Genomic DNA, 54,048 nt, shown 5'->3' with positions numbered 1-54,048 from the left:
CTCGTCGAACGCGGGACCTACTACGCCGACACGAGCCTGCATGCGCGCGGCGCCGATTCGCGGGTTCGCTTTCTCGTGATGCACTACACCGAAAGCGACGAGGCGAAGTCGTTGCGCACGCTGACGGGCGATTCGGTCAGCGTGCATTACGTCGTCCCGCCGCAGCCGCGCATCGAGCGCGGGATGCCCGTCGTCTATCAGCTCGTGCCGGAAGCGCAGCGCGCCTGGCACGCGGGCGTGAGTGAATGGCAAGGCACGACCGAGCTGAACGCGGTGTCGATCGGCATCGAGAACGTGAACCGCGGCCCGCTCGATCCGCAGAATCGCACCTGGCAGCCGTATCCCCCCGAGCAGGTCGTCGCATTGATCGACCTGTCGAAGGACATCGTCGCGCGCTACGGCATTCCACCGACACGCGTGGTCGGGCACAGCGACATCGCGCCGCAACGCAAGATCGATCCGGGGCCGCTGTTCCCGTGGCATGCGCTGGCGCAGGCCGGTGTCGGCGCGTGGCCGGACGAGGCGACCGTGGCCGCGCGGCTCGGCGGCCGCGACCCGCGCGCGCCGGTCGACGTGCGTGAACTGCAGCTCAAGCTCGCACGCTACGGCTACGACGTGCCGACCGACGGAATGCTCGATGTGCGCACGCGGCGCGTGTTCGCCGCGTTCCAGATGCATTTCCGCCCGTCCGACTATGCGGGCAATCCGGACGCCGAAACCGACGCGATCGCACAGGCGTTGCTCGACAAGTACTTCCCCGGCACGCAGCCGGCGGATAATGCCCCCGCGTCCGGCGCACCGTGAACACGCGGCGCGTCGCACGCCGAAAAACACGGGCCGTCCCCCGACTCCGGTAAACTGGCGGTTTTTCGCAATCCCGCAGCATTACCACGCCATGACTCAAGACGAACTCAAACGCCTCGTCGGCCAGGCCGCCGCCGACTACGTGATCCAGAACGTGCCGGAAGGCGCCGTGATCGGTGTCGGCACCGGCTCGACCGCCAACTGCTTCATCGACGCGCTCGCCGTTGTCAAGTCGCGCTATCGCGGCGCCGTATCGAGCTCGGTCGCGACGACCGAGCGCCTGAAAGCGCACGGCATCAAGGTGTTCGACCTGAACGAGGTCGACTCGCTGCAGGTGTACGTCGACGGCGCCGACGAGATCGACGCGAGCGGCGCGATGATCAAGGGCGGTGGCGGCGCGCTGACGCGCGAGAAGATCGTCGCGTCGGTGGCCGACACGTTCGTCTGCATCGCGGACGGCAGCAAGCGCGTGCCGGTGCTCGGCGCGTTCCCGCTCCCGATCGAGGTCGTGCCGATGGCGCGCACGGCGATCGGCCGGCGCGTCGCCGCGCTCGGCGGCGTGCCCGTGCTGCGCGTGACGAAGGACGGCGCACCGTACATCACCGACAACGGCAACGAGATCATCGACGTGAAGGGGCTGCAGATCGCCGATCCGCGCGGTTTCGAAGCGCAGGTGAATGCATGGCCGGGCGTCGTGACGGTCGGCCTGTTCGCCGGGCGCGGCGCGAATCTGTGCTTGCTTGGCACGGAAAACGGCGTCGAAACGATCGTTTATCCGGCTGGCTGAACCTGAATGAGAAGCAGTCCGTAACGGCGTTGTCGATCATTAATGGACTGAAGGTTTAAATCTTGTGGAAATCGGGGCCCGGCAAGCGCAGCGCGCTTCCCGGGCTTTTTTTTTAGCCGTATAAATCACCTCGTCAAAAAAGAGGGATAACCCTGTCAGGTGTTTACCAGATAGCGGAATATCGTCGAACTCATCAACTTATAGATCATAAGAACAGTGGTAACCAGGGCCGGCGGAACTGCGGAGCAGGTGTTCGCAAATCGACGCACGGGGAGGTGTCATGGAGCAGGGCAAAGACCGGTCACTGGTCGCCAAAGTGATGGATGGGCTTGTCTCGGGTATCGTCGAGGACAAGTATGGCGGCATCTTGCCGCCGCAAGACGTGCTGTCGAAAGAGTTCGATGTGAGTCGTACGGTGATGCGGGAAGCATTGTCGATGTTGCTTGCGCGCGACATGCTCGACGTGCGCCCGAAAGTCGGCACGCGTGTGCGCCCGATGCGCGACTGGCGCATGATCGACGAAGACGTCGTGAGCTGGCGATTTCGGGCGAAACCCGACCCGCAATTCATGCGCGACGTCATCGAGTTTCGGATGCTGATCGAGCCACGTGCGACCGCGCAGGCGGCGGTGCGTGCGACGGCGACCGACATCGCGGGCATTCGCGAAGCGTTCGATGCGTTCAAGGTGCTGCAGCCGGGGGATTCCGGCTACGACACGGCGGACGAGTTGCTGCATACGCGGATCGTCCAGGCCAGCGGCAACCAGTTCTTCCAGCAGATGGCGGCGATCGTGCGCGGTGCGGTGCGCCTCGTGAACCCGCGCGTCGTGCAGAAGGAAGGGGCACACGAGATCGCGGTGAAGGCGCATGCGCGCGTCGTCGATGCGATCGAGCGGCGCGACCCGCGCGAAGCCGAGGCGGCGTCGCTCGCGCTGATCGATTTCAGCGCCGACGAAATTTCGCGCGATTTCTCGGTCGACGTGCCCGTGCGCGCCTGACGTTGCGCGTGTCGCTCATCCGTGTGCCGCCGGGCCGTTTATCATGACGGCCGGCCGGCAGCGTGCCGGCTACCGTCATACGACCGACACGGAAGATCAGGATGAACGACAACGACCATCGCCCGGTGCGCTTCGGCATCGTCGGCGTGGGCAGCATTGCGCGCCGCTTCGCGCAAAGCCTCGGGCACGTGCCGGGTGCCACGCTCGCCGGTGCCTGGGCTCGCCGCGCCGACGCCGCGGCCGCCTTTTGCGGGACTTGCGGCGGTACGCCTGCCGCGAGCCTCGACGCGCTCCTCGCGAGCGATATCGACGCGGTCTACATCGCGACGCTCCATGACAGTCATGCGCAGTACGCGCTGGCCGCGCTGGCCGCCGGCAAGGCCGTGCTGTGCGAAAAGCCCGCGACGCTGAACGCGGCGCAACTCGATACCGTGCTGCAGGCGGCAAGCGAGGCCGGGCGGCTGTTCATGGAAGCGATGAAGCCGCCGTTCTTTCCGCTGTACCGTCAATTGCGTGCGCATCTGCGCAACGACCCGATCGGCGAGATCCGGCTCGTCCGGGCAGGATGCGCATCGTCGTCGGTGCCGGACGACCACTCCGTCTACCGCCTCGATCGCGCGGGCGGTGCGCTGCTCGATATCGGGATCTACGAGGCGTTTCTCGCGGTCGACTGGCTCGGGGCGGCGCTCGACGTGCAGACGCTCGGCCGCGTCGGCGCGACGGGCGTCGACCTGTTCGCGAGCCTGAACAGCGTGCATGCGAACGGCGGGATCGCCCAGCTCTTTTGCGGACTCGACGTGATGGGGCGCGGCGACGCGCTGATCGCCGCGGCCGGCGGCCACGTGACGATTCACGAGAAGTGGTGGAACCCGGCGCGCGCGACGATTTGCTATGCGGACGGGCGTACCGTCGAACTCGACGCGCCGGCCGAGGGCGGCGGGTTGAACTACGAGACCGCGCATTTCTGCGACCTGCTGCGCGCGGGCGAAACGGAAAGCCCGATCATGACGCACGACCATTCGCGGCGGATGATCGCGATGACCGATGCGGCGCGCGCCGCGCTCGGCGTGCGCTATTTGGGCGAGTAGGCGGGAAGACGGGGGTACGCCGGGCGCGCATGCGGAGCCCGGCGAAAGCGCGTGCGCTAGTGCCGCGACGGCAGCGACAGGCGCTTTTCGTACCAGCGCTGCACCCATTCGAGGATCTGGCACAGGATCCAGTACACGGCCGCGGCGGCGAGGTAGAGCGGCAGCGGCTGATAGGTCGCCGCGATCACTTCCTGCGCGCTGCGCAGCAGTTCGGTCACGGTGATCACGGAGACGAGCGACGTGTCCTTGATCAGGCTGATCAGGCTGTTCGACAGGCTCGGCACCGCGATGCGCAGCGCCTGCGGGCCGATCACGTAGCGCAGCGTCTGCCCCCACGACAGCCCGAGGCTGTACGCGGCGAGCCATTGGCCGCGCGCGATCCCGTTGATGGCGCCGCGCATGCTTTCGGACATGTAAGCCGCGACGTTCGCGGACAGCGCAATGACGCCGGCCGGCGTCGGGTCGAGCGAGATGCCGAGGCTCGGCAGCCCGTAGTAGATGACGAAGATCTGCACGAGCAGCGGCGTGCCGCGCATCAGGCTCACATACCCGCGCGCGAGCCACGCGAGCGCGTTGACCCAGACGCGTTCGAAGCCGTCGAGCGCTTCGCTTTGCCGGATGCCCATCATCGCGAGCACGACGGCGCCAAGCAGGCCGAACACCATCGACAGCACGGCGAACTTGACGGTCAGGACGGCGCCCTGGGCGAGCACCGGCAGCGATTGGACGAGCAGGGACGTTGTCGACATGGAGTACGAATCGAATGCGTGCGCGAAAGCGCAATCATAAACCGGACGCATAAAACAAAGGGCGGCATCGTGACGGATGCCGCCCTTTCCGGCCCGCCGTCAGGCGGGACATGCAGGCGTGCTTACTTGATCGGTTTGGTCACGTCGATGCCGAACCACTTGTCCGAGATCTTCGTGAACGTGCCGTCGGCCTCGAGTTGCGTCATCGCGTCGTCGATCGCCTTCTGGAACTTCGGGTTGCCCTTCTTGAACGGGATGCCCGACGGGTTCGCCGAGCCGACGTTCGCGCCCGGGCGCAGCGGCAGCTGCGCGTTCTTCGTCAGGTACGCGAGCATCAGGCGGTCGTTGAGCGCCGCGTCGAGGCGGCCGGCGGCGAGGTCGCGCAGGTACTCGGGCGCGCCCGGGTACGTCTTCACGTCGATGCCGGGCACCGACTTCGCCATGTCCATGTAGTTGGTGCCGAGCGCGACGCCGAGCTTCTTGCCCTTCAGGTCGTCCAGCGACTTGAACTCGCGCGTGTCGTCCTTGCGCTGGATCAGCTGCGCGGACGAGAACGTGTACGCCGGCGAGAAGTCGAGCGTTTCCTTGCGCTTGTCGGTGATGCCGACCTGGTTGGCGATCACGTCGAACTTGCCGGCCTGCAGGCCCGCGATGATGCCGCTCCATTCGGTCGTCACGAATTCGGCCTTCACGCCGAGCTTCGCGGCGACGGCCTTCGCGATGTCGACGTCGAAGCCGACGAGTTCGCCTTGCGGGTTCTTCGAGTTGAACGGGGGGAACGTGCCTTCGAGGCCGACGCGCAGCGTGCCGCGCTGTTTGACCTGGTCGAGGAGGTCGGCCGCGTGCGCGGTCGCGGCGGCGAACGACGTGCCGACCAGGCCGGCAACCAGCAGCTTCTTCAGCAGCGAAAATTTCATCGTGTGTGTCCTTGCCCTGTCCGGGTCAATGATTCTGATAGTGAGGCCGATGATAGCAAAAACGCTATCGATCATTAAATATAGTTTGTTTATGTCTATATTACACGGTGCGTTCGCGGGCGATCGCCTTCACGCATTCCGACACGAGCGCCGGGCCGCGATAGATGAAGCCCGTGTAAAGCTGGACGAGCGCCGCGCCGGCCGCGAGCTTCGCGCGGGCGTCCTCGCCCGAGAAAATGCCGCCGACGCCGATGATCGGCACGTCGTTGCCGACTTCCGCGTGCAGCTTGCGGATCACTTCGTTCGACGCGTCGAACACGGGGCGGCCCGACAGGCCGCCGGCTTCGTCCGCATGCGGCAGGCCCTGGACGGCCGCGCGCGACAGCGTCGTGTTGGTGGCGATGACCGCTTCGATCTTGTGGCGCAGCAGCGTGTCGCCGATTTCCTTGACCTGTTCGTCGTCGAGATCGGGGGCGATCTTCAGCGCGAGCGGCACGAGCTTGCCGTGCAGGTCGGCGAGGCGCTGCTGCTTGTCCTTCAGCGCGGCGAGCAGGGCGTCGAGTTCGCCGGCGCCCTGCAGCTGGCGCAGGTTCTTCGTGTTCGGCGACGAAATGTTGATCGTCACGTAGCTCGCGAACGGGTATACGCGCTCGAGGCAGTACAGGTAGTCCTCGGCGGCGCGCTCGATCGGCGTGTCGGCGTTCTTGCCGATGTTCAGGCCGAGAATGCCGCGATAGCGGGCGGCCTGGACGTTCTTCACGAACTGGTCGACGCCATGGTTGTTGAAGCCCATCCGGTTGATCAGCGCTTCGGCTTGCGGCAGGCGGAACATCCGTGGGCGCGGGTTGCCCGGCTGCGCGCGCGGCGTGACCGTGCCGACCTCGATGAAGCCGAAGCCGAGCGCCGCGAGGCCGTCGATGGCCGCGCCGTCCTTGTCGAGGCCGGCCGCGAGGCCGACCGGGTTGCGGAACGTGAGCCCCATCACGGTGCGCGGTGCGTCGGGCACGCGGGCCGACAGCGCGCAGGCGAGGCCCGTGCGGCCGGCCGCGCCGAGCGCGCGCAGCGTGAGGTGGTGAGCATCTTCCGCATCCATTTTGAACAGGGATGCGCGGGCCAGCGGATAGAGGGAACTGAACACGGGAATGGGGCGGGCAGCCGGAATGAATGACAACCCGCTATTTTACCGGGAGTTGCGTGGCAGGGGCGTGCTTCGCTTCGTAGCCCCCGCCGCGTGCGTCAACCCGAGCCGGAATGCCCGCCCGGCAACGGCGCGCGGGCCAGCGCCGCGTCGACGGGCGGCAGGTCGATCCGTTCCGGATCGAGCGTCTTCCAGCGGCCGTCGATCAGCCCCTCGAGCGGGTGGAAGTTCGCCTTGTACGCCATCTTCGGGCTCTCGCGGATCCAGTAGCCGAGGTACACGTACGGCAGGTCGAGGCTCTTCGCCTGCTCGATCTGCCACAGGATGTTGTAGGTGCCGTAGCTCGTATGCCGGTCGTCGGGCTCGAAGAATGTGTAAACCGACGACAGCCCGTCGCCGAGGATGTCGATCATGCTGACCATGCGCAGCTTGCCGGGTTCGCCGCCCGGCGCGTCGAGGTCGCGGAATTCGACGAGGCGTGAGTTGATCCGGCTCTGCAGCAGGAACTGCTCGTACTGGTCGCGGCTGTCGCGATCCATGCCGCCGCCCGCGTGGCGCGCGGACTGGTAGCGCATGTAGAGCGCGTAGTGCTCTTCGTCGTAGTGCAGCGGCGAAACCGTCGCGATCAGCGCGCGGTGGCGCTTCCACATCCTGCGCTGCGTGCGCGACGGCGCGAACGCGCCCACGGGGACGCGCACCGGCACGCATGCGCGGCAGCCGTCGCAGTACGGGCGATACGTGAACACGCCCGAGCGGCGGAAGCCGGCCTTCACGAGTTCGGTGTAGATGTCGGAATTGATCAGGTGGCTCGGCGTCGCGACTTGCGAGCGCGCGATGCGACCGTCCAGATAGCTGCACGGATAGGGCGCCGTTGCATAGAATTGCAACGCCGAAAGCGGTGAAAGCGGCAGCTCAGTCGGGTGAGTCATGGGCAGCTCTCGATGCAGGGAAGGAGTGCCGCGCTAGCGCTCGATCCCGGAGGGCGCCGCCTTCTCGGCGGAGCCCGTCAGCGCGGCGAGCACGCGCTTGTCGAACTGCCACGGAATCGGCGGTTCGGCCACCGCGCTGCGCACGTGAGCGACAAACGCCTTGCGTGCGATCTCGCGGCCGCCGAGCGACGCTAGATGCGACGTATTCTGCTGGCAGTCTATCATCTCCAGCCCCTGCTCGCGAAGGTGCGCGATGAGCGCGGCCAGCGCGATTTTCGACGCGTCGGTCACGTCCGCATACATCGACTCGCCGAAAAACATCCGCCCGAACGACACGCCGTACAGGCCGCCGACGCGGCGTCCGTCGTGCCACGTCTCGATGCTGTGCGCGTTGCCGGAGCGGTAGAGCGACGTATACGCGTCGATGATCTCGGCCGTGATCCACGTGCCGCGCTGCCCGCGCCGCGGCGCCTGCGCACAGGCGCGCATCACGCCCGGAAAGTCGTGGTCGACCCGCACTTCCCATTCGGGATCGCGCAGCACGCGCTTCAGCGTCTTGCGCAGCGACGGCGACACCTTGAATTCGGCCGGCACGAGGATCATGCGCGGATCGGGGCTCCACCACAGCACGGGCTGGCCGTCCGAGTACCACGGGAAAATGCCGCGCAGGTACGCCTCGATGAGGCGCGACGGCAGCAGGTCTGCGCTCGCGGCCAGCAGCCCGGGCGCGCCGGTCGCGGGGCCGAGCGCGCGCTCGATGGGCGGAAACGGATCGTCCGGGCCGAGCCAGGGGACCATGGGGCGCGGGCTCAGCCGTTGCGCAGCGAGCGGAAGATGTCGCCGGTGTGCACGCCGTAATCACCGGCGGCGCGATCGGCGAAGAAGAAACGCAGGGTCTGGCTGACGGTCGGGAACGCGATCTCGTCCCACGGAATGTCGGCTTCGTCGAACAGCTTCACTTCGAGGCTTTCCTCGCCGGCTTCGAACCCCGGATCGGTGAGCCGCGCGAGGTAGAACAGGTGGACCTGGTGCACGTGCGGCACATTGAGCAGCGTGAACAGGTTCTGCACCTCGACGCGTGCGCCGGCTTCCTCGAGCGTTTCGCGCGCGGCGGCTTCGGCCGTCGTTTCGCCCATTTCCATGAAGCCTGCCGGCAGCGTCCAGAATCCGTAGCGCGGTTCGATCGCGCGGCGACACAGCAGGATCTGGTCGCCCCAGACCGGGACCGTGCCGACGACGTTGCGCGGATTCTGGTAGTGGATCGTGCCGCAGTGATCGCAGACGAAGCGCTCGCGGTTGTCGCCCGGAGGAATGCGCGCGATGACTTCGTGACCGCAGACGGAGCAGAATTTCATGTCGAGTGGAAGGGACGAGGTGATGCGAGTGTATCACCGGGGCACGCCATTCCAGAACGCCTGCGCATGCGGGCGGCATGTCGCGCGAAGCGGAGGTGCGCGTGCGCGAAAAGGGGGCCGTGCCCGGGCGCGGAAAAACAAAAAGCCCGGCGCGAGGCCGGGCTTTTTGCGGAATGCTGGACGGGTTGGTTGCGGGGGTAGGATTTGAACCTACGACCTTCGGGTTATGAGCCCGACGAGCTGCCAGACTGCTCCACCCCGCGTCCGTCGAAGAAATGAATTATAAGGAGTTACCCGAGGGCATGCAAGCACTTTCTGACAATCGCGTGTCGCGTCTCGTAGGGACGGTACGTGGAGCGCGTGCGCTAGAATCGAGCGGTTTGTGTCGTCATCCCGGCAGCAGGGCCGTGCGCGATCGCGTCGGCGCCGTTGCGGCTCCCTTTACTGTATCGACGGATTCATGGACATCGCTCACGATCTGCAATCGATCGGCGTGCAGGAACAGGCGCTCGTGTTTCCCCATTTCGATCCCGCGCGCGCATGGGCGCTCGGCAACCGGATGCATGCGCTCGCGACGACGCGCGGCCATGCGATCGCGATCGACATCGTCACGTTCGGCCAGCCGCTGTTCTACGCGGCGCTCGCCGGCGCGACGCCCGACAACGCCGACTGGGTGCGCCGCAAGCGCAACGTCGTCGCGCATTTCCGCCGCAGCTCGTACGCGATCGGCCTGCGCATGCAGCAGGCCGGCGCCACGCTCGCGGACAAGCACGGGCTGCCGATCGCCGAATATGCGCCGCACGGCGGCTCGTTCCCGCTGACCGTCGCCGGCGCCGGCGTAATCGGCTCGATCACCGCGTCGGGGCTGCCGCAGCGCGCGGATCACGAGTTCGTCGTCGAGGCGCTGTGCGCGGAGCTCGGCCACGACTACGCCGTGCTGGCCCTCGCCAGGAGCTGAGCGATGCAACTGCCCGGTTATGCATGGCTCGCGATCGCGATCGTCGCGGAAGTGGTCGGCACGTCCGCGTTGCGCGCGGCGGACGGCTTCACGCGCTTCTGGCCGTCGGCGCTCGTCGTCGCCGGTTACGGCATCGCGTTCTACTGTCTGTCGCTCACGTTGCGCACGATGCCCGTCGGCATCATCTATGCAGTCTGGTCGGGCGCCGGCATCGTGCTGATCACGCTCGTCGCGATGCTGCTCTATCGTCAGGTGCCTGACCTGCCGGCGGTGATCGGCCTCGGGCTGATCATCTCGGGCGTCGTGGTACTGAACCTGTTCTCGAAGATGCAGGCGCACTGACCGTGCGACTGCCGTTTGCCGGATGACTTCCATGACCGATTCCACTTCCGCCGTTGCTACCGCCGAATCCGCCCGGCCCGACGTCCACGCGTATGTCGCGAACCGCATCGGCTTTCTCGAGCTGAACCGGCCGAAGGCGCTGAATGCGCTGTCGGTCGGCATGATCCGGCTGATGCAGCAGGCACTCGACGCGTGGCGCAACGATTCCGAAGTCGTCGCCGTCGTCGTGCACAGCCCGCACCCGCGCGCGTTCTGCGCGGGCGGCGACGTGCGTTTCTTCCACGACGCATGGCAGCGCGGCGACCGCGACGCGGTCGACACGTTCTTCATCGAGGAATACACGCTGAACCATGCGATCTTCACGTATCCGAAGCCGTACATCGCGTTGATGCATGGTGTCGTGATGGGCGGCGGCATGGGTATTTCGCAGGCCGCGCGGCATACGGGCGGCCTGCGCGTCGTGACCGACTCGACCAAGATGGCGATGCCGGAAACGCGCATCGGCCTGTTCCCGGACGTCGGGATGAGCTGGTTTCTCGCGCGCACGCCCGGCGCGATCGGCCGTTATCTCGCCGTGACCGGTGCGGCGCTCGGCGCGGCCGACGCGCTGTACGCGCAACTCGCCGACGTCTATCTGCCCGATGCCGCGCTGCCGGCACTGCTCGATACGCTGCGCAGCGCGCCGATCGACAGCGGTGCGCGGGCGGTGGCTTGCGTCGCCGAGGCGGCTGCCGCGCACAAGGTCGTGCCGACGCCCGACACGTCGGCGCTGGCCGATGCGCGCGCCGGGATCGACCGGCATTTCGCGCAGCCCGACGTCAACGCGATCCTCGCATCGCTCGACGCCGAGCAGGATTGCGCGGCTGTCGACGGTTGGGTCGAAAAGGCGACCCATGCGATGCGCGAACAGCTGTCTCCGCTGTCGATGGCCGTGTCGCTCGAGGTCGTCGAACGCGCACGCGGCGCGACGATGGCCGATTGCCTGCGGCGCGATCTCGATCTCACGCGCTCGACGTTCGCGCGCGGCGACGTGATCGAGGGCGTGCGCGCGCTGATCGTCGACAAGGATCACCGGCCGGCCTGGCGCTTCAAGTCGGCCGCCGATGTCGATCGCGCCGACGTGCTCGCGATGTTCGACAGCCCGTGGGCGCCGGACACGCATCCGCTGCGGAATCTGAAGGACTGACGTCGGTCGGGCCGGCCGGCACGCTAGACAGAAACGAAAAGGCCGCCTGCGGATGCAGGCGGCCTTTTTTGCGGAGGGCGATCGAAGGGCATCGCGCCCGAGCGTGCGTTATTCGTCGCCCGCGTCGTCGGACATGAACGCGCGCATGAACACGAGCGCGCCGAAGCCCCACACCGCGTTCGCCGCGAAGCCGGCCGCGAGCACGGGCATCATGTTGCCCGACGGCCAGATGCCGCGCAGCGGATCGATCGCGAACACGCGGGCGGCCGTCAGCACGATGCCGCCGAATATGAGCGCACCGATCCACGATGCCTCGCGTTCCGGCGATACGCGCAGCAGCCACGCCATCGGAATGGCGCAGCATGCGCTGATCAGCGCATTCGCGACAAATTCAGGAATGCCGAGCGGCGCGAACGGCTGCGTCGAGAAGCCGGTTGCGGCGATCAGGTCGGCGGTGTGAAGGAGCGCGAGCGTCGCCTCGCGGAAGAACAGGGCGGCCAGGAAGCCGGACAGGAATGGCAGGATGACTTTCTGCATCGATGAGTGCACCGCAGGCGCGCACGGCCGGGGCCGGACGCGCGGAGTTATTCGGATAGGTGCGCCATTATAGGGCCCGTCCGCGGCGATATTCGCTCCAGCGTCGTGCTAATCACGAAAGCGGAAAACCTAAGCTCAAAAAAATCGTTCCAAAGCCCTGCACCGATCCCTAGACTGATTTCCCAGAAACAGCCGTGCAATCGCGTCCTCGCCCGCCGCGCGGCCCGACCGGCGAGCTATCCCGAATCGAACGCACACCATGCATGCGCCGCGCATCCGCGACGCGAGCAGGGCGATGTCTTTTCCAAATTTCGGCAGTGACAGTCAAGCAGGAGCAGCAGATGAATGTGTTCTGGTTTATCCCCACGCATGGCGACAGCCGCTATCTCGGCACGGCCGAAGGTGCGCGCGCCGCGGATTACGATTACTTCAAGCAGGTCGCCGTCGCGGCCGATACGCTCGGCTACGAAGGCGTGCTGCTGCCGACCGGCCGTTCCTGCGAGGATGCGTGGGTGGTCGCGTCGAGCCTCATCCCGGCGACGCAGCGCCTGAAATTCCTGGTCGCCGTGCGTCCCGGCATCGCGTCGCCGGGCCTGGCGGCACGGATGGCCGCGACGTTCGACCGCCTGTCCGGCGGCCGCCTGCTGATCAACGTCGTGACGGGCGGCGACGCGGCCGAACTCGAAGGCGACGGCCTGTTTGCCGATCACGACACGCGCTACGAGATTACCGACGATTTCCTGAACATCTGGCGCGGGCTGCTGGCCGCGTCGCACGACAACGGCGGCTTCGACTACATCGGCAAGCACCTGCAGTCGAAGGGCGGCAAGGCGCTTTATCCGCCCGTGCAGCGTCCGCATCCGCCGCTGTGGTTCGGCGGTTCGTCGCCGGCCGCCCACGCGATTGCGGCCGATCACATCGATACCTACCTGACCTGGGGCGAGCCGCCCGAGGCCGTCGCGAAGAAGATCGCCGACATCCGGGCCCGCGCGGAGGCGCGCGGTCGCAAGATCAAGTTCGGCATCCGCTTGCACGTGATCGTGCGTGAAACCGAGGACGAAGCGTGGCGTGACGCCGAGCGCCTGATCAGCCGTCTGGACGACGACACGATCGCGCGTGCGCAGCAGGCGTTCGCGAACATGGATTCGGAAGGCCAGCGCCGGATGGCCGCGCTGCACGGCGGCAAGCGCGGCGGCCGCGACGCGCTCGAGGTGTACCCGAACCTGTGGGCCGGCGTCGGCCTGGTGCGCGGCGGCGCGGGCACGGCGCTCGTCGGCAATCCCGAGCAGGTCGCGGAACGCATGCGCGAATACGCGGATCTTGGCATCGAGACGTTCATCCTGTCCGGTTATCCGCACCTCGAGGAGTCGTATCGCTTCGCCGAGCTCGTGTTCCCGCTGATCAAGGGCAAGGGCGCGGAGAAGGCGACCGGCCCGCTGTCGGGGCCGTTCGGCGAAATCGTCGGCAACAACTATCTGCCGAAAGCCGCGCAGAGCTGAGCGACAGGAGGCCTGCGATGACAACGAAAACGTCGACGACGGGCGCCGTCGTGGCGGCCCGTGCCTGGCGCGGCGTCGCGCCGTGGCTCGTGCCGCTCGCGTTGCTGGTGGCATGGGAGGTCGGTGCGCGCACCGGCTGGCTGTCGACCCGCGTGCTGCCCGAACCGGTGGCGGTCGTCCGCGCGGCCTGGTCGCTCGTGACGTCGGGTGAAATGTGGGCGAACGTGAAGGTCAGCACGTGGCGCGCGCTGTTCGGCTTTGCGATCGGCGGCGGCGTCGGCCTTGCGCTGGGGCTCGCGACCGGCCTGTCGAAGGCGGCCGAGGTCGCGCTCGATTCGACGATCCAGATGATCCGCAACATTCCGGCGCTCGCGATGATTCCGCTTGTGATCCTGTGGTTCGGCATCGACGAGAAGGCGAAGCTGTTCCTGGTCGCGCTCGGCGTGTTCTTCCCGGTCTACATCAACACGTATCACGGGATCCGTTCGGTCGACGCGAACCTGATCGAGATGGCGAAGAGTTACGGCGTGCGCGGCTTCGCGCTGTACCGCGACGTGATCCTGCCCGGTGCGCTGCCTTCGATCCTCGTCGGCGTGCGTTTCGCGCTCGGGCTGATGTGGGTGATGCTGATCGTCGCGGAAACGATCTCCGCGCAGTCGGGCATCGGCTACATGACGATGAACGCGCGTGAATTCCTGCAAACCGACGTGGTGGTGGTCGGCATCCTGTTGTACGCGGTGCTCGGCAAGCTGGCCGACGTGCTGGCGAAATGGCTCGAGCGCGTGACGCTGCGCTGGCATCCCGCTTATCAATCAGGAGCAAAGGCATGAATGCGACCACTTCGGCGGCCGCCTACGGCCCGCTCGCCGGCGCGGACCTCGAGGTCGAACTGGCACAGGCACGCGTCGCGGACGGCGATGCGCGCGACGCGGCGATTCTCGAGCGCGACGGCGGCGCATCGGTCGTGCCGCTCGCGCGACGACGCGCGGACAGCCCGGCACCCGACGACGCGGTGACGCTGTCGGGCGTCAGCAAGCGCTTCGGCGCACGCACGGTGCTCGACAACGTCGAGCTCGGTATCGCACGCGGCAGCTTCGTCGCGATCGTCGGCCGCAGCGGCTGCGGGAAATCGACGCTGCTGCGTCTCGTCGCGGGGCTCGAGCAGCCGAGCAGCGGCGCGCTCGTGACGCGCGGCGAGGGCGGCGGCGTGCTCGACACGCGGATCATGTACCAGGATGCGCGTCTGCTGCCGTGGAAGACCGTGCTGCAGAACGTGATGCTGGGCCTCGGGCGCGGCGCGCGCGATCAGGCGCGCGCGGTGCTCGATGAAGTCGGCCTGCTGGAGCGGGCCAACGACTGGCCCGCGCAATTGTCGGGCGGCCAGCGCCAACGCGTTGCACTGGCCCGCGCGCTCGTGCACCGGCCTCAACTGCTGTTGCTCGACGAGCCGCTCGGCGCGCTCGACGCGCTGACCCGCATCGAGATGCATGCGCTGATCGAGCGGTTGTGGCGCGAGCATCGGTTCACCGCGCTGCTCGTCACGCACGACGTGCAGGAGGCCGTCGCGCTCGGCGACCGCATCCTGCTGATCGAGCAGGGGCGTGTGGCGCTCGATCAGCCCGTGCCGCTCGACCGGCCGCGCGCCCGTGCCTCGGCCGCATTCGCGGCGCTGGAGGATCGCGTGCTGAAGCGCGTGCTTGCCGGCGGGCCCGGTGCGGTCGATCAGGACGCGGAGCATGAGGCAGACAAGGTTCGACCGGTCGGGCAGATCCGCTGGGCCGTTTAATTCCGGGCGGCTCCGGCCGCCCGTCTTGAGACTTTTTTCTTCGGAGCGATCATCCCGATGAGCATCACTGCAATCAACGTACGTAACCAGTTCAAGGGCAAGGTGAAGGAGATCATTCGCGGGTCCGTGGTCTCCGAAGTCGACGTCGAGACGCCGTTCGGCATCGTCACGTCGGTGATCACGACCCGTTCGGTCGACGAACTCGAACTGAAGGTCGGCGCGGAAGTCGTCGCGCTCGTGAAGTCCACCGAAGTCTCGATCGCGCGTCTCTGACCGCGCGTGTCCTGCTCCGATGCGGCGCCGGCGGGCAGTGTGCCCCCCGCGCCGCATCGGCGTTCCCGCTGCGCGCATGCCTCGGTATTCGGCGTCCGGACGAAGTGCTAGGATGGAGCGACGCGACGCCGGAGGCAAACGCATGACCCCCATTCTTTCCCCTGAAGCCATCGAGGCGCTGAAGTGGATCGACCAGTTCGGCGAAAGCCGGCCGGTTCCCGCTGCGTTCGACGACGTTGTCTATGCTTTGCTGAACGAGGGGCTGATCTATCAGGCGACGGCCGACCGGGTCGACCTGACGACCGACGGCAAATCCTTTTTGTCCAACGAATACGATTGAGCGCCCGGCGCCGGCTGCCCGGACGGCCTGGCGCCGCGTCGCCACGGAGCGTGCGATGGAACCGAAAGGCAGCGACCTCGGCGATTTCAGCGAGCCGTACCGCGGTTTCGAGATCGAGGTGAAGACCGAGCAGGTCTGGGACGGCGAGCATGCGCACTACCGCGTGCTGCAAGGCGATGCCGTGCGGATCGACTGGCGGCTCGTCAAGGTCGACGGGATGCTGCTGACCGAGCGACGCGTGATCGAGCGCGTGCTCGACGAGGCGCGCCGGGCCGTCGATGCGGAGCTGGGCGAGGGCGGCTAGCGGAGCGCCGGCAGGAGTGGCCCGGGTTGCGGTAAAATAACCGGTTGTTCCCGTGCCGGCTGGCCTGTTGCCCGAATTCCATGTCCGTTTCGTCCTCGCTTCCTCCCCGCCGCGTTTCCGTCGCGCCCATGCTCGACTGGACCGACCGTCATTGCCGGTCGTTCCACCGTACGCTGACGCGCAACACGTGGCTGTATACGGAGATGATCACGACGGGCGCGCTGCTGTTCGGCGACGCGCAGCGGCATCTTGCGTTCACGCCGAGCGAATCGCCGATCGCGCTGCAACTGGGCGGCAGCGAGCGTGACGATCTCGCGCGCGCCGCGAAGCTCGGCGAGCAGTGGGGCTACGACGAAATCAACCTGAATTGCGGATGTCCGTCCGAGCGTGTGCAGCGCGGCGCGTTCGGCGCGTGCCTGATGAACGAGCCGCAGCTCGTTGCCGACGGCGTGAAGGCGATGCGCGACGCGGTGTCGGTGCCGGTCACGGTCAAGCACCGGATCGGTGTCGACGCGGTCGAAGATTACGCGTTCGTGCGGGACTTCGTCGGCACGGTGGCCGAGGCCGGTTGCGAAACGTTCGTCGTGCATGCGCGCAACGCGATCCTGAAGGGTTTGTCGCCGAAGGAGAATCGCGAGATCCCGCCGCTCAAGTACGACTATGCGTATCAGTTGAAGCGTGATTTTCCGTCGCTGGAGATCGTCATCAACGGCGGCATCACGACGCTCGACGAGGTTGCGCAGCACCTCGAACATGTCGACGGCGTGATGCTGGGTCGCGAGGCGTATCACAATCCGTTTGTGCTGGCCGAAGTCGATACGCGCTTCTACGGGTCGACTGCAGCGGTGCCGACGCGCGAGGAAGCCGAGGCGCAGCTGATCGAGTATTGCGCGGCCGAACTGAAGCGTGGGACCTATCTCGGCGCGATCGTTCGGCACGCGCTCGGACTGTATCGCGGCATGCCGGGCGCGCGTGGCTGGCGCCGCGTGCTGTCCGACAACAAGAAGCTCGCGCGCGGCGATCTGGCCGTGTTTGACGAGGCGCGCGCGCATCTGAACGAAGCCGAAGAAATTTTTGAAAAAAAGGCTTTGCAAGATTCAAAAGTCTTCGTATAATCTTGTTCTTCGCTGCTGAAACAAAACAGCGAAGCAAAGTAAGCAGTATCAGTGGTGGCTGTAGCTCAGTTGGTAGAGTCCAGGATTGTGATTCCTGTCGTCGTGGGTTCGAGTCCCATCAGCCACCCCACAGAATTCCTAGCGGTATCAAGAAGTTAAAAACGGCACTGTCCCAAAAGACAGTGCCGTTTTTGTTTTGACTTCCGCAAAGAGAATTTTCATGGGGCCTTTGCGTTTCACGATCTTGTTGCAGACGCATGCCTGCGCGTGGCTGTTGCCGTATCTGCGAGTGGGGCAGGGCATGCACCGCGCTGCTTTACGCGAACGTGCCCGGAGTCGCGTCGATCTGCGGCCAGCCGAGATCGGAAACTTGATTTCCCGATTGCCGTCCAATGGCGCGTACTCGGCAGCCGTCGAGATTCCTGATGGCGCGCCGGTATGCACCTGCTACGGATACGGCGCGACCTTCGCAGAACCTTCCAACAACAAGGGAACTCACGCGCTGCGGCGAATGCAGATTCCGGCGGAGGTGGTTGTATAGCCGGCCAACCTCAATTTGAGATGCGGGTTGTTGCTGTACGGCGGCGCGTCGACGTGGAAATCGAGTGCGTGCGCGTGTGGTGCTGGCGCGAACGACTCAACCTCGTATCCTCGCTTGCGTAACCGCATGACGAGTTCTTCCATATCGCGCTTTCGGTAAATCACGGTGCCGCCTTCGCTGGACGTATCGTCGTTCGACGAAAGATTGTATTCCGTCGTGTGAACGGCAACCCCACCGGGCTTCAGTGTATCCATGCTGTTGATGACGAACTGAAGGCCGGCCTCCAGATTGCCAAGGTGCTCGAAGCAGCAGGAGGACCAGTTGAAATCAAAATCGCGCAAAGACGGGGCAATGGCGTTCATGTCGCAATGTTGATGCGTCACGGCGCGATCGAAAATTTCGTCGGCCACGATGTTCGGGAATCGCAGCTCGTTGAGGGCGTTACTGTGTTGTCCGGTTTGGGACCATCCGCTGGATTGTCCAATTTCCGGTGGCGCGTCAGTGGCGACGATGAAGCATCCCAGTTTGGCGAAAAGCGCCGGCAATCGCTCCTGACCCACGCCAAAGCCGAGCCCGCGCCGACCGGGGGTGAGCATGCCTAGCCGGTTCAGGTGGTGGATGATGTATGTCCATTCCCAAAATTTTCGCTGATACATCGGGGGGAGGCAGAGCATCGCGCAAACTCGTGCATGCTCCGGGTGAAGCATATCGGCCGCACTACATGTCGAGTACTGCATGAACGGCGCTTGATCGTCGAGGACTGGATCGGATGGAACGAAGATTCGTTGTTCGATTGCATTCGCAATGCGTTTGTCCAGATCGAAATGCTCACTTGTGCATCCGCGCTCGACGTACAGGGAGTCGATCTTTTTTTGAAGGTCGACAGTCGCCTGCTTGAGCCGCGCAATTTCTGCCCGGTCAGATTCGATGCGCCGATCGATCGCAACATTGATACGGAACTGCACCCGCTTCCAGATCGGCCTGCCGATCGCCTTCAATGCCGCCTTCACCATTTCGGTCTCCATCGATGTGGTGGGGGTCACGGTTGGCAATCTTACGTCATGTAAGTGGGATCATCCATCCACTGTCGTTCGGCGTTTGCTTCATTCTCGGGAGTGCACTACCGACGGCGTATCGGCACGCACACGTGTCGAGGGGCAGCCGCACACGGAGGATTTGTCGTTTCTCGAAACTCGAACCGTGCCTCGACGCGACCTCGTGACAGGGTGGATTCGCGATTGGCCGGCGTGAGCATCTCCCGAGCCTCAAGCCGGAATGCGTGCGCGTCAGCCAAGCGACCACGGCGACCCACGACACTTCGGTTTTTCGGGTTCGATTACGACAATGCATACTGTGCAGGCCTCGATTTCGGGCCGTGTGAAGTGCCCACGATCGTCGCTCGGAACTTGCTCGATTACATGTTCGTTCTCGACGTTTCACCTCTCGGTTGACCACTCACCATGAAGAACATCCGCATTCGCTTGCTTGTCGCGCTCGTATCGTTGGCCGCGTTGCCGTCGCACGCTCAGCCGGCGGCCGGCCTGCCACGCACGGCTTCTCAACCCTACGGCGCGTCTTCCTCGAAAACCGGCCACACGGCACCCACCGTTGCATCATTCGGAAATCAATTCACCTGGCTTAACTCATTGATTCCATGTACGACCGCGTGCGCGCAAACATGGTCGCAATCGGCCGGTGGTGGAATGGGTTTGCTGGGAGCGACGCGCACGTCGGACAATTCGCTGACCGGGTCAATGGCCGCTCAGGGTGTTGCGGGCTATGCAATCAATGACAATACGGTTCACGTCCAAACTGCCTATGCCACCTACTCCGAAGCGCGGAGAAGGCCGGGCGCCGGAACGACTCAAGGGCATGAAATCGACGTTGTAAATCAGGGCTCCGTCGTTGGACTCGACCCGTACGACATGTTCCGGAGCGGTATCACCCCGGGGCTCTGGTTGTCATCGGGACGCCGTGATGTGAAGACCGGCGCGGCCAACGCCAGTGCCGCCGTCGGCATCGTAAACAACAACACTGCCTTCGAAAACGGGATCGTGTTTCAAAGCAGCGCCTTGAACACGACGACTGGCGAAGGCAACGCAATTGTATTGCCACGAAAGGACGCTGTCGTGTGGTTCGGCAGTGCAGGGAACAAGGTTGCGGCAATCCGAAGCGATGCAACGACCGCGTCGCTTCGCGCGATATTTGCGAACGGGCTGCTTGCGTTGCAGAATCTTTCCGGCGTCAACGAGCACACGTTTTCAGATACCGGAAACTATTCCGCAAAAGGAAATATTTCGGCTGGCGGAACAGGTTCAATGCCGCTTTATAGCCCGACCGGTGCCGGCGCGAATGCTCCGCACATGGTGCATGGATCGGTCGCGTTGGCATCCGGCAGCGCCACGGTCAAACTCACCGGTCCAGCCGTTTATACGTCTGCGTCGAGTTATACCTGCACGGCCAACGACACGACCGCGGCGAACGCCGTGAAGGTCAGTCAAGATTCGGGTGCATTGATCACTTTCACCGGAACCGGCACGAATACGGTTCAGTTTCTCTGCGCGGGCAACTGATCCGCTGCTCATTCGGAGCCAGCCGCTTTGGGACGACATTCTTCAGGCGGTGTTCATCGCCACCACCAGTTGTGCGGCGGGCCAACGGCACAAGCCGTCGAATCCCGCTAGAAGCACCGGCATCAATCCTCCTGGGTGCTCGTTCGCCAGGCAAAGCGGGCGTGTGTCGAAATTGGGCTCGACATCGAACGCAGCATCGGCTGATATCGCTGCTGCTTTCCGCTAAGGTTTGCGCGCGCCGTGCCGTTATCTCTCCTGGACAGCCCTCGTGCCTCGAATGCTGATCCGTTTTCTTGCCTGCTCGCGTGATGCGCGAGCAGGCTTTTTTCGTTTACGGCATTCCATCGAAGACTGGATTGGCGGAATGGAACAGGGACTTGGCGCCAACCGACAAAGCGCAACAGTCTTTCATGGGTGTAATGTATCGCCTTCCTCGTGCCCTCATGCTTTGCAGGGCCGTTCGATCCCGACGACCCATGAAGGCGCCGGGATTTTTTTTGCATATGCAGCGATACCCCCGCGATGCGTCACCGAGAAAGGCATTTCGCAAGGCACGGTATATTTTGCGACGACACATACCGATCGATAGAACACGCTACAAGGAGTCGCCAACCCATGTCGGACACTCGGACCACGCTTCGCGCCGCGACTGCGCACGACGCGTCCCTCATCGCTCGCCTGCATACGCAGAGTTGGCAGAGCGCATACAGCCATATCCTTCCGGCCGCCTATCTGTCGGATGAGGTGCCGACAGAGCACGCGATCCGGTGGCGCAAGTATCTCGATCGCAACGAAGACGAGTGGGGCCTGGTGCTGATCGCCGAGTCGGACGGCGCGCCCGTCGGCTTCGTCAGTGCGGAACGTCCTGACGATCCGGCGCTCGGTGTGCTGCTCGACTGCCTGCATGTCCATCCTTCGCATCACGGCTGCGGGACGGGCAAGCGCATGATCGAAGCCGTCCGTGCGTGGGCGCGGTCGATCGGCGCGGGCAAGGTCCACCTGCAGGTGCTGGACGGCAACGTGCGAGCGATCGGTTTCTACGAACACAACGGCTGGCAACTGGCCGGTATCGAAACGAGCCGCATCGGCCCGACGGAGGTCACCGATCGGATCTACGCGATCGACGCCTGAGGGCTTGCCGGTATCGGTGAGAAAGCCGGACGCGCTTCGCCGTTACTCGCCGCAATATCGAACGAGCAAATCAGCCTCGGTCTCGTGGATCTCGACGGGCAGCGTCGTCGCGCCCGCATGGGCAAGATAGCGCGCCCGATGCTGGCCGTTGCGAAACGAAGCGACGCCGATTTTCGACAGGCCGGGAATGCCGAGCAGCGTTCGCGCTCTGGTCTCGCGAAACGTGATGAACGGCATGTCGGGAATCCTGTCCTGATCCGGAGCGAGGAATGTGCGGATACCCGCGGCTTTTCCCGGGGCCCAGTACTGGACCGACGGCAGGACATAGTCCGTCGTGTCGCGGTCGGCGCACGCCAGCAACTTCTTCAGATCGATCATCACGACCCGATGTCGCGAGTCGTCGGACGAGAATACCCGCTTGAGGTGCGTATAGGCATACGGGGCATGCCCGGGGAGCTGGATAATCCAGACATCCACGCCGCTTTGTTGTGCGTGGGCGAGTGTCATTATTTCCTCTGGTGGTGCGAGCGGGTTCTTGGGTTCGAGTTTAGCAGTGCGATCACGGCAACGGAGCAGGTCGATACGCGGAATGGAAAAACGGAACGACTCGCCGCATAGGCTCAGGGGCAGGGAAAGCCGGTGGCAAAGTAGCGGCGGTCATGCATCGGCAGTCGATATCGACAGGGGGCGAGACTATCGTGATACTGCCAGTCGGAAGGACATACGTTGTAACAGTCATGCAAGATTCACGCAGTGGCGCGCAATGCGGCACGCGTGGTTCGTCATGAGACTGGAGAGGGCGGAGTGACGGGCGCAAATCATGTCGTCGAAACTTGAGATCGAGTATCTCGATTACTGCTTCACCGCGACGCTCGAAATCAGGGCGTCCGGCCGGACAGCCGTCGTCGACTGGCGACTCGAATCCGACTCACGTGGCAAGACGCTCGCTTGGATCGTGTTCGATCGCTTTCTCGCGCGCAACGACTTCGCCGACGAAGAAGATGCGCGCGCCAATATCGTCGACTGGCTGGAACGGCTTGCCGACCCGCGGTCCGGCGCATCCACCGAGATCGCGAAGGCCGGTGCGGCGGTTTCCGGGGGCGGCGTGGCGACGGACGCATCGGCTGCCGAAATCGTCGGCGAAACCGTCGTTGAAATCGTCAGCGATCCGGACTGGATCGACATGGTTGCCGACTGGTTTTCCAGCAGCGCGCCTGGATGATGAAACCGGGTTGCCGCGTTTCCGATGTGATTTATGCTATTGCGTTCGAAAAACGCCAATTCATAAAATCAGGCGCGAGAAAATGCAGCCGGAATCACGTCGCGTGAAAAATAGAATAAACCTGCTTTGACAATGCGCGTGATTTACCGGAAACTGGCCCGATTCCGAGGACGTCCGCGTGAACTAAAAAAATAGAAGACCAGACATGAAAAGAAAAACGCCGGTAACGGCTGACATTGATCAAAATCGCTGCCGACCTGGTGGGCCGCATGGCCATGCCGTTCAATGAAGGCAGAAATTTCCTGAATCGTCGACATACCCGATCGACATACCCGAGTATCGCCCGGCAATCGATCGGGAATTTCGCGCCCGGCTCATGAGGCTGTCGCCCGTTGCCGCATGTCATCAAAGGGTGAGTTGCCGCACAGACCGTCTTGTGACCCGCGATCACAATTTGGCCGGTTGACCGTTCTTCCCCGGCCCGGTCAACTATTTCCCCGCTCGCTCGCGCAGGAGCGGGGGCTTTTTGCCCGTCCGACGCCGGAAGACCGCGTCGGCGGAACCGGACAGGCGTTCGGCAGGCTGCGCGATGGCACCCACGGCGCGCCTCGGCAACCGTTCGCCTGATCCGCACGCATCGTTTTCCTCGTGCCTGAGCGAACCCTCAGGCCCATCGCCGGTTTCGGCCGGCGATGCCTTGATCCCGGCGGCGTGTCACAACGCTGCCGGGATGTTTTTTGCGCCGGACGCGTCGCGTCACGTCGTGCGCGACGGACATGCCAATCCGCTCAGCCAGCCTGTTCGACGCTGGTTTCCCATCCGTCGTATTCCCCGCCGAGTGAACGCACCTCGCGATTGATCGCGATCGTGTGACGCGTGATGTCGGCCAGCGCCATCGTGCCTTCGTGCGAAAACCGTACGGCCGACTTGCCGTCCTCGGTCGGCGCGACCGACTCGACCGGATAGCCTTTCCCTTCGGCCCAGTCCGCGAACTGGTGCGCGTCGCTCGGGTCTGGGAAGTACGCCCAGTGCATCACGCGCCGGCTCATGTCGCTGGCGTCGCCTTTCTGCCGCAGCGCATCCAGTACGCGCATGTCGCGCATCATCTGCCAGTCGTCGTCGGTCGGGTATAGGGTCTGCCAGTACGATGCCTTGTCCGGATCGTCCTGGTGCGCGTACTGAAGCGCGTAGGTCGTCTGTTCGGCCAGCGCGTCGACGATCTCGGCCGCAGCCTCTTCGTCGAACGGCACGTAGAACAGGAAATCCCGGTTGCCGTCGACGGTGATGCGGCCGACCTGCACGCCGCCTTTCGCGGTGATCGCCGTGTCCAGCAGATCCTCGATCTTTGCCAGGTCGGCGAATTCGTCGCCGGCCGGCAGGCCTTCGGGCGTCGGATGCGCGAACGTAACGCGCACGGTGAGCAGCGACGTGCGCGGATCGCCTTCGGCGATTTCCGCGAAGCTGTGGTTGAAGCTGATGAAAGCCTGATGGTCGCCCATTCTGGCAGGGAAGGTTCCCCAGGCGTCGGTCATGTGTTTCTCCCGTACACGATTGTCTGTTGACGGTTGCAAAGCGTCCCAATGTATCATCGAAAATCGCGTGGGCAGCGACGCGCGCATGATCGCGTGCCGCGCGCGAACGTCGGCGACAGCCGCGGCCGACTGCGGCTTTCCGCAGGCGTGTGGCGGGCCGCGAGAAAAATCCGAAGGAGATTCCGATGTCGATGTTTGCGGTGAATGGTGTCCGAATCGATCCGCTCAGCGCGCGCGTGACGCACGTGCGCTGGGCGGCCGTGAATCCGGCCGATCGGTCGTGGGCGGCGACGCCGAGCGAGGCGCCGGTGGCGGACGTGGCACGCGCGCTTGCGTCCGGCAGCGATGTCCGCGCGATCTTTTCGGCATCGGACGCCACCGCGATCGGGCCCAGGCTGAAACGCGTGCTGTATCGGGATGCGTCGGAAGGCATCGAGCTCGACATCGATGCAACGAGCGAGTCGCGCACGTTGCGCGATCTTCCGCAAATCTGAGCGGACCGGCGCGCGCGCTGCGGCGTCGACTGCGGAACCTGGCCGAACGGCCGCTAGCACGACACTGATCGCGAGGCGTAGTATCGAATCGTCGCCATACTGCATGCGGGTTGCGTCGAACGGTCAGGAGGGGCGCGCGAGGTTCGGCGAGCCGGTATCCGAATCGAATCGCGCAAACGCGTACGAGATCATGTCCAGGCCTGTTATCGCTCCGTTGGGATCCGCGCTTTGTCTGGCGCTCGCAGCCTGCCAGGCCGCGCCCGAAGCGCCGCTTCCGCCGCCGTCGCCCGAGACCGCATCGGCAGCCGTGCCGGCAGCGTCGCCGGCCGAGCCGATTCGCGGCATGGGCATGGCACCTCATCTGGCAGGGCAGAGTCACTGGGCCGTCGGTCAGTGCACGTCCAACGGTACCGTCAAGGTGTGCAATTGACCGGCGCCGTCGGCGCGGGGCGCATGCCGCGTAAGCAAGACTGGAATCCTGATTGGGCACCCGCGTCGATGGGCCGGTTGCCGTCGACGCGAGCCAGCGAGTAATGAACGACGAACACGTAACAGACGATTCCGGCCTGCATGTCGATCCCGCCGAGGGAACGGTCATCGGCCAGTTGCCGATGACGCTGGCGGTCGATGGCAGGAGCCTGAAGAGAAGGGCGGTGGTGTGCGCGGTGCTGGCCGTGGCGAGCCTGTGCGGTTATGCGGCCGATCCGGCACTCTGGCCCGTGGCGGCGCTGGCCGCGATGCTGGCGCTGGCCAGCGCGGCCTTCTTCTTCGCGTCGCGGCGCAAGATGGCGCTGCATATCGACGAGACAGGCTTCAGGCTGATCGGGGCCGCGCGTGAAAAACCCGTCACGCCATGGCGCGACGTCACCGAATTCCGGATCATCAGCGTGGCCGGAAATCGCTACATCGGCTACCAGTTCTCGCCGCATTCGTCGCGCACCAGGGTGCCGGGTGGCGTGATGCTGCCGATTGCCCGGTTTGTCGATCTTCCACTCGACGCGGTGGCCGGATTGCTGGAGGCATGCCGCCGTCAGTTCGGCGCGCCTGATGAGCGGGCCGACCGAATGGGGTGACGGCGGGGGGGGACGGCGCCCGATTCGGGCGCTCGCGCGACCCGCGATGCGAAAAAACAAAAAATAGGCGGGGCGTCGTGTCGAATTCCGCCGTGGTCGTCCGTCGTAGCATCGGAGGCGTGCGCATCGCGCGTCCGTCCCGATTTTCGATACGACAACCGACTGAAGGAGCGACACCCATGTCCACGTCCGTCAAACCGATCCCGGAAGGGATGCGCACGCTGACGCCGCACCTGATCTGTGCCGGCGCGACAGCCGCCATCGACTTTTACAAGCGCGCATTCAATGCAGTCGAACAGTTTCGCCTGGCAATGCCTGACGGCCGGCTCGCGCACGCGTGCCTCGCGATTGGCGATTCGACGCTGATGCTGGTGGATGAAATGCCCGAACACGGCGCGCTCGGGCCGAAGGCGCTGAAAGGCACGTCGGTCTGCCTGCATCTGTACGTACCGGACACCGATGCGGCGATCGCGAAGGCGGTCGCAGCCGGTGCGACGGTCACGATGCCGGCCGCCGACATGTTCTGGGGCGATCGTTACGGCCAGGTCGAGGATCCGTTCGGCCATCGCTGGTCACTCGCGACGCATCAGCGCGACCTGACGCCCGAGCAGATCGCGGAGGCCATGGCCAGCGCGCCGCCCTGCGGGAGCTGACGCAGCGGCGCCCCCGCGGCTGAACGGCGGGGCGGCGGCAAGTACCCCCGGCCGGCTTGCCGCGGTTACGCGCCGGTCATCTTGCCGCGCTGCTTGTCCTCGTACATCAGTTGATCGGCCGATGCGAGCAGGTCGGCCACGCCCGGATGGCGGGCGGGATCGTACGCGACGTGGCCGACGCTGAACCGGATCGCGTAGCCGCGTGCGTCGGCCGCATTGCGCAAGGCGAGCGCCTGCGTCACGCGTTCGACCGGCTCGACGACGTCGGCCGGATCGGTGGCGCTCAGCAGCACGACGAACTCGTCGCCGCCGAGCCGTGCGATCACGTCGCTGTCGCGCAGCGCACCGGTCAACGTGTCGGCGAACGTCTTGAGCGCACGATCGCCTTCGGCATGGCCAAAGCGATCGTTGATCGCCTTGAAATCGTTCAGGTCGAAGAACAGCAGCACCGCGTGACGGCCGAGGCGATCGCACAGGCTCAGCACATGACGGGCGAGGATCTCGAAGCCGCGCCGGTTCGTCAGTTGCGTGAGTTCGTCGGTGGTCGCGAAATGCAGCGCAGCGATTTCGCGTTCCGTCATGTGGGCGAGATCGCCGAGCAGGGCGAGTTCTTCGGGTTCGAGCGAACGCGGCCGCGTGTCGATCAGGCAGAGCGTGCCGATGGGGGCGCCGTTCGGTGCCGCGAGCGGCCGGCCGGCGTAGAAGCGGATGCCCGGTGTGCCGGTGACGAGCGGGTTGTCGTGGAAGCGGCCGTCGTTCAGCGCGTCCTGGATGACCATCGTGTCGCCCGCGAGCAGCGCGTGCGCGCAGAACGATACGTCGCGCGATGTCTGCGTGGCGTCGAGGCCCGCGTGGCTCTTGAACCACTGACGATTCTCGTCGACGAGGCTGACGAGCGCGATCGGTACGTCGAACAGCCGGCGCGCGAGACGCGTCAAGCGGTCGAATCGCTCTTCGGGCGGCGTGTCGAGGATCGACAGCGAATGCAGCGCGTCGAGTCGAGCCGCCTCGTTGGCCGGTTTCGGTGCGATTTGCATGGGCCTGGTCGCTTGTCCCGGCTGCAAGGCCGGTCACGGGATCGTATGCCGGACAGTATCGCGCATTATTCGGCGCGTCGCCAACCCGCCCCTCGGTGACGGGCATTCCCGACGCTGTCCCGATCGACGCAGATGCAGTGAGAAGCGGGTGGCATGCGTCTGCGTTGCATCACGATGCAGAATCGGCTGCGCGACGTCTCAAGGTGCGCGGTGCAATGCCGTAAATAGGGCGAGTCCAATCGTTCTTCGCATCCCACCGCCCCATGGTTCGAATTCTGTACGCGGGTTATCTCGCATTTGCGCTGTATCTTCTTTACCCGATGGTTCAGAACACCCTGGCGTTCAGCACGGATTGCGTGCGCAATGCGCTGCCTGGTGTGTCGACGACGCCGGCAAGCAGCGTGGACGGGCACGCGAACCGCTGTGTCCCGACCACGCAGGCCGGCGCCGCGACAGGACGGATCGCTGAAATCCATTGAATGCGCCGTCCGGCGCGCATGTCGTTCGAGGCGTGAAGCGGCGACTGGCCATTCGGCCGAATTGAGCGTCGCGTCACGCTCGCCGATCATCTGCATCACGGCGGTGCGAGCGCGGGGTATCGGGAAGCGGCGCCCAGCCCGTGGCGTGCGTCAGTAGCTGGAGCGGTACGGCGCGCCCTGGTCGAAGCGGCTTTGCCAGTGCGTGAGGTAGCGCGACGCGAGTTGCGGATTGTTCCAGACCACGACGACGTTTTCCGAATTGCGGCTGGCCGCCGACGCGCTGTAGTTGAACGAACCCGTTTCGACGTGTTCGGCGTCGATCACGAGGTACTTGTCGTGGTGGATCGCATAGGTGTCGATCGTGCGGGTCGGGATGCCGGCGTTGACGAGCAGGTTCAGTGCCTGCTTGCTGCTCTTGGCACGGTTGCCCTTGTCGTCGACGACCACCGCGACATTGACGCCGCGTCGCTTCGCGTCGAGCAGTGCGCGCGTGACGGGCGGCGACGTGAACGAATACGCGGCCACGCGGATCGAACTGCGCGCGGCGCCGATCGCTTTCAGCACGAGTGCCTCGGCGCCGCCGTCGGGCGAGAACGCCGATTCGACCACCTGCGTCGCGGGCGCTTCGTGCGTGGGCGTCGGCAGCCATCGCGACACGAGGTCGATCGCCTGCTGGAGCAGCGATTCACTTTGCGTCTTGCCGAAGGCGGCGAAGGGTGTGGCGAGCAGGGAGGCGGCGAGACAGGCAGCGGCGAGGCGATTGCGCGACAACATCTTGGACAGCGAATAATTTCGAGACAGCGGGCCGTGAGTGTAACGCAGACGTAGCAGCGCGGTCACGCGCGTATCGCGACGCGATGTCGCGCGCGATGTTCATTCGTGCAGAGCCTATGCAGTGAAGTTGCGTCGCGCGTCAATCCTTGACCGTCGGCGCGCCGGTTTCGCGCGCAGCGATCCACCCGGGGCCGGGCTCGGGTTGCACGTCGCGCGCATCGAGTGGTTCGCCGCAGGCCGAGCATACGGTGACCGCATGCATCAGCTGGCCGCAGGTACGGTGGCGCAATTGCACCGGCGGCCCCTGGCCGTCGTCCTTCCAGCGATCGCCCCATGCCGTCAGCGCCAGCAGCGCCGGGTAGAGGTCGCGGCCCTTGTCCGTCAACCGGTATTCGAAGCGCGGCGGCCGCTCCTGATACGCACGCTTGACCAGCACGCCTTCGTCGACGAGCCGCGCGAGCCGTTCGGCCAGCACGTGGCGCGTGAGGCCAAGCTGGGTCTGGAACGCATCGAAGCGGCGGCAGCCGAGGAACGCGTTGCGCAGGATCAGCATGGTCCAGCGGTCGCCGAGCACGGCGAGCGCGCGCGCGACCGAACAGTTCAGCGTGCCGATGTCATCCCATTTCATCGTCGAGTCTCTTGCGTCTTGCTGCGGTTCAGCGAAATAGCGGGTTCGATTATAGAACCCGCCTTCGGTTGTCACAGGCGCGGCTGCGTTGACAACGGCCGGCATCGTTGTCAATAATGAGTTCCAATTTAGAACTTACTCGCGCGGCGACGCGCTTTCAACCCGGAGACAACCCGATGAATCCGCTTTCCCTGTCAGGTCTCGATCTGCTGCGCGCAGCCGTCTCGGGCGATGCGCCGCTCGCGTCGATTTCCGAGACGATTCCGATGCGCCCGCTCGACGTCGAACTCGGTTACGTGAAGTTTTCCGCGCGGGCGGACGGCCGTCACCTGAATCCGCTCGGCGGCGTGCATGGCGGGTTCGCCGCGACGGTGCTCGATTCGGTCACGGGGTGCGCGGTGCATTCGATGCTCGACGCGGGCGTCGGCTACGGCACGGTCGACCTGCACGTGAAGATGCTGCGGCCGGTGCCGCGCGACGTCGATCTGGTCGCGGAAGGGCGCGTGATTCACCTGTCGCGTTCGCTGGGCGTCGCCGAGGGGACGCTGAAGACGCCGGACGACAAGATCGTCGCGCATGCGTCGGCGACCTGCTTTATCCAGCGGCCGCAGTAACGGCGGGCCGCAACGCTGCCGTCCGGGCCCGCGGGGGACGCGCCGGGCGGCGTCGAAGGCGGCTTGTAAGCATGCGCGGCGCACATCTGAAGCGGTCGCTTCAATGTGATAGCGTTTCTGCTTTCCACCGACGCGACAGGAACAGCATGGAATACCGCACACTCGGCGATTCGGGCATCGAGGTCAGCCTGATCGGGCTCGGCACGATGACGTGGGGCGAACAGAACTCGGAGCGCGACGCGCACGAGCAGATCGACTACGCGATCGCGCAGGGCGTGACGCTGATCGATGCCGCGGAGATGTATCCGGTGCCGCCGAAGCCCGACACGCAAGGCCGCACCGAGCAGTACATCGGCACCTGGCTCGCTCAGCATCGTGCGCAGCGCGAGCGCGTCGTGCTCGCGACGAAGATCGCGGGCCCCGCGCGGCAGCCGCACAACCCGCGCCATATCCGCGGCGAGGGCAACCAGTTCGATCGCAAGAACCTGACCGAAGCGCTCGACGGCAGTCTCAAGCGGCTGCAGACCGACTATGTCGACCTCTATCAACTGCACTGGCCCGATCGCAGCACGACGACGTTCGGCCGTCCCGCGTATCCGTGGGTCGACGACGCCTACACGGTCCCGATCGAGGAAACGCTCGGTGTGCTCGCGGAATTCGTGAAGGCCGGCAAGGTGCGCGCGATCGGCGTGTCGAACGAAACGCCGTGGGGCGTCGCGCAGTTCCTGCGCGCGGCCGAGAAACTCGGGCTGCCGCGTATCGCGAGCATCCAGAATCCGTACAGCCTGCTGAACCGCACGTTCGAGAACGGGCTGTCGGAATTCACGCATCGCGACGGCGTGGGCCTGCTCGCGTACTCGCCGCTCGCGTTCGGCTGGCTGTCCGGCAAGTACGAGAACGGCGCGCGTCCGGCCGGTGCGCGCATCACGCTGTTCGAGCGCTTCCAGCGCTACAGCAAGCCGCAGGCCGTCGAGGCGACGTCGCGTTACGTCGCGCTCGCGCAGCGCCACGGGCTGTCGCCCGCGCAGCTCGCGCTCGCGTTCGTCAACAGCCGGCCGTTCGTGCGCAGCAACCTGGTCGGCGCGACGTCGCTCGAGCAGTTGAAGGAGAACATCGGCAGCATCGACGTGAAACTGTCCGACGAGATCCTTGCCGAGATCGACGCGCTGCACGAACGGCAGCCGAACCCGGCGCCGTAAACGGCGCGCGGCCCGGGCGGCAGCGATGCCGCGACGGGCCGCACCGGCGGCGCAGCGATGCGCTGCCCCTGCCCGGGTTATCGCATCTTGAGCCGCGTGCGCGCGACGAACAGCGCGGCGAGGCTCAGCACCGCGCAGCCCATCAGATAGAGCGCGGGCGACAGCCGGTTGCCGGTCGCGCTGATCAGCCAGGTGATCATGAACGGCGCAAAGCCGCCGAACAACGTGACGCCCGTGTTGTAGCTGACCGCGAGCCCCGTTGCGCGCGTCTGCGACGGGAACAGTTCGGCCATCAGCGCCGGCAGCGCGCCGCAGTACATCGCCTTCAGCACGCCGATCCAGACCAGTGCGGCGAGCATCGTCGCGAACGACGCGTGATGTGTCAGCCACGCGAACGTCGGCCACACGGTGCCGAGCATCAGCAATGCCGCGGCCGCCATCATGCGGATGCGCCCGGTGCTGTCTGACAGATGGCCGATGACCGGCGTGACGAGCGTCAGCACGAAGCCGGTCGCGAGCGTTGCCGCGAATCCGGTCGACGCAGGCAGCCCGAGCTGCTTGATCGCGTAAGTCGGCATGTACAGGATCATGTAGTTGATCGCGGTCGAGATCACGAGCGCGCCGATCGACAGCAGCACCCGCACCTTCTGCTCCGCGAACAGCTCGCGCACCGGCGCTTCGGAGCGCGCCTGCGTCTTGAACTCGACGCCTTCGTCGACATAACGGCGGATATACAGCCCGACCGGGCCGATCGCGAGCCCGAACAGGAATGGCACGCGCCAGCCCCAGCTTTCGAGCTGCGCGGGTGTCAGCGTGGCCGTCAGCAATGCGCCGAAGCCCGACGCGAGCAGCGTCGCGAGGCCCTGGCTCGCGAACTGCCAGCTCGACATGAAGCCGCGCCGCTGCGGCGCGTGTTCGACGAGGAACGCGGTCGAGCTCGCGAATTCGCCGCCGGCGGAAAAGCCCTGCATCAACCGCGACAGCATGATCCCGAGCGGCGCGAGAATGCCGATCGACGCGTAGGTCGGCATCAGCGCGATCAGCAACGTGCCGGCCATCATCATCGCGATCGACAGCAGCAGCGATGCCTTGCGGCCCGCGCGGTCCGCATAGGCACCGAGCACGAAACCGCCGATCGGCCGGATCAGGTAGGACAGCCCGAACGTGCCGAGCGTCAGCATCAGCGACGTCGCTTCGCTCGTCGCGGGGAAGAACAGCTTGGCGATCGTCACCGCGAAGAAGCCGTAGACGATCAGGTCGAACCATTCGAGCGCGTTCCCGATCGACGCCGCGAAGATGATGCGCCGGATCTTCGCCGCGCTGGGGCGGGCGGCGTCCTGCGAGGTCAGGGTGGTCGTGTTCATCGTATGGGCAGGTCCCGAGAAAGGGGCAAAGCGCGTTACAGGGCGGCGCCGGCCGCGGCGGATGCCGCGCGGCGAACGGGCGGCGCGTCGTCGCCGAGATCCCAGAAGAGGCCGGCCATCATCTGCAGCCCCTCGCTGACGACGCTCGCGAGCAGGTGCTCGTCGGGCGCGTGTTGCGAGCACGCCGGGTACGAGTGCGGCACCCATAGCGTCGGCAGCCCGAGCGTGTCGGCGAACACCTCGTTCGGCAGCGTGCCGCCGAGATTCGGCAGGATCGCGGGCTTCTTGCCGGTGGTGCGCGCCAGCGACGCGACGGCCCAGCGGACCCACGGATCGTCCGGCGGCACACGCGTGGCCGGCGCGCCGCGTTCGACGTCGATTTCGATGTCGGTGAACCCGTGCGCGTCGAGGTGCGCGCGCAGGTGCGCATGCAGCGCTTCCCAGTCGGTGCCGACGACGAAACGCAACTGGCAGTGCGCGTACGCGACGGGCGGGATCGCGTTGACGGGATGCTCGGGATTGCCGGCCTTGAATGCGAGGATCTCGAACGTGTTCCAGCCGAACACGCGCTCGGCCGCGGTGAGGCCGGGCTCGCCCCAGTCGGCATCGAGGGCCGGGTCGCCCGGGCCGCCGCCGACGGAAAGGTCGGCGAGCGCGTCGCGCACGGCGGCCGGGATCGGCGGCGGGCGCAGTCCCTCGACGCGAATCGCGCCGCGTGCGTCGACGAGGCTCGCAAGCGCATGCGCGAGCACGATCGCCGGATTGCGCAACAACCCGCCCCAGTTGCCGGAATGGTGTGCGCCGTCGCGGGCGCGCAGGCTCAGCTTGAAGTTGACCGAGCCGCGCGAGCCGAGGAACACGGTCGGGCGCGCGGCGGCGATGCGCGGGCCGTCGGACGCGATCAGCACGTCGGCCGCGAGCGCGTCGCGCGCCTGGCGGCACAGCGCGTCGAGCCCCGGCGACCCCGTTTCCTCGCCCATTTCGATCAGCAGTTTCGCGTTGAAGCCGAGCCGGCCGCCGCGTGCGTCGAGCACGCTTGCGAGCGCGGCGAGGTTGATGGTGTGCTGGCCCTTGTTGTCGGCGCTGCCGCGGCCATACCAGCGGTCGCCGTCGGCCGTCAGCGTCCACGGCGACAGCGGCGCGCGCCACTGCGCGTCGTAGCCGCGCACGACGTCGCCGTGGCCGTAGATCAGCACGGTCGGCAGTGCATCGTCTTCATGGCGCGACGCGAGCAGGAACGGGCCGCCGCCAGCGACGGGGTTGTCGACGATCCGCGAGGTGAAGCCGAGGCGGGCGGCCTCGGGTGCGATCTCGTCGGTCAGGTACGCGCGCAGCGCGGCGTCGTTGCCGCTGTCCTGGCTTTCGGTGCGCAGGCCGACGCGGCGGCTCAGGGTCGTGAAGAACGCGCCGGATTCGAACTGGTTCAGCGCGTGCTGGATGGCGGCGGTACGGCTCAAGTCGTATCTCCTCTGACGGGGGCGCTACACGCGCGGACCGCGCATGCAACGTGAAGTGCGATCGATTCTAGGAAGCCGTTTTTTTTGTCACAATGATCGAATTTCGAACCTTTCTTTGCCGAAAAGGCAAAGCGGCGCGGCCGGATGCGGCGCGGAGACAGAACGATGGCGGCTTTCCTGCATGGCCTGGCGTTGCGGTATTTCGTCGAAGTGGCGCGCACCGGCTCGATCAGCGACGCGTCCGCGCGGCTGCACGTGGCCGTGTCGGCGATCAGCCGGCAGATCGCGAAGCTCGAGAGCGAGCTCGGCGCGCCGCTCTTCGAGCGGCGGCCGCGCGGGATGGCGCTGTCGGAGGCCGGCGAGCGGCTGCTGGCGTTCGCGCAGCGCAGCCTGCTGGAAGCCGAGCACGTGATGAAGGACATCGGCGGCCTCGACGCGCTGCACGGCAGCCTGCTGAAGATCGCGTGTTCCGAAGGGTTCGCGATCGATTTTCTGCCCGGCGCGCTCGCAAGCTTCAAGGCGCGCCACCCGGGCGTCGATTTCACCATGTGGGTCGTGTCGCCGGCGGAAGCGACGCGGCGCGTGCGCGACGGCGATGCGGACATCGCGCTGACGTTCAGTCTTGCGCCGGAGAAGGGGGTGCGCGTCGAGCATACCGAGCGCGCGCCGGTCTTCGCGCTGGTGCGGCACGATCATCCGCTCGCGACGCGCGACGCGGTGTCGCTCGCCGATGTCGCGCGGCACGCGCATGTGCTGCCCGAGGCCGGCACGACGGTGCGCCAGCTGATCGACATTGCGTGTGCGCTCGACGGGCTGCTGCTCGAGCCCGAACTGACGAGCAACAACACGGCTGCGATGTACGGCTACGCGCGGCGCACGGGGGCGGTGATGTTCACGGGGCTGCTGTCGGTACGCGACCGTTTCGATGCGGACGGTTTCGTCGTCGTGCCCGTGACGAACCCGCAGCTGCGCGAGCGCAGCATCCAGGTGCAGACGATGGCGGGGCGCGATCTGCCCGCGTCGGTACGTGCGTTCCGCGACCACCTGATCGACGCGATGCGGGTTGCATCGACGCCGCCGACGGCCGAGCGCGGCCCGAGACGCCGGCCGTGAGATAATCGTCAATCCGCCTTCCGTGCCCATGCGGCTCTTCGAGCCGCATCGCCCCTGTTCGACGCCAAATTGAAGAACCTGATTGTCACCCTCGATCGCGCCGGCGAGTTCGACGAGATCATCGACGTGCGCACGCCGCTCGAGTTCGCCGAGGATCATATCCCCGGCGCGCTGAACGCGCCCGTGCTCAGCAACGAGGAGCGCGTGCTCGTCGGCACGATGTACCGCCAGGTATCGCCGTACGAGGCGACGCGCGTCGGGGCGGCGATGGTCGCGCGCAACATCGCGCGCCATCTCGACACGACGTTCGCCGACCGGCCGCGCAACTGGCGGCCGCTGATCTACTGCTGGCGCGGCGGCAAGCGCTCGGGTTCGATGACGACCTGGTTCAACCTGATCGGCTGGAAGGCGCGCCAGCTCGACGGCGGGTACAAGTCGTACCGCCAGTCGGTGTGCGCGACGCTCGATTCGCTGCCGACGCGCTTTCGCTACATCGCGCTCGTCGGCCATACCGGCTGCGGCAAGACGCGCCTGCTGAACGCATTGCGCGACGTAGGCGCACAGACGCTCGATCTCGAGGCGCTCGCGTGCCATCGCGGCTCGCTGCTCGGCGCGCTGCCGGGCAAGCCGCAGCCCGCGCAGAAGGGGTTCGATTCGGGGCTCGTCGAAACGCTTGCACGTTTCGACCCCGAATGGCCGGTGTTCGTCGAATCGGAAAGCCGCAGGATCGGGCTCGTGCAGTTGCCGATCGCGCTGATCGAAGCGTTTCATGCCGGCCCGTGGGTACATGTCGAGGCGGCGCACGACGAACGGATCGCGTTCCTTCTCGACGATTACGCGCACCTGTTCGACGAACCGGACGCGTTCAAGGCGCAACTTCATCGGCTGATCGGCCTGCATAGCCGTGAACAGGTGACGCACTGGAAGGCGTTGATCGATGCGAACGCGCGCGCCGAACTGTTCACCGAACTGATCGACAGGCATTACGATCCCGCCTACGCACGAACCTACCGCGCGGTCTACAACAAGCCGAACCGGGCGCTGACGTTCACGTTCCGGCCCAACGCCGCCGACGTGCGCGATCAGGCGCGCACGCTGCTGGCCGAACTCGCGCGAGCCGGGTTGCCCGCATCGGCCGCGCTTGCCGCGGGCACGCAATCCAAAACCGACAAAGACCAATCGACGACTACACGATGACGACCACACGCACCCAACCCAATCCGGCGCTCGGCTGGATGACCTTCCTGTTGATCGCGGTCGCGGGACTGTTCTATGTGAAATGGTTTCCGTACTACAACAAGGCGTTCGTCGCCGCCGAGCACCATTCGATCGGCCAGTCGATCCTGATGGGCACGTCGGCGAGCGCCCCCGAGCCGTCGTTGAAGGCCGCGCTCGACTACGCCTGGGCGTACGGCAAGGCGATCTGGCAGGCGATGGTGCTCGGCCTGCTGCTCGGCTCGGCCGTGCAGGCGCTGCTGCCCGCGCACTGGGTCGCGCGCGTGCTGGGCCGGACCGGATTCGGCAGCGTTGCCGCGGGCGGCCTGCTGTCGCTGCCCGGGATGATGTGCACGTGCTGCGCGGCGCCGGTCGTCGCGGGGCTGCGCGCACGCCATGCGTCGCCGGGCGGCGCGGTCGCGTTCTGGCTCGGCAACACGGTGCTCAACCCGGCCGCGCTGGTGTTCATGGGTTTCGTGCTCGGCTGGCACTGGAGCGCGCTGCGCCTCGTGCTCGGTATCGCGATGGTGTTCGGGATCGGCTATCTGCTGAACCGCATCGCGCGGCCTGAAGACCGCAGCATCGACGATGCGCAGCTCGCCGCGCTGGCGGCCGAGCAGGCCGCGGCCGGCAATCCGTTCGTCCGCTGGGTGAAGCTGCTCGCGCGCATGGCCGTGCGACTCGTGCCCGAATACATCGTGCTCGTGCTGCTGCTTGGCGCCGCGCGCGCATGGCTGTTCCCGCATATCGGCCCGGACATCGGCAATCATCTCGGCTGGATCGTCGCATTCGCGGTCGCGGGCATGCTGTTCGTGATCCCGACGGCCGGCGAGGTGCCGATCATCCAGGCGATGCTGTCGCTCGGCATGGGTGTCGGCCCGGCCGCCGCGCTGCTGATGACGCTGCCGCCGATCAGCGTGCCGTCGCTCGCGATGCTCGCGCGCTCGTTCAAGCCGTACATGCTGGCGATCGTCGCGACGCTCGTTGTCGTATTCGGGATCGTGAGCGGCTTGCTCGCGCTCGCGCTCGGGTTCTGACGCGCGCAAGCCCGGTGCGATAGCCGTATTCATATTCATCCGGCGCCGCCGCTTCACGCGCGCGGTGCCCTTTACAAGAAGCAAACAGGAAAACGCATGACCCAACCGAAGATTCATCCTCGACTCGAAAAGGCGCTGACGCGCGGCGATCTCGCGATCCGCCAGGCCAATTCCGCGCGGGCGACTGCCGTGTTGAACGCACTCGGCACGATGATCATCGAGGCCTCCGCAACGATCGGCGTCGAGGCCAGCATCGACATTCCGCAGGGCGACCGCATTTACGATCCCGTCAACGGCGTGTGGCCGCAGAAGATGCTGGTGTCGTTCGACGGCCCGGTGGAGGAGGCCGACAAGGAAGAGCTGCGCTCGGTCTATCTGGTGGCCGACGATCCGGGTACGCAGTTCCGCGTCGAATGGCATCGCGCGGACGGCAAGCTCGGTCGCCAGGAAGGCGGCCCGCTCGCGACCGTCGCGTTCCTGACCGACGTCGAGATCCCGTGGAGCGACGACGACGAGTAACGTCGTCGCATCAGACCGGCGCCTGGTGCGCCGGCCGTCAGCGCATCATCCGCCGCCGGAACAGCCACGCGGACAGCACGAATCCGCCGACCGCGTAGCCGGCGAGCACCGCGACGTGCAACGCGATGTCGGTTGCCGGGCGGCCGAGCATCGCGGGCCGGATCAGTTCGACCGCGTTCGCGAGCGGCAGCGCCTGGGCGGCGTGCTGCGCGACCGGCGGCAACTGCGTGATCGGGAAGAACACGCCCGACAGCAGCAGCATCGGCGTCAGCACGAGCGTCTGATAAAACATGAAGAAATCGTAGGACGGCGCAAGCGCCGTCACGATCATCGCGACGCTGGCAAACGCGAGGCCCGCGAGCGCGATCACGGGCAGCGCCGCGAGCATCGACGGAAATCGCGCATAGCCGAGCGCACCCGCGACCAGCATGATCGCGACCCCCGACAGCATCGCCTTGCTGGCCCCCCAGACGATCTCGCCGAGCACGATGTCGCCGAGCGCGAGCGGCGTATGCATGATCGCTTCCCAGGTACGCTGCACGTGCATCCGCGAGAAACCCGAATACATCGACTCGAAGCTCGCGGACATCATCACGCTCGACCCGACCGTGCCGGCCGCGAGGAACGCGATATACGACACCCCGTCGACGTGGCCGAGCATCAGGCCGAGCCCGAAACCCAGCCCGAACAGATAGATCATCGGATCGGCAAGATTGCCGAACATCGATGCGAGCGCGAGCTTGCGCCAGACGAGATAGTTGCGACGCCAGACGGCAATCCAGTTGGTGGCGTTCGCGGGCATCGCGATCGCGAAGCGTGATTCGCGCGAAGGCGCGGACGGTGTGGCGGCGGAATAGTTGCGCACGTCCATGATCGATCAGTCCTGCATTTCGCGGCCCGTGAGCCGCAGGAATACATCTTCCAGATTGGCCGGGCGGTGCAGATAGCGCAACCCCGTGCGACCCTTGAGTCTCGCGCTGAGCGGCTCCGCGTCGCTCACATAGCAGAACAGCGTCTCGCCGCTGATCTCGGTGCGCTTCGCGAATGCCGACAACTCGTCGCGCAGCGCGGCCGGATCCGGCCCGTAGATCTCGATCACGTCGCAGCCGATCTCCGATTCGATCAGCGCGTGCGGCGCGCCCTCGGCGATCTTGCGGCCTTCCTCGATCACGCATAGCCGGTCGCACAGGCGTTCGGCTTCTTCCATGAAGTGCGTCGTGATCAGGATCGTCTTGCCGCGCGCGAGCAGCGAGCGCAAGCGCTCCCACATCAGGTGCCGCGCTTGCGGATCGAGGCCCGTCGTCGGTTCGTCGAGCACCAGCACGTCGGGATCGTTGACGAGCGCGCGGGCGAGCGTGAGGCGACGCCGCATGCCGCCCGACAGTTCACCGACCTTCGCCTCGGCCTTGCTCTCGAGCTTCGCGAATTCGAGCAGTGGCGGTACGAGTGCGCGCGCGGCTTGCGCCGATATCCCGAAATAGCGGCTGAACACGAGCAGATTCTCGCGGACGGTGAAGTCGGGGTCGAGATTGTCGAACTGCGGGACGACACCGACGCGCTGGCGTGCATGCCGCGCACGCGACGGAACCGGTTCGCCGCACAGGGAAATGGTGCCGGCATCGGGATGCGCGAGGCCGAGCAGCATCTTCAGCGTGGTGGTCTTGCCGGCGCCGTTCGGGCCGAGCAGGCCGTAGCATTCGCCGGCCTGCACGTTGAAGGACAGGCCGTTGACGACGAGCTTGTCGCCATAGCGTTTTTCGACGTTGCGGAAATCGATCGGTGCGACGGACATGGGCATGTTGTCGTTGTAAGCGGGCGCGCGTGGCTATCCGATGCGTGGCCGGCAAGCGAACGGATCGCGCGAATGCGTGTCACACGGGCATGACCGAAGCGCGCGACGCCGGCGTGGCGATGGCCCGCTGGAGTACGAACGGGCCATTCTAGTGCATCGGCTGCGTCTCTTCAGGGCATGCCTGCACGGTGCGATGCATGCGGGCACCGATCGTGCACTGCATCATCGCGCACGCGCCGAGCGGGGCGAATCAGCGTTTTCCATCCCTTGCATCCTGAATTGCGGCGCACCATGATGAATGCGTAGGCTCGTTGTCGCGATAGGGAGGTTTCATGGCCAGTTACAACAAGATTTTGCTGTGTTACGACGGCACGCTCGAAGGGCGCAAGGCACTGCGCTGCGGTGCCAATCTCGCAATGGACCTGAAGGCGGAGACGCACTTGCTGTCGGTTGTCGACATGCGTTCGAGCATTGCGCAAAGCGCAGGTCTGCTGACGGATGTCGCGTGCGGCCGGTTCGAGGAAACCGCGCGGGAAATCCTGCAGGAAGGCGTGAACTGGCTGCGTGAGCGCGGCGTGCAGGCCGAAGGCCATTTCGCATTCGGTTATCCGATCGACGAAATCGCGAATCTCGCGACGGAACTGAAGGTCGATCTCGTCGTCGTCGGCCACCGGTGCCGCAGCGGGCTGTCGAGATGGTGGATGGGGTCGGGCAATACGCAACTGCTCGATCGCGTGAACTGCAGCATCCTGGTGGCGTGTTCGTCCGCGCAGGAGCAGAAGGAAGAAATCGCGCGCGAGCGTGAAGCGGCCATCGCGAACGGCAAATGATCGAATGATGCGATGACGGCCCGACCGGCGCTGCGAGCCGGTCGGGCGCCGCTGCATCAGCGGTGCGGGTACCGCGCAGCCTGCTACGCGTGCAGGTCGATCGCGGACAATTTCCACGAGAACAGGCCGGAGCGGTGGAATATCGCCGCATAGCGCGTGCTGTCGGCGCTGCGCTGGTACGTGACGACGAATTCATCGATATTCCGGTATCCCGCGCTGGTTTGCTGCTGATGCGGCGGATGCGTTGCATCGCCCGCGCTGGCCGGCGCGGCAGACGTGGATGCGGGTGATGACGCAGCCGTTGCGGCCGCGTTGCTGACGGGGCCGGCGGCGCTCGCCGGCGCCGGACGGGCGGGCGTGTTGGCTGACGCATCGACTTGCGGCTGATTCGACCATTCGGGCGGACGCTCGCCCGGATTGCCGCGCGGCGGCAATCCGCTCATCAGCGCGGCCACGCCCTCCGGCGTCGCGTACGCATCGACCAGCGGGCCGATCAGTGCGGACCCGATCAGCGCGCCGATCACCGCGAACGGATTGTTCTTCTTCACCGCGTCGATCCGGCGCATCAACTCTTCAGTCACCTGCTGCTTTAGGCTGATGCGCAGCGACGGAAAATCGACGTATTCGCTGATGGCCTGCGCGTCGCGCGCGTCGATCGCCGATTTCAGGCGACCGAGCGCGACGTACGGCGACGCGTACGCGTAGCCGACCGCCGCCACGACGGCGACGGCCAGCACGACGATCAGCAGGGGCTTGAGCCGCCATGCGCGGCCCGACGATCCAGTCACGTTGCCTCCGGTGCGGAGATGTTCCGCAATCAGAGACCACCCGGCGTAGCCGATCGTTCCTCCGCGATGCAGCGGTCGATCATCCGGCATACGGCGTCGATCGTGCCGACCATGATCAGCCGCGAACGGCCGTGATAGACGCGCACCGGCGCGCGGCGCGCCGGTTCCGCATGATTCAGGCCGGCGTTCAGCGATACCCGCGCGAACGCGGGGAGCGCCGACGGCAGCAGGGACGCCTGCCGTTCGACTGCGACTTCTTCTTGCACGGGCGCGGCCGCGGACAGCGGTGCGCAGGGCGTGCGGCCGCGCAGATGACGCAGGCGGCCGAATTGACGGAAAGGCAGCAGACGGGCAAGGCGTTCCATGATGTTCTCCTCAGCGAGACGGAATGTCAGAGTTCGCCTGATCGGATCAGTCCGACGGCGATGCCTTCCAGCGCGAACTCCGCGCTGCCGGCCTTGACGAAGATGTTTTCGTAATCCGGGTTCTCCGCGATCAGCTCGAGACCGCCAGGCCGGCGCATCAGGCGCTTGACCGTGACGTCGTCGCCGAGACGCGCGACGATGATCTGGCCGTCCTTTGCCTCCGTGCGCTTCTGCACGGCGAGGAGGTCGCCGTCGAGAATGCCGGCGTCGCGCATCGACAGGCCGCGCACCTTCAGCAGGTAGTCGGGCTTGCTCGTGAACAGCGCGGGATCGCACGCGTAGTGCTGCGAGATGTGCTCCTGCGCGAGGATCGGGCTACCGGCCGCGACGCGGCCGACGAGCGGCAGCGACAGCTGCATCAGGCCGGCGTGCGGCAGCGTGAACTGATGCGGGGCGTCGTCGATGCCGAGCAGGCGGATGCCGCGCGACGCGCCGGCGGCCAGCTCGATCACGCCCTTGCGCGCCAGCGCGCGCAGGTGCTCCTCGGCCGCATTCGGCGAACTGAAGCCCAGCTCGGCCGCGATCTCGGCACGGGTGGGCGGGAATCCGGAGCGCTCGATCGCGCGACGGATCAAGTCGAACACTTGCTGCTGACGGGCGGTGAGTTTGGTCATGGCTCAACTGTATGGATAGACAGTGAGCTGTATTTTTATACAGTACTTCGCGAATTTCAAGTGTTACGTGAGGTTCGACGCGATCGCGCCGGTTCCGGCGTGATTTTGCGACGCCCTGACGGCGGTTTATCTGCCGCAACCGTCCGTCCCGTCTGCGTTAGCACTTTTGAGTATTAAAAAATGAGGAACGATTATTTTTAATCATGTAACCCGTTCGCTAGACTGGCCCGACATCGCAATACCGACAACACTGGAGAACCAAGGATGGCGAAGCGCAATACGGGGCTGGTGGGCGGAGTGGGCCGCCTGATCGCAACACTCGCGCTGGGCGCGGCGGCGGCGCTGGGCGTCGCGACGCATGCCCAGGCCGATACGACGTTCCTGAACGTGTCGTACGACCCGACGCGCGAGCTGTATCAGGACTTCAACCAGGCGTTCGGCAAGGAGTGGAAGGCGAAGACGGGCGAGACCGTCAACTTCAAGCAGTCGCACGGCGGGTCGGGCGCGCAGGCGCGCTCGGTGCTCGACGGCCTGCAGGCCGACGTCGTCACGCTGGCGCTCGCGTACGACATCGACGCGCTCGCGAACAAGGGGCTCGTGAACAAGGACTGGCAGAAGCGCCTGCCCGACAACGCGTCGCCGTACACGTCGACGATCGTGTTCCTGGTGCGCAAGGGCAATCCGAAGGGGATCAAGGACTGGGACGACCTGACCAAGCCGGGCATCTCGATCGTCACGCCGAACCCGAAGACGTCGGGCGGCGCACGCTGGAACTACCTGGCGGCATGGGCGTACGCGGTGCACAAGCCGGGCGGCAACGAGCAGACGGCCAAGGAATTCGTCACGAAGCTCTACAAGAACGCCGGCGTGCTCGATTCGGGCGCGCGGGGCGCGACGACGAGTTTCGTGCAGCGCGGCATCGGCGACGTGCTGATCGCGTGGGAAAACGAGGCATTCCTGTCGGTGAAGGAATTCGGCACCGACAAGTTCGAGATCGTCGTGCCGTCGGTGAGCATCCTGGCCGAGCCGCCCGTCGCGGTGGTCGACAAGGTGGTCGACAAGAAGGGCACGCGCAAGCTGGCCGAAGCGTACCTGAACTTCCTGTACAGCCCGCAGGGCCAGGAGATCGCGGCGCGCAACTACTACCGGCCGCGTTCGAAGAACGTGCCGGCGGAACTGACGAAGCAGTTCCCGAAGCTGAAGCTGTACACGGTCGACGACACGTTCGGCGGCTGGACGAATGCGCAGAAGACGCATTTCGCGGACGGCGGCGTGTTCGACTCGATCTACAAGCCGCAGTAACGCCATAACGACAGCGGCGCGCCACGCAGCGCGCCGCCTCCCCGACGGCCCGCCGGCGCGATTCACTGCGCCGGCGTTTGCGTCGGACCCGTGAGCAGCATCGACCCAGCAAGAGCATCCGATGACGACGTACACCTTTCGCAAGCCGAGCGCGCTGCCCGGTTTCGGCGTGACACTCGGCATCACGGTGGCCTATTTGAGCCTCGTGGTGCTGATCCCGCTCGCCGCCACGTTCCTGAAGACCGCGACGCTGTCGTGGGACCAGTTCGTCACCGCCGTCACGTCGCCGCGCGTGCTCGCGTCGTACCGGCTGACGTTCTCGGCCGCGCTCGGCGGCGCGCTGATCAACGCCGTGTTCGGTTTCCTCGTCGCGTGGGTGCTCGTGCGCTACACGTTCCCGTTCAAGCGCCTCGTCGATGCGATCGTCGACCTGCCGTTCGCGCTGCCGACGTCGGTCGCCGGCATCTCGCTCGCGGCCGTCTACGCGACCAACGGCTGGGTCGGCCAGTATCTCGCGCCGCTCGGCATCAAGATCGCGTTCACGCCGGCCGGCGTGCTGGTCGCGCTGACCTTCATCGGGCTGCCGTTCGTCGTGCGCACCGTGCAGCCGGTGCTCGAGGATTTCGAGCGCGAGCAGGAGGAAGCGGCCGCATGCCTCGGCGCGTCGCGCTGGCTCACGTTCCGCCGCGTCGTGCTGCCGGCCGTGCTGCCGGCGCTCCTCACCGGCTTCGCGCTCGCGTTCGCGCGTGCGCTCGGCGAATACGGCTCGGTGATCTTCATCGCCGGCAACGTGCCGATGAAATCCGAGATCACGTCGCTGCTGATCATCACGAAGCTCGAGCAGTACGACTACGCGGGCGCGACCGCGCTGGCGGTCGTGATGCTGGTCGTGTCGTTCCTGATGCTGCTGCTGATCAACACGCTGCAGTGGTATCTGCAGCGGCGGACGAGCAAGGGCGCAAGCGGCCCCGCGCCCGCCACCGTCGCCGCCGTCGCGGCAGGAGGCCAGCAATGAGCCAGGAGGCCACCGTCGTGCTGAAAACCCCGTCGCCGGCCGTGCGCGCCACGAAACGGCTCGATCCCGTCAGCGAGTCGCGCGTCGTGCGCTGGCTGCTCACGGGCATCGCGCTGGCGTTCCTCGCGTTCTTCCTCGTCGTGCCGCTCGCCGCGGTGTTCGTCGAGGCGCTGCGCAAGGGCGTCGGCTTCTATCTCGAATCGCTGGCCGATCCCGACGCGTGGTCGGCGATCAAGCTGACGCTGACCGTCGCCGTGATCGCCGTGCCGCTGAACCTCGTGTTCGGCGTGTGCGCGTCGTGGGCGATCGCGAAGTTCGAATTCCGCGGCAAGGCGCTGCTGACGACGCTGATCGACCTGCCGTTCTCGGTGTCGCCGGTGATCTCGGGCCTCGTGTACGTGCTGCTGTTCGGCGCGCAGGGCTGGCTCGGGCCGTGGCTGCAGAACCACGACGTGCAGATCATCTTCGCGGTGCCGGGCATCGTGCTCGCGACGATCTTCGTCACGTTCCCGTTCGTCGCGCGCGAGCTGATCCCGCTGATGCAGGCGCAAGGCACCGACGAGGAGGAGGCCGCGCGTGTGCTCGGCGCGTCGGGCTGGCAGATCTTCCGCCGCGTGACGCTGCCGAACGTGAAGTGGGGCCTGCTGTACGGCGTGATCCTGTGCAATGCGCGCGCGATGGGCGAGTTCGGTGCGGTGTCGGTCGTGTCGGGCCATATCCGCGGCCAGACCGACACGATGCCGCTGCACGTCGAGATCCTGTACAACGAATACAACTTCGCGGCGGCGTTCGCGGTGGCGTCGGTGCTCGCGCTGCTCGCGCTCGTCACGCTCGCGCTGAAGCTGATCGCCGAGCGTCATCTCGCCGCCGAACTGGCCGGCGCCAGCGACACCGCGCCCGCACATGCCGGCCCCGCCGCCGTTTCGTCGAAATCGTAAAGAGGCAACCAGAATGGGTATCACCGTCCGTAACCTTCAGAAGCGCTTCGGCGATTTCACGGCGCTCGACAACGTCTCGCTCGACTTTCCGCCGGGCGAGCTGGTCGCGCTGCTCGGGCCGTCCGGCTGCGGCAAGACCACGCTGCTGCGCGTGATCGCGGGCCTCGAGCACGCGGACGCCGGCCAGGTCGTGCTGCAGGGGCTCGACGTCGCGTCGGTCGGCGCGCGCGACCGCCAGGTCGGCTTCGTGTTCCAGCACTACGCGCTGTTCCGCCACATGACCGTATTCGAGAACGTCGCGTTCGGGCTGCGCGTGAAGCCGCGCCGCGAGCGGCCGTCGGAAGCCGTGATCCGCGAGAAGGTGCACGAGTTGCTGAAACTGGTGCAGCTCGACTGGCTCGCGCAGCGCTATCCGTCCGAACTGTCGGGCGGCCAGCGCCAGCGTATCGCGCTCGCCCGCGCGCTCGCGGTCGAGCCGAAGGTGCTGCTGCTCGACGAGCCGTTCGGCGCGCTCGACGCGAAGGTCCGCAAGGAGCTGCGCGGCTGGTTGCGCCGGCTGCACGACGACCTGCACATCTCGACGATCTTCGTCACGCACGACCAGGAGGAGGCGCTGGAAGTCGCGGACCGCATCGTCGTGCTGAACCGCGGCCACGTCGAGCAGGTCGGCAGCCCGCAGGACGTCTACGATCATCCGCAAAGCGCGTTCGTGTACGAGTTCCTCGGCGCGGCGAACCGGCTGCCGGGCACGGTGGCCGGGCGCGGCTTCGTGGCCGAGGGCGCGGCCGCGCCGATCGAGGTCGACGCCGATTTCGCGGGCCCCGCGAATGCCTACGTGCGACCGCACGACCTGCAGCTGTGGCCGGCGGGCGAAGGGCACCGGGACGGCATCGCGGTGGACGTGCGCCGCGTGATCCCGCTCGGCGGTTCGGTGCGCGTGGAGCTTGAGGCGCGCGCGGGCGGCGCGCTCGAGGCGGAACTGGATCGCGATGCATGGCGTGCGCTGTCGCTGCAGGTCGGCGACGGTGCGACGGCCGTGCCGCGCGCGGTGCGTGTCTTTCCCGCGCGTTGACGAGACAATACAGGGCAGGGGGCGGGACATGCTCCGAATCGACAATCAAACAACGACAGCCTAAGAGGCATACCCATGAATTTTCAGCAATTGCGGTTCGTGCGCGAAGCGGTGCGCCAGAACATGAACCTGACGGAAGTCGCGAACGTGCTGTATACGTCGCAGTCGGGCGTGTCGAAGCAGATCAAGGATCTCGAGGATGAACTGGGCGTCGACATCTTCATTCGGCGCGGCAAACGGCTGACGGGGCTCACGGAGCCCGGCAAGGCGGTGCACCAGCTGATCGAGCGGATGCTGCTCGACGCCGAGAACCTGCGCCGCGTCGCGCGCCAGTTCGCCGACCAGGACAGCGGCCACCTCGTCGTCGCGACGACGCACACGCAGGCGCGCTACGCGCTGCCGAAGGTGATCCGGCAGTTCACCGAGGTGTTCCCGAAGGTGCATCTGGCGTTGCGCCAGGGCAGCCCGCAGCAGATCGCGCAGATGATCCTGAACGGCGAAGCCGATCTCGGCATCTCGACCGAGGCGCTCGACCGCTATCCGGACATCGTGACGTTCCCGTGCTATTCGTGGCATCACACGGTCGTCGTGCCGAAGGGCCATCCGCTCGTCGGCCGCGAGAACCTGACGCTCGAGGAAATCGCCGAGTATCCGATCATCACGTACGACCAGGACTTCACGGGCCGCTCGCACATCGACCAGGCGTTCACGCAGGCGGGCGCCGTGCCGGACGTCGTGCTGACCGCGATCGACGCGGACGTGATCAAGACCTACGTCGAACTCGGGATGGGGATCGGCGTCGTCGCTGCAATGGCCTACGATCCGCAGCGCGACACCGGGCTCGTCGCGCTCGATACGCAGCACCTGTTCGAGGCGAGCACGACGCGCGTCGGGCTGCGCAAGGGCGCGTTCCTGCGCGCCTATGCGTACCGGCTGATCGAGATGTTCGCGCCGCACCTGAACGAAGCGGAAATCGCGGGGCTGTTGCGCGAAGCCGTTTGACGGTTGCGCGCCTCGCGCGCCGTCCGGGCCGTTGCCGCGGATGGCGCGCCGTGCGCGCACGGCACCGAACATCCGGCGGCGGCGAAATGGCCGCCGGCGCGATGACCTGATTCATCGAACCATCGGCTGTGCCCGCCGCTCCCGGCCGGGCCCTTCGCCGGATGCGGCGTTCAGCATGCGTTCTCCTGCCGACAGAACAACCAGAGACGGCACGGGCGAGCGCGTCGATCCGGTTTCGGCCTCTCGGCCGGGCCATGATTCGGAAGATATGATTCAATGCGCGTGCATGGTCTGATGGCGGGCGTTCACGCCGCACGACGAAGGGGCGAGCAATGAATCCGACATGGTTTCTCTTTTCCTTCAAAGGCCGGACCGAGCGCCTGCCGTGGTGGATCTACTCGCTGGTTTCCGGGTTGATCGGCGCGTTCCTCGATGCCGGTTCGCGCGGTTCACCGGACGACGATCTGCCGCTGGCAGTGGCGCTCGTCGCCGGCGCGATCGCCGTCGTGGCAACGTGGTCGTGGCTGGCGGTTACCGTGAAGCGGCTGCACGACATCGACAAGTCGGGGTGGTGGGCGCTGCTGCTCGTCGTGCCGATCGTCGGTGCGATCGCGTTGTTCGTGATGAACGGTTTCATCGCCGGTACGCCGCATGCGAACCGCTTCGGCGAGCCGCCGTCGGTCGATGAAGCGACGCCTGCGCCGCAGGACCCTGCGTGATGCGCGGCAAGCCGCGACTGTCGCATTTGCGCGTCGTGCAGCCCGATCGCACACTCCGAATAAACCCTTAAATATTGATCAGACAGGTTGCGCGGCGAAGCGAATCGGTACAGCATAGCCTTCACTCCGCCGGCGTCCCGCCGGCGGTGGCGCGTCAACGACAGCACGCGCCAGGCAGTCGGCCGTCTGCCTCGCTTCCATTCCGTGGTACCGACAGCAGCATTGATGGCCATTGCCCGGGTAGTGTGGCGCAAACGTTTGCTCACATTAAAACAACAGTCCGGCCCGACGGGCCAGTCGCCAGGAGATGTGTATGAATGTCCGCTTTCGCCGTCGCTTCCTGACCGCCGCGCTCGCCGCCGTCGCGGTCGCCGCCGCCCCGGCCGTCCACGCGCAGTCCGCGGCCAAGCCGAAGGTCGCGCTCGTGATGAAGTCGCTCGCCAACGAGTTCTTCCTGACCATGGAAACCGGCGCGAAGGATTACCAGAAGCACAACGCGAATCAGTTCGACCTGATCACCAACGGCATCAAGGACGAGACCGACACCGCGAACCAGATCCGCATCGTCGAGCAGATGATCGTGTCGAAGGTCGATGCGATCGTGCTCGCGCCGGCCGACTCGAAGGCACTCGTGCCGGTCGTGAAGAAAGCCGTCGATGCGGGCATCGTCGTCGTGAACATCGACAACCGGCTCGATCCCGACGTGCTGAAGTCGAAGAACCTGAACGTGCCGTTCGTCGGCCCGGACAACCGCAAGGGGGCGCGCAAGATCGGCGACTACCTTGCGAAGCGGCTGAAGGCGGGCGACCAGGTCGGCATCGTCGAAGGCGTGTCGACGACGACCAACGCACAGCAGCGCACGGCCGGCTTCCAGGACGCGATGAAGGCGGGCGGGATGAAGGTGGTGTCCGTGCAGTCGGGCGAATGGGAAATCGACAAGGGCAATGCGGTGGCTGCCGCGATGCTCAACGAATACCCGAACCTGAAGGCGCTGCTGTGCGGCAACGACAACATGGCGATCGGCGCCGTGTCGGCCGTGCGCGCGGCCGGCAAGCAGGGCAAGGTGCTCGTGGTCGGCTACGACAACATCAACGCGATCAAGCCGATGCTGAAGGACGGCCGCGTGCTCGCGACCGCCGATCAGTACGCGGCGAAGCAGGCCGTATTCGGCATCGACACGGCGCTGAAGGCGATCGCCGAGCATCGCAAGCAGGCCGACATGTCCGGCGTGGTCGAGACGCCGGTGGATCTCGTGACGAAGTAACGCGACTCCGGTCCGGCCGCCGCCCTCAAGAATCCGGCGTGGCGGCCGTTATCCGGAGTGAGCGCGATCACGGCCACTGCATGCACATGCACTTGTGAGCGTCATACCCGCGCGCCGCGTGCGCGCGGCCGCAATCAGGATCGCGATGGAACCGACCTTCCAACCCTCCCGTTCAGCCCAACCCGTGCTGTCCGTATCCGGCATCGGCAAGACCTATGGCGAACCCGTGCTCGCCGATGTCACGCTGACGCTCGAGGCGGGCCAGGCGCTCGCGCTGACGGGCGAGAACGGCGCCGGCAAGAGCACGCTGTCGAAGATCATCGGCGGGCTCGTCGATCCGACCACCGGCACGATGCAGCTCGGCGGCCACGCCTACGCGCCGGCGAGCCGCACGCAGGCCGAGGCGCTCGGCGTGCGCATGGTGATGCAGGAGCTGAACCTGCTGCCGACGCTGACGGTCGCCGAAAACCTGTTCCTGAACCGCCTGCCGCGGCGCTTCGGGATCATCGATCGCGCGCGGCTGCGCGAGGACGCGCGGGCCGCGATGGCACAGGTCGGGCTCGATGCGGTCGATCCCGATACGCCGGTCGGCGCACTCGGCATCGGCCATCAGCAGATGGTCGAGATCGCGCGCAACCTGATCGGCGACTGCCGCGTGCTGATTCTCGACGAGCCGACCGCGATGCTGACCGCGCGCGAAGTCGAGCTGCTGTTCGACCAGATCGACCGGCTGAAGGCGCGCGGCGTCGCGATCGTCTATATCTCGCACCGTCTCGAGGAGCTCGCGCGCGTCGCCGAGCGCGTCGCGGTGCTGCGCGACGGCCGGCTCGTGCACGCGGGCGACATGGCCGCGACGACGTCCGACGGGCTCGTCACGCTGATGGTCGGGCGCGAGATCGGCGAGCAAATCGATCTCGGCGAGCGCCGTATCGGCGCGCCGCGGCTCGTCGTGTCGGGGCTCACGCGCGGGACGGCCGTGCGCGACGTGTCGCTCGAGGTGCGCGCGGGCGAGATCTTCGGCATCTCGGGCTTGATCGGCGCGGGACGCACCGAGTTGCTGCGGCTGATCTACGGCGCCGATACGCCGGATGCGGGGACGATCGCGGTCGGCCAGCCGCCCAAGCCGGCGAAGATCGATTCCCCCGTCGACGCGGTGAAGCTGGGCATCGCGCTGATTACCGAGGATCGCAAGGGTGAAGGGCTGCTGCTGTCGCAGTCGATCACCGCGAACGTGTCGCTCGGCCAGCTCGACCGGCTCGCACGCGGTGGCGTCGTCGATGCCACGCGCGAGACGGCGCTTGCCGAGCGGCAGATCGACGCGTTGCGGATCCGCACGCACGGTGCGGCGCAGGCGGTCGGCGAGCTGTCGGGCGGCAACCAGCAGAAGGTCGTGATCGGCCGCTGGCTCGCCCGCGACATGGGCGTGCTGCTGTTCGACGAGCCGACGCGCGGGATCGACGTCGGCGCCAAATTCGAGATCTACACGCTGATGGGCGCGCTCGCGCGCGAAGGCCGGTCGCTCGTCGTCGTGTCGAGCGACCTGCGCGAGCTGATGCTGATCTGCGACCGGATCGGCGTGATGTCGGCCGGCCGCATGACCGCCGTGTTCGAGCGCGGCAACTGGACCCAGGATGCGCTGCTGGCCGCGGCATTCGCCGGCTTCGGCCGCGAGACGCCGCCGGGCGGCGCGCAACATCCGGACGCGGGGCAGGCGCCAGGCGCCGCCCCCGGCAATTCGACGACAGGACCCCAGCAATGACCCAGCCTCCCGTATCCCCGACCGACGCAGGCGCCCAGCAGGACGTGACGGGGCGCCGCGCGCGCACGCTGTCCGGCACGCGCCTCGGCCTGTCGAACTATCTCGGGCTCGCCGGTGCGCTCGCCGCGATGATCGCGCTGTTTTCGGTGTTGAGCTCGCATTTCCTGACCTACGATACGTTCAGCACGATCGCGAACCAGATTCCCGATCTCGTCGTGATGTCGGTCGGGATGACCTTCGTGCTGATCATCGCCGGGATCGACCTGTCGGTCGGCTCGGTGCTCGCGCTCGCCGCGTCGATGGTCAGCGTCGCCGCGCTGAAATGGCAGTGGGGGCCGCTGCCGGCCGCGCTGATCGGGATCGCGGTCGCGACCGTCACGGGGGCGCTGACGGGGGCGGTCACGGTCGGCTGGCGGATTCCGTCGTTCATCGTGTCGCTCGGCGTGCTGGAGGCCGCGCGCGGCCTCGCGTACCAGCTGACGAATTCGCGGACGGCGTATATCGGCGACGCGTTCGATTTCCTGTCGAACCCGATCGCGCTCGGCATCTCGCCGGCGTTCCTGATCGCGGTCGCGGTGATGATCGCGGCCCAGTTCGTGCTCACGCGCACGGTGTTCGGGCGCTACCTCGTCGGGATCGGCACGAACGAAGAAGCCGTCCGACTTGCCGGGGTTAACCCGCGTCCGTATAAAATTCTCGTATTCGCGTTGATGGGGGCGCTCGCGGGGCTTGCGTCGCTGTTCCAGATTTCGCGGCTCGAGGCGGCCGATCCGAACGCGGGCGCGGGTCTCGAACTGCAGGTCATCGCGGCCGTCGTGATCGGCGGCACGAGCCTGATGGGCGGGCGCGGCTCGGTGATCAGCACGTTCTTCGGCGTGTTGATCATCTCCGTGCTGGCCGCGGGGCTGGCGCAGATCGGGGCGAACGAGCCGACGAAACGGATCATCACCGGCGCGGTGATCGTGGTGGCCGTCGTGCTCGATACGTATCGCAGCCGGCGGGCGCGCGCGCGGTAGAAAGACAGACAGAACAGACCAGAGAGAAACGGGAAATGGCGACGATCAAGGATGTGGCAGCCATGGCGGGCGTGTCGTTTACGACCGTCTCGCACGTGGTGAACAATTCGCGGCCGGTGTCCGCGGATGTGCGTGCGAAGGTCGAGGGCGCAATCCGCGAGCTCAATTACGTGCCGTCGGCCGTGGCGCGCTCGCTGAAGGCGCGGGCGACGGCGACCATCGGCCTCGTCGTGCCGAACAGCACGAATCCGTACTTCGCGGAGCTTGCGCGCGGCATCGAGGATCAGTGCGCGGCCAACGGCTATTGCGTGTTCTTCTGCAATTCGGACGACGATCCCGTGAAGCAGCGCAACTACCTGCGCGTGCTGCAGGAAAAGCGCATCGACGGGCTGATCGTCGCATCGGCCGGCGAGGATGCGGTGCTCGCACAGACGCTCGCGGATATCCATGCGCCGCTCGTCGTCGTCGACCGCAACATCGAGGGGCTTGCGGCCGACCTCGTGCAGATCGACCACGAGCGCGGCGCGTACCTCGCGACGCGCCACCTGCTCGAACTCGGGCACGCGAAGATCGGCTGCATCACGGGGCCGACCGACACGGCCGTCAGCGCGATGCGCGTGCACGGCTTCATCCGCGCGATGGCCGAGCGCGGCGTCGACATCGTGCCGGGCGCGATCGCGGAAAGCGACTTCTCGTGCCTCGGCGGCTATCACGCGGCGTCGCGGCTGTTCGAATCGGTGCGGCCGAGCGCGATTTTCGCGGGCAACGACCTGATGGGCGTCGGCGCGCTGCGCGCGGCGGCCGAGCGCGGGCTGCGCGTGCCCGACGACTGCTCGATCATCGGTTTCGACGACATCGAGTTTTCCCGCTACACGTATCCCGCGCTGTCGACGGTCGGCCAGTCGGTGCGCGCGCTCGGCGAAATGGCCGCGCAGACGCTGATCGAGAGGATCGGCGGTGGCTCGACGGCCGTGCCGAGCCGTCGTCGCGTGGTGTCGCCGCGCCTCGTGCTGCGCGAGTCGACGGCGGTCTATCGCGAGCCGCCCGCGTCGGGCGGCCGCGCATGACGGCGCTTGCAGCGGGTGCCGGCCGCGTCACGGTGGTCGGCAGCCTCAACATGGATCTCGTCGTGCGGGCGCCGCGGCTGCCGCTGCCGGGCGAAACGCTCGCCGGGCATGCGTTTGCCCAGGCGGCCGGCGGCAAGGGCGGCAACCAGGCCGTCGCCGCCGCGCGGCTCGGTGCGCAGGTCGCGATGATCGGTTGCGTCGGCGCGGATGCGCACGGCGCGGCATTGCGCGCGGGCCTGGAAGCCGAGGGCATCGACTGCACCGGGCTCGCGACGAGCGCGTCGGCGTCGACCGGCGTCGCGCTGATCGTCGTCGACGACGCGAGCCAGAACGCGATCGTGATCGTCGCGGGCGGCAACGGCGAGGTCACGCCCGCGACGGTTGCACGGCACGAGGCCGCGCTGGCGTCGGCCGACGTGCTGATCTGCCAGCTCGAAACGCCGCCGGACGCCGTATTCGCGGCGCTGTCGGCCGGGCGGCGGCTCGGCCGCACGGTGGTGCTCAATCCGGCGCCGGCCGTCGCGCCGCTGCCGGCGGGCTGGCTGCCGCTCGTCGATTACCTGATCCCGAACGAGGTCGAGGCGGCCGCGCTGACCGCGCTGCCGGTGCGCGACCCGGCGGAGGCGGAAACCGCCGCGCGTGCGCTGCAGGCCGGCGGCGCGCGCAACGTGCTGGTCACGCTCGGA

Annotated in this window: 60 protein-coding genes and 2 tRNA genes (1 of these 62 only partly in view); 41 read left to right on the top strand and 21 right to left on the bottom strand. The window is 66.3% G+C overall.

The features are described 5' to 3' along the window. The 4 genes from G3N62_RS08590 to G3N62_RS08575 all read left to right on the top strand — a co-directional run. Positions 1 to 804 carry the 3' portion of an N-acetylmuramoyl-L-alanine amidase gene (locus G3N62_RS08590; protein WP_034186999.1) on the top strand. The gene continues 69 nt to the left of window position 1, outside the view, so 804 of the gene's 873 nt are visible here — the last part of the coding sequence; its start codon lies beyond the left edge, outside the window; it ends in the stop codon at positions 802 to 804. Between the two features lie 91 nt (positions 805 to 895). Further along, positions 896 to 1,591 carry a ribose-5-phosphate isomerase RpiA gene (rpiA, locus tag G3N62_RS08585; protein ID WP_034186998.1) on the top strand — a complete coding sequence of 232 codons (696 nt, stop codon included), beginning with the start codon at positions 896 to 898 and terminating at the stop codon, positions 1,589 to 1,591. A gap of 280 nt (positions 1,592 to 1,871) precedes the next feature. Next, positions 1,872 to 2,588 (top strand): FadR/GntR family transcriptional regulator, encoded by a 717-nt coding sequence (locus G3N62_RS08580; protein ID WP_034186997.1) that lies wholly within the window; start codon positions 1,872 to 1,874, stop codon positions 2,586 to 2,588. A 101-nt stretch (positions 2,589 to 2,689) separates the two neighbouring features. Continuing rightward, positions 2,690 to 3,676 (top strand): Gfo/Idh/MocA family oxidoreductase, encoded by a 987-nt coding sequence (locus tag G3N62_RS08575; protein ID WP_124669109.1) that lies wholly within the window; start codon positions 2,690 to 2,692, stop codon positions 3,674 to 3,676. 56 nt (positions 3,677 to 3,732) lie between these two features. Here G3N62_RS08575 and G3N62_RS08570 read toward each other — a convergent pair whose 3' ends face one another. The 7 genes from G3N62_RS08570 to G3N62_RS08540 all read right to left on the bottom strand — a co-directional run bounded on the left by G3N62_RS08570 (position 3,733) and on the right by G3N62_RS08540 (position 9,027). Beyond that, entirely contained in the window at positions 3,733 to 4,425 is a 693-nt protein-coding gene (locus G3N62_RS08570; RefSeq protein WP_034186995.1) for an amino acid ABC transporter permease, read from the bottom strand. A 122-nt stretch (positions 4,426 to 4,547) separates the two neighbouring features. After that, positions 4,548 to 5,342 (bottom strand): cystine ABC transporter substrate-binding protein, encoded by a 795-nt coding sequence (locus G3N62_RS08565; protein ID WP_034186994.1) that lies wholly within the window; start codon positions 5,340 to 5,342, stop codon positions 4,548 to 4,550. 100 nt (positions 5,343 to 5,442) lie between these two features. Continuing rightward, complete coding sequence (locus tag G3N62_RS08560; RefSeq protein WP_034186993.1) at positions 5,443 to 6,480, bottom strand: quinone-dependent dihydroorotate dehydrogenase; 1,038 nt, start codon at positions 6,478 to 6,480, stop codon at positions 5,443 to 5,445. Between the two features lie 98 nt (positions 6,481 to 6,578). Beyond that, a complete protein-coding gene (locus G3N62_RS08555) occupies positions 6,579 to 7,409 on the bottom strand; it encodes an arginyltransferase (protein WP_034186992.1) in 831 nt (276 codons plus the stop codon). Positions 7,410 to 7,442: 33 nt separating this feature from the next. Beyond that, the gene (gene aat, locus G3N62_RS08550) at positions 7,443 to 8,207 is read right to left on the bottom strand and encodes a leucyl/phenylalanyl-tRNA--protein transferase (RefSeq protein WP_034186991.1); all 765 of its coding nucleotides are present in this window, start codon (positions 8,205 to 8,207) and stop codon (positions 7,443 to 7,445) included. Between the two features lie 11 nt (positions 8,208 to 8,218). Continuing rightward, positions 8,219 to 8,764 (bottom strand): NUDIX hydrolase, encoded by a 546-nt coding sequence (locus G3N62_RS08545; RefSeq protein ID WP_021161562.1) that lies wholly within the window; start codon positions 8,762 to 8,764, stop codon positions 8,219 to 8,221. Between the two features lie 186 nt (positions 8,765 to 8,950). After that, positions 8,951 to 9,027, bottom strand: a tRNA-Met gene (locus G3N62_RS08540). A 197-nt stretch (positions 9,028 to 9,224) separates the two neighbouring features. Between G3N62_RS08540 and G3N62_RS08535 the strand changes: the two genes are divergently transcribed. From G3N62_RS08535 to G3N62_RS08525, 3 genes are read left to right on the top strand one after another with little or no spacing between them, the layout of a single operon-like run. Further along, positions 9,225 to 9,722, top strand: coding sequence for a heme-degrading domain-containing protein (locus G3N62_RS08535; protein ID WP_124669108.1), 498 nt, complete (start codon positions 9,225 to 9,227; stop codon positions 9,720 to 9,722). Between the two features lie 3 nt (positions 9,723 to 9,725). Then, positions 9,726 to 10,064, top strand: coding sequence for a multidrug efflux SMR transporter (locus G3N62_RS08530; RefSeq protein ID WP_034186989.1), 339 nt, complete (start codon positions 9,726 to 9,728; stop codon positions 10,062 to 10,064). 31 nt (positions 10,065 to 10,095) lie between these two features. Next, positions 10,096 to 11,250, top strand: a complete 1,155-nt coding sequence (locus G3N62_RS08525; protein ID WP_124669107.1) for an enoyl-CoA hydratase/isomerase family protein — start codon at positions 10,096 to 10,098, stop codon at positions 11,248 to 11,250. 108 nt (positions 11,251 to 11,358) lie between these two features. On the opposite strand, the gene G3N62_RS08520 is transcribed toward G3N62_RS08525, so the two are convergent. Beyond that, complete coding sequence (locus G3N62_RS08520) at positions 11,359 to 11,787, bottom strand: hypothetical protein (RefSeq protein WP_034186987.1); 429 nt, start codon at positions 11,785 to 11,787, stop codon at positions 11,359 to 11,361. A gap of 341 nt (positions 11,788 to 12,128) precedes the next feature. On the opposite strand from G3N62_RS08520, the gene ssuD reads away from it, so the two are divergent. The 8 genes from ssuD (at position 12,129) to G3N62_RS08480 (ending at position 17,234) form a co-directional block, all read left to right on the top strand. Beyond that, on the top strand, positions 12,129 to 13,286 hold the full coding sequence (gene ssuD, locus G3N62_RS08515; RefSeq protein ID WP_034186986.1) for an FMNH2-dependent alkanesulfonate monooxygenase: 1,158 nt from the start codon (positions 12,129 to 12,131) through the stop codon (positions 13,284 to 13,286). Between the two features lie 17 nt (positions 13,287 to 13,303). Then, complete coding sequence (ssuC, locus tag G3N62_RS08510; RefSeq protein WP_049036196.1) at positions 13,304 to 14,116, top strand: aliphatic sulfonate ABC transporter permease SsuC; 813 nt, start codon at positions 13,304 to 13,306, stop codon at positions 14,114 to 14,116. Continuing rightward, on the top strand, positions 14,113 to 15,072 hold the full coding sequence (locus G3N62_RS08505) for an ATP-binding cassette domain-containing protein (protein WP_059557793.1): 960 nt from the start codon (positions 14,113 to 14,115) through the stop codon (positions 15,070 to 15,072). Before ssuC ends, G3N62_RS08505 begins: the two co-directional genes overlap by 4 nt. A 57-nt stretch (positions 15,073 to 15,129) precedes the next feature. Next, the gene (locus tag G3N62_RS08500) at positions 15,130 to 15,345 is read left to right on the top strand and encodes a TOBE domain-containing protein (RefSeq protein WP_006476104.1); all 216 of its coding nucleotides are present in this window, start codon (positions 15,130 to 15,132) and stop codon (positions 15,343 to 15,345) included. 142 nt (positions 15,346 to 15,487) lie between these two features. Then, a complete protein-coding gene (locus tag G3N62_RS08495) occupies positions 15,488 to 15,685 on the top strand; it encodes a hypothetical protein (RefSeq protein WP_034187036.1) in 198 nt (65 codons plus the stop codon). 55 nt (positions 15,686 to 15,740) lie between these two features. Then, positions 15,741 to 15,989 carry a hypothetical protein gene (locus tag G3N62_RS08490; RefSeq protein WP_034186983.1) on the top strand — a complete coding sequence of 83 codons (249 nt, stop codon included), beginning with the start codon at positions 15,741 to 15,743 and terminating at the stop codon, positions 15,987 to 15,989. Positions 15,990 to 16,117: 128 nt separating this feature from the next. Then, entirely contained in the window at positions 16,118 to 17,104 is a 987-nt protein-coding gene (gene dusA / locus G3N62_RS08485) for a tRNA dihydrouridine(20/20a) synthase DusA (RefSeq protein WP_034186982.1), read from the top strand. 54 nt (positions 17,105 to 17,158) lie between these two features. After that, a tRNA-His gene (locus G3N62_RS08480) sits at positions 17,159 to 17,234 on the top strand. Between the two features lie 365 nt (positions 17,235 to 17,599). Here the strand turns inward: G3N62_RS08480 and G3N62_RS08475 are convergent. After that, positions 17,600 to 18,688, bottom strand: coding sequence for a hypothetical protein (locus G3N62_RS08475; protein WP_226193759.1), 1,089 nt, complete (start codon positions 18,686 to 18,688; stop codon positions 17,600 to 17,602). A gap of 417 nt (positions 18,689 to 19,105) precedes the next feature. On the opposite strand from G3N62_RS08475, the gene G3N62_RS08470 reads away from it, so the two are divergent. Both G3N62_RS08470 and G3N62_RS08465 read left to right on the top strand, forming a co-directional pair. Beyond that, entirely contained in the window at positions 19,106 to 20,218 is a 1,113-nt protein-coding gene (locus G3N62_RS08470) for a hypothetical protein (RefSeq protein ID WP_124669106.1), read from the top strand. A 615-nt stretch (positions 20,219 to 20,833) separates the two neighbouring features. Next, on the top strand, positions 20,834 to 21,349 hold the full coding sequence (locus G3N62_RS08465) for a GNAT family N-acetyltransferase (protein ID WP_034186979.1): 516 nt from the start codon (positions 20,834 to 20,836) through the stop codon (positions 21,347 to 21,349). A 42-nt stretch (positions 21,350 to 21,391) separates the two neighbouring features. Here the strand turns inward: G3N62_RS08465 and G3N62_RS08460 are convergent, their stop codons facing one another. Continuing rightward, positions 21,392 to 21,856, bottom strand: a complete 465-nt coding sequence (locus G3N62_RS08460; RefSeq protein ID WP_034186978.1) for a hypothetical protein — start codon at positions 21,854 to 21,856, stop codon at positions 21,392 to 21,394. A 313-nt stretch (positions 21,857 to 22,169) separates the two neighbouring features. On the opposite strand from G3N62_RS08460, the gene G3N62_RS08455 reads away from it, so the two are divergent. Beyond that, on the top strand, positions 22,170 to 22,571 hold the full coding sequence (locus G3N62_RS08455; RefSeq protein ID WP_034186977.1) for a hypothetical protein: 402 nt from the start codon (positions 22,170 to 22,172) through the stop codon (positions 22,569 to 22,571). Positions 22,572 to 23,359: 788 nt separating this feature from the next. On the opposite strand, the gene G3N62_RS08450 is transcribed toward G3N62_RS08455, so the two are convergent. Continuing rightward, entirely contained in the window at positions 23,360 to 24,103 is a 744-nt protein-coding gene (locus G3N62_RS08450) for a DUF695 domain-containing protein (RefSeq protein WP_124669105.1), read from the bottom strand. Between the two features lie 185 nt (positions 24,104 to 24,288). Here G3N62_RS08450 and G3N62_RS08445 point away from each other — a divergent pair, with 185 nt between their 5' ends. The 4 genes from G3N62_RS08445 (at position 24,289) to G3N62_RS08430 (ending at position 26,323) form a co-directional block, all read left to right on the top strand. Continuing rightward, entirely contained in the window at positions 24,289 to 24,597 is a 309-nt protein-coding gene (locus G3N62_RS08445) for a hypothetical protein (RefSeq protein WP_034187035.1), read from the top strand. Between the two features lie 190 nt (positions 24,598 to 24,787). Next, on the top strand, positions 24,788 to 25,027 hold the full coding sequence (locus tag G3N62_RS36400; RefSeq protein ID WP_124669182.1) for a hypothetical protein: 240 nt from the start codon (positions 24,788 to 24,790) through the stop codon (positions 25,025 to 25,027). 103 nt (positions 25,028 to 25,130) lie between these two features. Next, entirely contained in the window at positions 25,131 to 25,670 is a 540-nt protein-coding gene (locus G3N62_RS08435; RefSeq protein ID WP_034187034.1) for a hypothetical protein, read from the top strand. A gap of 179 nt (positions 25,671 to 25,849) precedes the next feature. After that, a complete protein-coding gene (locus G3N62_RS08430; RefSeq protein ID WP_049036174.1) occupies positions 25,850 to 26,323 on the top strand; it encodes a VOC family protein in 474 nt (157 codons plus the stop codon). A 65-nt stretch (positions 26,324 to 26,388) separates the two neighbouring features. Here G3N62_RS08430 and G3N62_RS08425 read toward each other — a convergent pair whose 3' ends face one another. After that, entirely contained in the window at positions 26,389 to 27,360 is a 972-nt protein-coding gene (locus G3N62_RS08425) for a sensor domain-containing diguanylate cyclase (RefSeq protein ID WP_124669104.1), read from the bottom strand. A gap of 263 nt (positions 27,361 to 27,623) precedes the next feature. On the opposite strand from G3N62_RS08425, the gene G3N62_RS35910 reads away from it, so the two are divergent. Next, positions 27,624 to 27,839, top strand: coding sequence for a hypothetical protein (locus tag G3N62_RS35910; protein ID WP_124607994.1), 216 nt, complete (start codon positions 27,624 to 27,626; stop codon positions 27,837 to 27,839). Positions 27,840 to 27,989: 150 nt separating this feature from the next. Here the strand turns inward: G3N62_RS35910 and G3N62_RS08420 are convergent, their stop codons facing one another. Both G3N62_RS08420 and G3N62_RS08415 read right to left on the bottom strand, forming a co-directional pair. Then, positions 27,990 to 28,613 (bottom strand): phospholipase D family protein, encoded by a 624-nt coding sequence (locus G3N62_RS08420; RefSeq protein WP_034186972.1) that lies wholly within the window; start codon positions 28,611 to 28,613, stop codon positions 27,990 to 27,992. 139 nt (positions 28,614 to 28,752) lie between these two features. Beyond that, entirely contained in the window at positions 28,753 to 29,241 is a 489-nt protein-coding gene (locus G3N62_RS08415) for a helix-turn-helix domain-containing protein (protein ID WP_124607993.1), read from the bottom strand. A gap of 176 nt (positions 29,242 to 29,417) precedes the next feature. Between G3N62_RS08415 and G3N62_RS08410 the strand changes: the two genes are divergently transcribed. Next, the gene (locus tag G3N62_RS08410) at positions 29,418 to 29,855 is read left to right on the top strand and encodes a PaaI family thioesterase (RefSeq protein WP_034186970.1); all 438 of its coding nucleotides are present in this window, start codon (positions 29,418 to 29,420) and stop codon (positions 29,853 to 29,855) included. A gap of 146 nt (positions 29,856 to 30,001) precedes the next feature. After that, complete coding sequence (locus G3N62_RS08405; RefSeq protein ID WP_124607970.1) at positions 30,002 to 31,054, top strand: NADP(H)-dependent aldo-keto reductase; 1,053 nt, start codon at positions 30,002 to 30,004, stop codon at positions 31,052 to 31,054. 77 nt (positions 31,055 to 31,131) lie between these two features. Here G3N62_RS08405 and G3N62_RS08400 read toward each other — a convergent pair whose 3' ends face one another. Further along, a complete protein-coding gene (locus G3N62_RS08400; protein WP_124607969.1) occupies positions 31,132 to 32,418 on the bottom strand; it encodes an MFS transporter in 1,287 nt (428 codons plus the stop codon). Between the two features lie 35 nt (positions 32,419 to 32,453). Continuing rightward, entirely contained in the window at positions 32,454 to 33,875 is a 1,422-nt protein-coding gene (locus tag G3N62_RS08395; RefSeq protein ID WP_034186967.1) for a M20 family metallopeptidase, read from the bottom strand. 165 nt (positions 33,876 to 34,040) lie between these two features. On the opposite strand from G3N62_RS08395, the gene G3N62_RS08390 reads away from it, so the two are divergent. From G3N62_RS08390 to G3N62_RS08375, 4 genes are all read left to right on the top strand, one after another. Further along, a complete protein-coding gene (locus G3N62_RS08390) occupies positions 34,041 to 34,988 on the top strand; it encodes a LysR substrate-binding domain-containing protein (RefSeq protein ID WP_069705171.1) in 948 nt (315 codons plus the stop codon). A gap of 69 nt (positions 34,989 to 35,057) precedes the next feature. Next, the gene (gene mnmH, locus G3N62_RS08385; protein ID WP_034186966.1) at positions 35,058 to 36,185 is read left to right on the top strand and encodes a tRNA 2-selenouridine(34) synthase MnmH; all 1,128 of its coding nucleotides are present in this window, start codon (positions 35,058 to 35,060) and stop codon (positions 36,183 to 36,185) included. After that, positions 36,182 to 37,240 carry a permease gene (locus G3N62_RS08380; protein ID WP_034186965.1) on the top strand — a complete coding sequence of 353 codons (1,059 nt, stop codon included), beginning with the start codon at positions 36,182 to 36,184 and terminating at the stop codon, positions 37,238 to 37,240. The genes mnmH and G3N62_RS08380 overlap by 4 nt, the downstream gene beginning before the upstream one ends. A 96-nt stretch (positions 37,241 to 37,336) precedes the next feature. Continuing rightward, positions 37,337 to 37,759, top strand: a complete 423-nt coding sequence (locus tag G3N62_RS08375; protein ID WP_034186964.1) for a hypothetical protein — start codon at positions 37,337 to 37,339, stop codon at positions 37,757 to 37,759. Between the two features lie 37 nt (positions 37,760 to 37,796). Here G3N62_RS08375 and G3N62_RS08370 read toward each other — a convergent pair whose 3' ends face one another. Continuing rightward, entirely contained in the window at positions 37,797 to 38,630 is an 834-nt protein-coding gene (locus G3N62_RS08370; protein WP_034186963.1) for an ABC transporter permease, read from the bottom strand. A 6-nt stretch (positions 38,631 to 38,636) separates the two neighbouring features. Further along, positions 38,637 to 39,551, bottom strand: coding sequence for a nodulation factor ABC transporter ATP-binding protein NodI (gene nodI, locus G3N62_RS08365; protein ID WP_034186962.1), 915 nt, complete (start codon positions 39,549 to 39,551; stop codon positions 38,637 to 38,639). A gap of 332 nt (positions 39,552 to 39,883) precedes the next feature. On the opposite strand from nodI, the gene G3N62_RS08360 reads away from it, so the two are divergent. Continuing rightward, complete coding sequence (locus tag G3N62_RS08360; RefSeq protein WP_034186961.1) at positions 39,884 to 40,381, top strand: universal stress protein; 498 nt, start codon at positions 39,884 to 39,886, stop codon at positions 40,379 to 40,381. A gap of 83 nt (positions 40,382 to 40,464) precedes the next feature. Here G3N62_RS08360 and G3N62_RS08355 read toward each other — a convergent pair whose 3' ends face one another. From G3N62_RS08355 to lexA, 3 genes are read right to left on the bottom strand one after another with little or no spacing between them, the layout of a single operon-like run. Then, positions 40,465 to 41,169: a DUF2939 domain-containing protein gene (locus tag G3N62_RS08355; RefSeq protein WP_124669103.1), complete on the bottom strand. Its 705-nt coding sequence runs from the start codon at positions 41,167 to 41,169 to the stop codon at positions 40,465 to 40,467. Between the two features lie 29 nt (positions 41,170 to 41,198). Continuing rightward, a complete protein-coding gene (locus G3N62_RS08350; RefSeq protein ID WP_006476078.1) occupies positions 41,199 to 41,534 on the bottom strand; it encodes a hypothetical protein in 336 nt (111 codons plus the stop codon). A 26-nt stretch (positions 41,535 to 41,560) separates the two neighbouring features. Then, entirely contained in the window at positions 41,561 to 42,208 is a 648-nt protein-coding gene (gene lexA / locus G3N62_RS08345; protein ID WP_006754655.1) for a transcriptional repressor LexA, read from the bottom strand. Between the two features lie 264 nt (positions 42,209 to 42,472). Between lexA and G3N62_RS08340 the strand changes: the two genes are divergently transcribed. The 11 genes from G3N62_RS08340 to G3N62_RS08290 form a co-directional block, all read left to right on the top strand. Continuing rightward, a complete protein-coding gene (locus G3N62_RS08340) occupies positions 42,473 to 43,510 on the top strand; it encodes a sulfate ABC transporter substrate-binding protein (protein WP_034186958.1) in 1,038 nt (345 codons plus the stop codon). A 121-nt stretch (positions 43,511 to 43,631) separates the two neighbouring features. Further along, positions 43,632 to 44,525: a sulfate ABC transporter permease subunit CysT gene (gene cysT / locus G3N62_RS08335; protein WP_034186957.1), complete on the top strand. Its 894-nt coding sequence runs from the start codon at positions 43,632 to 43,634 to the stop codon at positions 44,523 to 44,525. After that, complete coding sequence (gene cysW / locus G3N62_RS08330) at positions 44,522 to 45,463, top strand: sulfate ABC transporter permease subunit CysW (protein ID WP_034186956.1); 942 nt, start codon at positions 44,522 to 44,524, stop codon at positions 45,461 to 45,463. The genes cysT and cysW overlap by 4 nt, the downstream gene beginning before the upstream one ends. A gap of 13 nt (positions 45,464 to 45,476) precedes the next feature. Then, on the top strand, positions 45,477 to 46,535 hold the full coding sequence (locus G3N62_RS08325; protein WP_034186955.1) for a sulfate ABC transporter ATP-binding protein: 1,059 nt from the start codon (positions 45,477 to 45,479) through the stop codon (positions 46,533 to 46,535). 75 nt (positions 46,536 to 46,610) lie between these two features. Beyond that, positions 46,611 to 47,537 (top strand): CysB family HTH-type transcriptional regulator, encoded by a 927-nt coding sequence (locus G3N62_RS08320; RefSeq protein WP_034186954.1) that lies wholly within the window; start codon positions 46,611 to 46,613, stop codon positions 47,535 to 47,537. Positions 47,538 to 47,869: 332 nt separating this feature from the next. Then, entirely contained in the window at positions 47,870 to 48,256 is a 387-nt protein-coding gene (locus G3N62_RS08315; RefSeq protein ID WP_124669102.1) for a DUF805 domain-containing protein, read from the top strand. Between the two features lie 313 nt (positions 48,257 to 48,569). After that, the gene (locus tag G3N62_RS08310) at positions 48,570 to 49,520 is read left to right on the top strand and encodes a sugar ABC transporter substrate-binding protein (RefSeq protein WP_034186953.1); all 951 of its coding nucleotides are present in this window, start codon (positions 48,570 to 48,572) and stop codon (positions 49,518 to 49,520) included. A gap of 145 nt (positions 49,521 to 49,665) precedes the next feature. Further along, a complete protein-coding gene (locus G3N62_RS08305) occupies positions 49,666 to 51,279 on the top strand; it encodes a sugar ABC transporter ATP-binding protein (protein WP_124669101.1) in 1,614 nt (537 codons plus the stop codon). Beyond that, positions 51,276 to 52,295 (top strand): ABC transporter permease, encoded by a 1,020-nt coding sequence (locus tag G3N62_RS08300; RefSeq protein ID WP_059557765.1) that lies wholly within the window; start codon positions 51,276 to 51,278, stop codon positions 52,293 to 52,295. The genes G3N62_RS08305 and G3N62_RS08300 overlap by 4 nt, the downstream gene beginning before the upstream one ends. Positions 52,296 to 52,330: 35 nt before the next feature. Next, positions 52,331 to 53,362 carry a LacI family DNA-binding transcriptional regulator gene (locus tag G3N62_RS08295; protein ID WP_034186950.1) on the top strand — a complete coding sequence of 344 codons (1,032 nt, stop codon included), beginning with the start codon at positions 52,331 to 52,333 and terminating at the stop codon, positions 53,360 to 53,362. Next, a partial coding sequence (locus tag G3N62_RS08290; protein ID WP_206141224.1) for a PfkB family carbohydrate kinase occupies positions 53,359 to 54,048 on the top strand: 690 nt, incomplete at its 3' end. The genes G3N62_RS08295 and G3N62_RS08290, both read left to right, overlap by 4 nt.

This window comes from Burkholderia sp. Tr-20355, from assembly GCF_017104685.1.
In the GTDB taxonomy this organism is placed as follows: domain Bacteria; phylum Pseudomonadota; class Gammaproteobacteria; order Burkholderiales; family Burkholderiaceae; genus Burkholderia; species Burkholderia seminalis.
Note: the sequence above shows the minus strand (reverse complement) of the source record. Positions and strands in the feature narration are given on the sequence as shown.

Coding starts and splice junctions, on each gene's coding strand:
- rpiA (WP_034186998.1), top strand. CDS start 896: ATGACTCAAGACGAACTCAAACGCCTCGTCGGCCAGGCCGCCGCCGAC.
- G3N62_RS08580 (WP_034186997.1), top strand. CDS start 1,872: ATGGAGCAGGGCAAAGACCGGTCACTGGTCGCCAAAGTGATGGATGGG.
- G3N62_RS08575 (WP_124669109.1), top strand. CDS start 2,690: ATGAACGACAACGACCATCGCCCGGTGCGCTTCGGCATCGTCGGCGTG.
- G3N62_RS08570 (WP_034186995.1), bottom strand. CDS start 4,425: ATGTCGACAACGTCCCTGCTCGTCCAATCGCTGCCGGTGCTCGCCCAG.
- G3N62_RS08565 (WP_034186994.1), bottom strand. CDS start 5,342: ATGAAATTTTCGCTGCTGAAGAAGCTGCTGGTTGCCGGCCTGGTCGGC.
- G3N62_RS08555 (WP_034186992.1), bottom strand. CDS start 7,409: ATGACTCACCCGACTGAGCTGCCGCTTTCACCGCTTTCGGCGTTGCAA.
- aat (WP_034186991.1), bottom strand. CDS start 8,207: ATGGTCCCCTGGCTCGGCCCGGACGATCCGTTTCCGCCCATCGAGCGC.
- G3N62_RS08545 (WP_021161562.1), bottom strand. CDS start 8,764: ATGAAATTCTGCTCCGTCTGCGGTCACGAAGTCATCGCGCGCATTCCT.
- G3N62_RS08535 (WP_124669108.1), top strand. CDS start 9,225: ATGGACATCGCTCACGATCTGCAATCGATCGGCGTGCAGGAACAGGCG.
- G3N62_RS08530 (WP_034186989.1), top strand. CDS start 9,726: ATGCAACTGCCCGGTTATGCATGGCTCGCGATCGCGATCGTCGCGGAA.
- G3N62_RS08525 (WP_124669107.1), top strand. CDS start 10,096: ATGACCGATTCCACTTCCGCCGTTGCTACCGCCGAATCCGCCCGGCCC.
- G3N62_RS08520 (WP_034186987.1), bottom strand. CDS start 11,787: ATGCAGAAAGTCATCCTGCCATTCCTGTCCGGCTTCCTGGCCGCCCTG.
- ssuD (WP_034186986.1), top strand. CDS start 12,129: ATGAATGTGTTCTGGTTTATCCCCACGCATGGCGACAGCCGCTATCTC.
- ssuC (WP_049036196.1), top strand. CDS start 13,304: ATGACAACGAAAACGTCGACGACGGGCGCCGTCGTGGCGGCCCGTGCC.
- G3N62_RS08505 (WP_059557793.1), top strand. CDS start 14,113: ATGAATGCGACCACTTCGGCGGCCGCCTACGGCCCGCTCGCCGGCGCG.
- G3N62_RS08500 (WP_006476104.1), top strand. CDS start 15,130: ATGAGCATCACTGCAATCAACGTACGTAACCAGTTCAAGGGCAAGGTG.
- G3N62_RS08495 (WP_034187036.1), top strand. CDS start 15,488: ATGACCCCCATTCTTTCCCCTGAAGCCATCGAGGCGCTGAAGTGGATC.
- G3N62_RS08490 (WP_034186983.1), top strand. CDS start 15,741: ATGGAACCGAAAGGCAGCGACCTCGGCGATTTCAGCGAGCCGTACCGC.
- dusA (WP_034186982.1), top strand. CDS start 16,118: ATGCTCGACTGGACCGACCGTCATTGCCGGTCGTTCCACCGTACGCTG.
- G3N62_RS08470 (WP_124669106.1), top strand. CDS start 19,106: ATGAAGAACATCCGCATTCGCTTGCTTGTCGCGCTCGTATCGTTGGCC.
- G3N62_RS08465 (WP_034186979.1), top strand. CDS start 20,834: ATGTCGGACACTCGGACCACGCTTCGCGCCGCGACTGCGCACGACGCG.
- G3N62_RS08460 (WP_034186978.1), bottom strand. CDS start 21,856: ATGACACTCGCCCACGCACAACAAAGCGGCGTGGATGTCTGGATTATC.
- G3N62_RS08455 (WP_034186977.1), top strand. CDS start 22,170: ATGTCGTCGAAACTTGAGATCGAGTATCTCGATTACTGCTTCACCGCG.
- G3N62_RS08450 (WP_124669105.1), bottom strand. CDS start 24,103: ATGACCGACGCCTGGGGAACCTTCCCTGCCAGAATGGGCGACCATCAG.
- G3N62_RS08445 (WP_034187035.1), top strand. CDS start 24,289: ATGTCGATGTTTGCGGTGAATGGTGTCCGAATCGATCCGCTCAGCGCG.
- G3N62_RS36400 (WP_124669182.1), top strand. CDS start 24,788: ATGTCCAGGCCTGTTATCGCTCCGTTGGGATCCGCGCTTTGTCTGGCG.
- G3N62_RS08435 (WP_034187034.1), top strand. CDS start 25,131: ATGAACGACGAACACGTAACAGACGATTCCGGCCTGCATGTCGATCCC.
- G3N62_RS08430 (WP_049036174.1), top strand. CDS start 25,850: ATGTCCACGTCCGTCAAACCGATCCCGGAAGGGATGCGCACGCTGACG.
- G3N62_RS08425 (WP_124669104.1), bottom strand. CDS start 27,360: ATGCAAATCGCACCGAAACCGGCCAACGAGGCGGCTCGACTCGACGCG.
- G3N62_RS35910 (WP_124607994.1), top strand. CDS start 27,624: ATGGTTCGAATTCTGTACGCGGGTTATCTCGCATTTGCGCTGTATCTT.
- G3N62_RS08420 (WP_034186972.1), bottom strand. CDS start 28,613: ATGTTGTCGCGCAATCGCCTCGCCGCTGCCTGTCTCGCCGCCTCCCTG.
- G3N62_RS08415 (WP_124607993.1), bottom strand. CDS start 29,241: ATGAAATGGGATGACATCGGCACGCTGAACTGTTCGGTCGCGCGCGCG.
- G3N62_RS08410 (WP_034186970.1), top strand. CDS start 29,418: ATGAATCCGCTTTCCCTGTCAGGTCTCGATCTGCTGCGCGCAGCCGTC.
- G3N62_RS08405 (WP_124607970.1), top strand. CDS start 30,002: ATGGAATACCGCACACTCGGCGATTCGGGCATCGAGGTCAGCCTGATC.
- G3N62_RS08400 (WP_124607969.1), bottom strand. CDS start 32,418: ATGAACACGACCACCCTGACCTCGCAGGACGCCGCCCGCCCCAGCGCG.
- G3N62_RS08390 (WP_069705171.1), top strand. CDS start 34,041: ATGGCGGCTTTCCTGCATGGCCTGGCGTTGCGGTATTTCGTCGAAGTG.
- G3N62_RS08380 (WP_034186965.1), top strand. CDS start 36,182: ATGACGACCACACGCACCCAACCCAATCCGGCGCTCGGCTGGATGACC.
- G3N62_RS08375 (WP_034186964.1), top strand. CDS start 37,337: ATGACCCAACCGAAGATTCATCCTCGACTCGAAAAGGCGCTGACGCGC.
- G3N62_RS08370 (WP_034186963.1), bottom strand. CDS start 38,630: ATGGACGTGCGCAACTATTCCGCCGCCACACCGTCCGCGCCTTCGCGC.
- nodI (WP_034186962.1), bottom strand. CDS start 39,551: ATGTCCGTCGCACCGATCGATTTCCGCAACGTCGAAAAACGCTATGGC.
- G3N62_RS08360 (WP_034186961.1), top strand. CDS start 39,884: ATGGCCAGTTACAACAAGATTTTGCTGTGTTACGACGGCACGCTCGAA.
- G3N62_RS08350 (WP_006476078.1), bottom strand. CDS start 41,534: ATGGAACGCCTTGCCCGTCTGCTGCCTTTCCGTCAATTCGGCCGCCTG.
- lexA (WP_006754655.1), bottom strand. CDS start 42,208: ATGACCAAACTCACCGCCCGTCAGCAGCAAGTGTTCGACTTGATCCGT.
- G3N62_RS08340 (WP_034186958.1), top strand. CDS start 42,473: ATGGCGAAGCGCAATACGGGGCTGGTGGGCGGAGTGGGCCGCCTGATC.
- cysT (WP_034186957.1), top strand. CDS start 43,632: ATGACGACGTACACCTTTCGCAAGCCGAGCGCGCTGCCCGGTTTCGGC.
- cysW (WP_034186956.1), top strand. CDS start 44,522: ATGAGCCAGGAGGCCACCGTCGTGCTGAAAACCCCGTCGCCGGCCGTG.
- G3N62_RS08325 (WP_034186955.1), top strand. CDS start 45,477: ATGGGTATCACCGTCCGTAACCTTCAGAAGCGCTTCGGCGATTTCACG.
- G3N62_RS08320 (WP_034186954.1), top strand. CDS start 46,611: ATGAATTTTCAGCAATTGCGGTTCGTGCGCGAAGCGGTGCGCCAGAAC.
- G3N62_RS08315 (WP_124669102.1), top strand. CDS start 47,870: ATGAATCCGACATGGTTTCTCTTTTCCTTCAAAGGCCGGACCGAGCGC.
- G3N62_RS08310 (WP_034186953.1), top strand. CDS start 48,570: ATGAATGTCCGCTTTCGCCGTCGCTTCCTGACCGCCGCGCTCGCCGCC.
- G3N62_RS08305 (WP_124669101.1), top strand. CDS start 49,666: ATGGAACCGACCTTCCAACCCTCCCGTTCAGCCCAACCCGTGCTGTCC.
- G3N62_RS08300 (WP_059557765.1), top strand. CDS start 51,276: ATGACCCAGCCTCCCGTATCCCCGACCGACGCAGGCGCCCAGCAGGAC.
- G3N62_RS08295 (WP_034186950.1), top strand. CDS start 52,331: ATGGCGACGATCAAGGATGTGGCAGCCATGGCGGGCGTGTCGTTTACG.